This window comes from Streptococcus sp. KHUD_013, from assembly GCF_052588545.1.
In genome coordinates this window covers 1,897,672-1,954,121 of the sequence record NZ_CP186264.1, presented here as the reverse complement: position 1 = coordinate 1,954,121, position 56,450 = coordinate 1,897,672, and the positions used below count along the sequence as shown (strand labels likewise).

Sequence of the window (56,450 nt, the reverse complement as noted above, 5' to 3'; positions counted from 1 at the left end):
TGATTCGTCGGAGCCACAACCCTTCCTTTATGGGGAAAATCAAGGAAGCACTCAATACGGTCAAAGGTGGGTTTGCTTATCTGATGCTGTTTGAAGATAAGCTGATCGCGGCGTTGGACCCAAATGGCTTCCGTCCTCTTTCCATCGGGAAAATGGCCAATGGTGCCTTGGTTGTTTCTTCTGAAACCTGTGCCTTTGAGGTGATTGGGGCAGAATGGATCCGAGATGTGCATCCTGGTGAACTCGTGATCTTTGATGAAAATGGCATTACCTATGATCGCTATACGGATGATACTCAACTAGCAATTTGTTCTATGGAGTATATCTATTTTGCTCGTCCTGATTCCAATATCCAAGGGGTCAACGTCCATACAGCTCGCAAGCGGATGGGCGCTCAGTTAGCACGAGAATTTAAGAACCAAGCAGATATTGTGGTGGGGGTGCCCAACTCTTCTCTCAGTGCGGCCATGGGCTTTGCGGAAGAATCCGGTCTGCCAAATGAAATGGGCTTGATCAAGAATCAGTATGTTCAACGGACCTTTATCCAACCGACTCAGGAATTGCGGGAGCAAGGGGTTCGGATGAAGCTTTCTGCTGTATCCGGTGTCGTGAAAGGCAAACGGGTTGTCATGATTGATGATTCTATCGTACGTGGGACAACATCACGTCGGATTGTGAAGTTATTGAAAGAAGCAGGAGCTACCGAAGTCCATGTGGCAATTGCCAGTCCAGCTCTGGCTTATCCATGTTTCTATGGAATTGATATCCAGAGCCGCGAAGAGCTAATCGCAGCTAACCATACAGTAGAGGAAACTTGTGAGATTATCGGTGCGGACAGCCTGACCTACTTGTCCATTGATGGTTTGATTGATTCTATTGGCATTGATACCGATGCACCAAACGGTGGTCTTTGTGTAGCTTACTTCGATGGGAAATACCCAACGCCTTTGTATGACTACGAAGAACGCTATTTGGAAAGCTTGAATGAGCAGACATCCTTTTATTAGGATTGTTTACAAGTGAATCTAATCAATCATCAGTAGGATCTAGGAATAGAAAAAGGAAAAAACAAATGACAAATAAAAATGCTTACGCGCAGTCTGGCGTAGATGTTGAAGCGGGTTATGAAGTTGTTGAACGAATTAAAAAACACGTGGCGCGTACGGAACGTGCAGGTGTTATAGGAGCTCTTGGTGGTTTCGGTGGTATGTTTGACCTTTCAAAAGCAGGTGTCAAAGAGCCAGTTTTGATTTCAGGGACGGATGGTGTCGGAACTAAGCTCATGTTAGCTATCAAGTATGACAAACACGATACCATTGGTCAAGACTGTGTGGCCATGTGTGTCAACGATATCATCGCTGCAGGTGCAGAGCCCCTCTACTTCTTGGACTATGTCGCAACTGGTAAAAATGAACCAGCTAAACTAGAACAAGTCGTTGCTGGTGTGGCTGAAGGTTGTGTACAAGCAGGTGCAGCCCTCATCGGTGGGGAAACTGCTGAAATGCCTGGTATGTATGGCGAAGACGACTATGACTTGGCTGGGTTTGCTGTTGGTGTTGCTGAAAAATCTCAAATCATTGACGGTTCAAAGGTAGCTGAAGGCGATGTGATTCTTGGACTTGCTTCAAGCGGTATCCACTCAAATGGTTACTCACTTGTTCGTCGTGTTTTTGCAGATTACACAGGTGAAGAAGTTCTCCCAGAATTGGAAGGCAAGAAACTTAAAGACGTTCTTCTGGAACCAACTCGTATCTACGTCAAGGCTGTTTTGCCACTCATCAAAGAAGAATTGGTCAACGGGATTGCCCACATCACAGGTGGTGGTTTCATCGAAAATGTACCACGTATGTTCTCAGATGACTTGGCTGCTGAAATTGACGAAAGCAAAGTGCCAGTTCTTCCGATTTTCAAAGCCCTTGAAAAATATGGCCAAATCAAACACGAAGAAATGTTTGAAATCTTCAACATGGGAATTGGTCTCATGCTTGCGGTCAAACCAGAAAATGTGGAACGTGTCAAAGAACTTCTTGATGAACCTGTTTATGAAATCGGTCGAATTGTGAAGAAAGATGGCGCAAGTGTGGTGATTAAATAATGGCTAAAAGGATTGCTGTTTTTGCTTCCGGGAATGGTTCAAACTTTCAGGTGATTGCGGAACAATTTCCAGTAGAATTTGTCTTTTCAGATCACCGGGATGCCTATGTCATAGAACGTGCCGAAAAGCTAGGGGTATTATCCTACGCTTTTGAACTCAAAGAGTTTGAGAACAAGGCAGACTATGAAGGAGCCATTGTCGAACTTTTGGATGAACATCAGATTGACTTGGTTTGTCTGGCAGGCTATATGAAAATCGTCGGTCCAACCTTGCTAGCAGCTTATGAAGGCCGTATCATTAATATTCACCCGGCTTATCTTCCTGAATTTCCAGGTGCTCATGGTATTGAGGATGCTTGGAATGCAGGCGTTGCTGAGAGCGGCGTGACTATTCACTGGGTGGATTCTGGTGTGGACACTGGTAAGGTTATCAAACAAGTCCGTGTGCCACGCCTAGCAGGGGATACCCTTGATACTTTCGAAACTCGCATCCACGAAACAGAGTATAAGCTCTATCCAGAAGTGTTGGAACATTTGGGAGTTGCACGAAAATAAGGAAGCCCTAGAGCTGAAAAAACATTTTTGACTCTAGCAGATGAAGAACTTTTTTAAAAAAGGAAAAGAAAGAAAATGACTAAACGCGCACTAATTAGTGTTTCAGATAAAGCGGGTATCGTTGAATTTGCCCAAGAACTCAAAAAACTCGGTTGGGATATCATCTCAACAGGTGGTACTAAAGTTGCCCTTGACAATGCTGGGGTGGACACCATTGCAATCGATGATGTGACGGGTTTCCCAGAAATGATGGACGGTCGTGTGAAGACCCTCCACCCAAATATCCACGGTGGTCTCCTCGCTCGTCGTGACCTTGATAGTCACTTAGAGGCTGCTAAGGATAATCAGATTGAGCTCATCGACCTTGTTGTGGTCAACCTTTACCCATTTAAGGAAACCATCCTTAAACCAGATGTGACTTACGCTGACGCGGTGGAGAACATCGATATCGGTGGCCCATCTATGCTTCGTTCAGCAGCGAAAAACCACGCTAGCGTAACAGTTGTGGTAGATCCTGCTGACTATGCTGTGGTGCTTGACGAATTGGCAGCCAACGGCGAAACCACATACGAAACTCGCCAACGGTTGGCAGCGAAAGTATTCCGCCACACAGCAGCCTATGATGCCTTGATCGCACAATACTTCACAGCTCAAGTGGGTGAAAGTAAACCTGAAAAACTTACTTTGACTTATGATCTCAAGCAAGCCATGCGTTACGGGGAAAACCCTCAACAAGACGCAGACTTCTACCAAAAAGCTTTGCCAACGGATTACTCTATTGCATCCGCTAAACAATTGAACGGGAAAGAATTGTCCTTCAACAATATCCGTGACGCGGATGCTGCGATTCGGATCATCCGTGATTTCAAAGACCGTCCAACCGTTGTGGCTCTCAAACACATGAACCCATGTGGAATCGGTCAAGCTGACGATATCGAAACTGCTTGGGACTATGCTTATGAATCTGACCCAGTATCTATCTTCGGTGGTATCGTAGTCCTCAACCGTGAAGTAGATGCTGCGACGGCTCATAAAATGCACGGTGTCTTCCTTGAAATCATCATTGCACCAAGCTATACTGATGAAGCGCTTGAAATCTTGACAACTAAGAAGAAAAACTTGCGTATCCTTGAGTTGCCGTTTGATGCTCAAGATGCTAGCGAAGTGGAAGCAGAATACACTGGTGTTGTTGGTGGTCTCCTCGTTCAAAACCAAGACGTGGTGAAAGAAAGTCCAGCTGACTGGCAAGTGGTTACGAAACGTCAACCAACTGAGACAGAAGCTACAGCTCTTGAGTTTGCTTGGAAAGCTATCAAGTATGTCAAATCAAATGGGATCATCGTGACCAATGACCACATGACACTTGGCGTTGGCCCAGGTCAAACCAATCGTGTGGCATCTGTCCGCATCGCTATTGACCAAGCTAAAGACCGCCTTGACTGTGCTGTCCTTGCTTCAGATGCCTTCTTCCCATTTGCAGATAACGTGGAAGAAATCGCCAAAGCAGGTATCAAAGCGATCATCCAACCAGGTGGTTCCGTCCGTGACCAAGAGTCGATCGAGGCTGCTGACAAATATGGCTTAACCATGATCTTTACAGGTGTTCGTCACTTCAGACATTAACCTAAAAAGGCACTCATCGATGGATGAGCGCCTTTTTTGTTGGTTAGGAATTCCTTAATTTGGATAGATATAGCTGACCGTTCCCCAGACAATATTCGTGGGGTCAAACCAGCCACGGAAATTGTTGATGGTCCGATTTCCATTGTAATTAGCTTCCTTCACTTGGATCTTTTGATCATGCTCGACCTCCGTCACGACTGCAACGTGGCCATAGCCTCCATTATCCCAACAGGCGATAGCTCCGACCTCTGGGGTATTTCCTGTCCGGAAGCCCGCAGCGCGTGCACTAGTAGCCCACATGCCACCATTTCCCCACCAGTTTTGTGACCAAGGAGCCAGCTCTTTGGCTGCCCAGGTACATTCGCCGACGGGATAGTAATTATCCGATTGGGTGAGCATTGGAGCAGGTTTAGCCCGCTCGACCTGAAATTCAGTGGCAAGTAAACCTTTTAAGTGCCCCTTGTCTTTTTGGTAGACGTGGAGATGAAAGGTTCCTTTCCCTGTATGTTTCTCGGCATTGAAGGATAATTGGTAGCGACCAGGTGCCGTTCTTTTTGCGGGATACCAGATCAGGTCGTCTTGGCCATCTTGTTCAGACCAGATGGGAAAGAAGACCTTCTCCACATCCTCAAAAAGCTGGAGTTGGATCTCAAATAGCTGTGCAGTGCTAGGTCGGACTGTAATCTTGGGTTGGGAAGAAGCCAGATCTTTTTCTTCAATGATTGTCTGTAGAGGAAACAGTCCTTCAATATTTCCGTTAGAATGAATCCCGTAGACATGGATGTGATAAAGTCCTGCTTGATCCAAATGATTGGTCAGAGGCACTCGCAAATCAAATCCATTTTCACCTCGTTGAACAGGATACCAAATGAGGTCGTCCTGTCCATTTTGCTCGGACCAAATGGGGACGCTAACGCTTTGGAAGCGGTCTGGAACGGTCCCGAGGTGGACAACTAATTGTCCTTTTTCCTTGTAGATATAATTGACGTTTTGCTCTGCTCTTGCAACTTGTGAAGCTCCTGTCCAGAAAAGACAAGCTGCTAAGAGTAGTTTCTTCATTCTCTGCATAAAACTCCTTTTTTAAAAAATATTAGAGGTCTCAATTATAATATTCGTAAAAAGGAGCAGAAATTTAAAAAATAATGAAAAAAGTTTGTTTTCTAATGAAAATCATCGGATATTCCTTGAAATATTAGAATAAAACGAACGATTATGATATAATTTAATAAAATAATTCGCAAAAGAGGTTCGAGATGAAACTTTTGGTTGTTGGATCTGGTGGTCGTGAGCATGCGATTGCCAAGAAATTGTTGGAGTCTACAAACGTTGAGCAGGTTTTTGTGGCTCCTGGTAATGACGGGATGCGATTAGACGGTCTGGATTTGATCAATATCGGAATTTCCGAACATTCTAAGCTGATTGACTTCGCAAAAGTCAACGATATTGCTTGGACCTTTATTGGTCCAGATGATGCCCTTGCAGCTGGTATCGTGGATGATTTCAATGCGGCAGGACTCAAAGCCTTTGGTCCGACCAAGGCTGCGGCTGAGCTAGAGTGGTCTAAGGATTTTGCTAAGGAAATCATGGTCAAGTACGACGTTCCGACAGCAGCCTATGGGACCTTTTCAGATTTCGAGGAAGCCAAGGCTTACATCGAAGAAAAAGGCGCTCCAATCGTCGTCAAGGCAGATGGGCTTGCTCTTGGGAAAGGTGTTGTCGTTGCGGAGACAGTTGAGCAAGCAGTTGAAGCCGCTCACGAGATGCTGTTGGACAATAAATTCGGTGATTCAGGTGCGCGTGTGGTCATCGAGGAATTCCTTGACGGGGAAGAATTCTCTCTCTTTGCCTTTGTCAATGGGGACAAGTTCTACATCATGCCAACGGCTCAGGACCACAAACGTGCCTATGATGGCGACAAGGGCCCTAACACTGGTGGGATGGGTGCCTATGCGCCAGTTCCTCACTTGCCACAGAGCGTGGTTGACACAGCGGTTGACACCATTGTCAAGCCAGTTCTTGAAGGCATGATCAAAGAAGGTCGTCCTTACACTGGAGTCCTTTATGCGGGACTTATCTTGACAGCTGACGGACCTAAAGTCATCGAGTTTAACTCACGCTTCGGCGATCCTGAAACGCAAATCATCTTGCCTCGTTTGACATCTGACTTTGCACAAAATATCACTGACATTTTGGATGGCAAAGAGCCAACTATCACTTGGACGGACAAGGGTGTGACACTAGGCGTGGTTGTAGCCTCAAACGGATACCCACTCGCTTATGAGAAAGGTGTCAAGCTTCCAGCCAAGACAGAGGGTGACATCATCACTTACTATGCTGGTGCTAAATTCGCTGAAAATGGCCAAGATCTCCTCTCAAACGGAGGACGTGTTTACATGCTAGTCACAACAGCAGACACCGTCAAAGAAGGTCAAAATATCATCTACAACGAACTCGACAAACAAAACACAGAAGGCTTGTTCTACCGAAACGACATCGGTAGTAAGGCAAATAAATAATTAGCGACCGTAGGTCGTAAAAGGCGAGCGAAAGCGAGCTAAGGTGATTGTCAAAAAAGGAAGAAAAAGGATAAAAAATGAAACCAGTAATTTCCATCATCATGGGCTCAAAATCCGACTGGGCAACCATGCAAAAAGCTGCTGAAGTCCTTGACAACTTCGGCATCGCTTACGAAAAGAAAGTTGTTTCCGCACACCGTACACCGGACCTCATGTTCAAACATGCTGAAGAAGCACGTAGCCGTGGCATCAAGGTCATCATCGCGGGTGCTGGTGGCGCTGCTCACTTACCAGGGATGGTTGCTGCTAAAACAACCCTTCCAGTTATCGGGGTACCTGTCAAGTCTCGTGCCCTTAGCGGCGTGGATTCTCTTTATTCTATCGTTCAAATGCCAGGTGGAGTGCCAGTCGCAACCATGGCAATCGGTGAAGCCGGTGCGACTAACGCTGCCCTCTTTGCCCTTCGTCTCCTTTCAGTAGAGGATCAGGCTATTGCGACAGCTTTGGCGGATTTTGCTGAAGAACAAGGAAAAATTGCAGAGGAGTCTACAAATGAGCTCAACTAAAACCATTGGTATCATCGGTGGTGGTCAACTCGGTCAGATGATGGCGATCTCAGCTATCTACATGGGACACAAGGTTATCGCGTTGGACCCAGCAGCTGATTGCCCAGCCTCTCGCGTGGCAGAAATCATCGTAGCCCCATACGACGACGTGGATGCTCTTCGTCAGTTGGCAGAGCGTTGTGATATTCTCACTTATGAATTTGAAAATGTGGATGCTGACGGTTTGGACGCCGTTATCAAGGATGGTCAGCTTCCACAAGGGACAGACCTACTCCGCATCTCCCAAAACCGTATTTTTGAGAAGGACTTTCTTTCTAACAAGGCCCAAGTCACTGTAGCACCTTACAAGGTCGTGATCTCAAGCCAAGACTTGGCAGATATCGACCTGTCTAAAAACTATGTCCTCAAGACGGCGACCGGTGGCTACGATGGCCATGGTCAGAAGGTCATTCGTTCAGAAGCAGATTTGGAAGAGGCCTATGCTTTAGCTGATTCAGCAGATTGCGTTTTAGAAGAGTTCGTCAACTTTGACCTTGAAATTTCGGTCATCGTGTCAGGTAACGGCAAGGACGTGACAGTCTTTCCCGTTCAGGAAAATATCCACCGCAACAACATTCTTTCAAAAACCATTGTGCCCGCTCGCATTTCTGAAAGTCTAGCTGAAAAAGCCAAGGCCATGGCAGTGCGAATTGCAGAACAACTCAACCTTTCTGGAACTCTTTGCGTGGAAATGTTTGCGACAGCTGATGACATTATCGTCAACGAAATCGCGCCTCGCCCACATAATTCAGGTCACTACTCAATTGAAGCCTGTGACTTTTCACAGTTTGACACGCATATTTTGGGCGTTCTCGGAGCACCACTTCCTGCTATTCACCTCCATGCACCAGCTGTTATGCTCAATGTTCTCGGCCAACACGTCGAGGCTGCTGAAACATATGTGACAGAAAATCCAAGCGCTCACCTCCACTTATATGGTAAACTAGAAGCAAAGCACAACCGCAAAATGGGACATGTGACTTTGTTTAGTGATGAACCAGATAATGTGGTTGAGTTTGGGAGAGGGATTGATTTTTAAAATGACAGAAGAATTTGATGATGTATTCGAAGATGATATTACTACTCTAACATTTACTTATGCGGACGATGTAGAGATTCCAGAAATTCCTGATGCAGAAGGGATTCATGTTGTAGAGATAACAAATAATCAATTAGTTATAAAGCATATCCGCGATGATGATGAGGTCTATGATTATATAAAGAGTTTTGGATTAACAAGTCGCCCTATAAAACTTTCGATTGAATTTTGTGTTTACGAAGATTCTGAGGAAGAATAGTATTTAAATTGAATGGGGAGAATATAGGATTCAACTCATCGTCAACTCATTTGTTAAACAAGAGAAGCCAGATAACTACTGAAGGAAAGGAATTGATTTTTTAAGTGAAAATAGCGATTCTAGGACTTGGAGTCATCGGGACTACTTATGCCTACGCCTTTCAAAAAGCAGGCCATCAAGTGGAACACGTATTGAGAAATAGTAAGAAAAGCACAGCTCCGAAGGAGTTGTCGGTTGATCTACTAGATGGTCGCTATCAATCCAAGGGTGAAAACAAACACGACACCTATGAGGTTCATGTGGCGGAAGCTGATTCGGAATATGATTTTATTTTTCTGAGTGTGCGTCATGGGTTTGTCAAAGAAGCTGTGGAGACCTTGCGAAAAAATAATATCAAAGGTACCCTTGTTTTCTTCTGTAATTTCTGGGATACTCGAAAAGAGGTCCAAGAGTGGGCAGGGGATTACGACTATATTCTGGCCTTTCCGACAGCGGGCGGTCACATGCAGGAGGACCATTTGGATGGTGTCTTGTTCGACCATTTAATGCTAGAAGGTGAGCAAAAAGCACACATTTCTAACTATGGTGATCTGACGACTTTACTGACTTCTGCAGATTTGAAGTGGGAAGTGCCTCATGATATGGTCGAGTGGATTTGGATTCACATGGCAATTAATGCAGGTGTCACTTCGACAGCTGCGCGTTCGGGAAATCTGGAAAACCCAGAAGAACTGGCTTTGAACTTGATGAATAGTTCATCGGAATTGTCATTGGCCATCAAGGCCATTCGAGAAGCCTTGAAAGTTGTAGAAGCGCGTGGTGTGAATTTGAAGCTTTACAAAGCTGAACTCTTACCTTACAAAATTCCCGCTTGGATAGCCGGAAAAGCCATGAAAGTCATGTTTGCGAAAAATGAGCTAACCCGAAAAATCATGACCTTGCACAATGACAAACAGGATATCTTCTATTGTTGTCAAAGTGTTTATCAAACTGGTCAGGAATTAGGTGTCAAGATGCCTATTCTGGAAGCAAATATGAAGGGCATTTCGATTTAGGAGGTTTTATGATTCAACTCATTGTCAACGCCTTTGTTGAAAAAGAGAAGACAGGGGCAGTCGTCGAAGTCTTGTATGCTAGTAGCGATCACGAAAAAGTGAAAGCTAAGTATGAAGAGCTAATTGCACAATATCCTGAAAACTATTTAGCCATCTATGATGTCCCACTGGATACGGATTTGAATACACTAGATCACTATCCATCTGTGTGGATCGGGAAAGAAGAATTTGAATAAAACGACTGTTGGTTGCTAGCTGATGTGAAACATCAAAAGAAAGGAAAAATAAACATGATCGAACGTTACTCTCGCCCTGAAATGGCGAACATTTGGACTGAAGAAAATAAATACCGTGCTTGGCTTGAGGTGGAAATCTTGGCTGATGAGGCATGGGCTGAGTTGGGGGAAATCCCTAAGGAAGATGTGGCTTTGATTCGTGAAAAGGCAGACTTTGACATCGACCGTATTTTGGAAATCGAGCAGGAGACTCGTCACGATGTGGTTGCCTTCACACGTGCGGTTTCTGAGACTCTTGGTGAGGAGCGCAAGTGGGTCCACTATGGCTTGACTTCTACTGACGTGGTGGATACTGCCTACGGTTACCTTTACAAGCAGGCCAACGACATCATTCGTCGTGACCTTGAAAACTTCACCAACATCATCGCTGACAAGGCTAAGGAGCACAAGTTCACCATCATGATGGGTCGTACCCACGGTGTGCACGCTGAGCCGACAACTTTTGGTCTTAAATTGGCGACTTGGTACAGCGAAATGAAACGGAACATCGAACGTTTCGAGCATGCGGCTGCTGGTGTGGAAGCTGGTAAGATTTCTGGTGCGGTTGGTAACTTTGCCAACATCCCACCATTCGTTGAAAAATATGTCTGCGACAAATTGGGTATCCGTGCTCAAGAAATCTCTACACAGGTCCTTCCTCGTGACCTTCATGCTGAGTACTTTGCAGTTCTTGCCAGCATCGCGACATCTATTGAACGCATGGCAACGGAGATTCGTGGTCTTCAAAAATCAGAACAACGGGAAGTGGAAGAGTTCTTTGCTAAAGGTCAAAAAGGGTCTTCAGCAATGCCTCACAAACGCAACCCTATCGGTTCTGAAAATATGACTGGTCTTGCGCGTGTTATCCGTGGCCACATGGTAACAGCTTATGAGAATGTCGCTCTCTGGCACGAGCGTGATATCTCTCACTCGTCAGCTGAGCGTATCATTGCACCAGATACGACCATCTTGATTGACTACATGCTCAACCGTTTTGGTAATATCGTCAAGAACTTGACTGTCTTCCCAGAAAACATGATCCGTAACATGAATTCAACCTTTGGTCTTATCTTCAGTCAACGTGCCATGTTGACCTTGATTGAAAAAGGCATGACCCGTGAGCAAGCTTACGACCTCGTTCAACCGAAGACAGCTCAATCATGGGATAACCAAGTCGACTTCAAACCGCTTCTTGAAGCAGATCCAGAGGTAACTTCACGTCTCACTCAAGAAGAAATCGACGAAATCTTTAACCCAACTTACTACACCAAACGTGTGGATGAAATCTTCGAACGCATCGGTTTGGGTGACTAAGCCCCTCATAGACTTGATCAAAAAAGACAAATATCTGAAGATATTTGTCTTTTTCTTTACCAATATTAGGTGCTCTAGGCCCTGAATTTATCATAATAAATTTTGACTGATTAAACTATTTATAGGAAGTCTATCACTAATTATAGATTATTCGTTTTACATGTTTTAGGAACTATTATTTCATGCTATAATTTGTATCATAAAAGTCTGAGGCCAAACCCCAGACTTTGAATGATCAATGATCACGATCACAAGAGATAAATTTGATTTTATAGTAGTCGCCGCGTTTATAGGTTTCGCTATATTCGAGAATTTGACCGGTCGCTTCCAATTTTGTCGTCTTCACTTGACGGACCGTTGGGAAGTTTTCATCGATATTCAACACAGAAGCGATTTTGCTTGGTGTTGGAAATACAATATCATTGATTTCTTCAAAGTGTTCATCATTCATATGGATATGATAATCTTCTTTAAAGCGATCATAAATCGAACTATAGTAATCTAAGCTCGGATAATTTGGATTAATATATTGCTCTGGAACATAAGTCTGGTGGTAGATATAGGTATCTTCACCGATATGACGGGTCCGATCAATCTTATAATAGAATTGAGTTGGAGCAAGTCCTAGTTTATCCAAGATGTTCAGTGCGTTGCCACGCTTGATAGAGAGAACTTTTACGGTCGCTTTTTGGATAGGGAAGGTTTCGACGTCTGAAAACTCAACCAGTTTGTGTTTTCTAGCGCGCGAAACAAAGGTTCCTTTTCCTTGTTGGCGGACAATGTATCCATCGCTAGCCAAATCGTTCAAAGCACGAACAACAGTAATCGAGCTAACATTATAAATCTTAATCAACTCGGCTTCTGTGTAAAATTTATCTCCATTTTCGAATTTGCCTGAGATAATTTGTTGCTTCAAATCATCTTTGATGTGTTGGTATTTTGGGATTGCCATGTGCTTCACCTCTTCTTTCGATATCCCTTGTTAATATTATTTTAACATATTTTTTTAAAAGTTGTTGACATTTTTTTATTAATATATTATATTAATAAATGAAAAGGGTTTCTTAGAAGGAGGTTATCAGTATGGGGGCATTTGAAATCCGAGAAGATTTTTATTTAAATGATCAACCTTTTAAGATTTTATCTGGTGCAATTCATTATTTTCGGATCGATCGTGAGGATTGGTATCATTCCTTATATAACCTAAAAGCTCTAGGTTTTAATACTGTTGAAACCTATGTTCCATGGAATGCTCATGAGCCACAAAGAGGCCACTTTCACTTTGAAGGGAATTTGGACCTGGAGCACTTTATCCAAGTAGCTCAAGAGTTGGATCTGTATGTGATCCTCCGTCCATCACCGTTTATTTGTTCGGAGTGGGAATTTGGGGGCTTGCCAGCCTGGTTAATCGAAGAAGACCTTCGGATTCGTTCATCAGATCCGGCCTTTCTCGAGGAAGTGGCTCGCTATTACGACGAACTACTGCCACGTGTGGCCAAGTACCAATTGGATCGTGGGGGCAATATCCTCATGATGCAGGTGGAAAATGAATACGGCTCTTATGGCGAAGACAAAGCCTATCTTCGGGCGATCAGAGATCTAATGATCGAGCGGGATATTACTTGTCCACTCTTTACTTCTGATGGACCTTGGAGGGCGACTCTTCGAGCAGGGACTTTGATTGAGGATGGACTCTTTGTAACCGGTAATTTTGGTTCGCGAGCAAATTACAATTTCTCTCAGATGAAAGAGTTCTTTGCGGAGCATGACAAAAAGTGGCCACTCATGTGTATGGAATTTTGGGATGGCTGGTTCAATCGTTGGAAAGAACCCATCATCAAGCGAGATCCAGAAGAGTTGGCAGAAGCAGTCCATGAGGTCTTGCAAGAAGGCTCTATCAATCTCTACATGTTTCATGGTGGGACCAACTTCGGATTTATGAACGGCTGCTCAGCACGAGGGACCGTGGATCTACCGCAAGTAACATCATATGACTATGACGCTCTCTTAGATGAGCAGGGCAATCCGACGGAAAAGTATTATGCTATTCAAAAAATGATGGCGACCTACTATCCAGAGTATCCACAGATGGATCCGCTTGTGAAGTCGAGTTTATCTGAACGAACATTGGAGTTGACCAAAAAGACTAGTTTGTTCGGCAATTTAAACGAGATTGCTCAAGTCACAGAAAGTCTTTACCCACAGACCATGGAAGAAATCGACCACCCATTAGGCTATCTGCTCTATGAGACAGAAGTGGAAATGGATGCGGAAGAAGAGCGCTTGCGTATCATTGATGCGCGTGATCGGGTACAGGTGTATGCCAATGATCAGTTGATTGCCACTCAATACCAAGAAGAAATCGGTCAAGATCTTTTTTTAAACGGAAAAAAGAAAACGATTACAAACTTAAAACTCTTGATCGAAAACATGGGAAGAGTCAATTATGGGCACAAACTCTTAGCGGATACCCAACGAAAAGGAATCCGAACTGGGGTTTGTATCGATCTTCATTTCAAGCTTTATTGGAAACAATATGCGCTTGATTTTAGCCAACTGGACCGCTTGGATTTTTCGAAAGAATGGCAAGAAGGTCAACCAGCTTTTTATCAATTTGCTTTTCATCTAGATCAGGTTGAGGATACCTTCCTTGATATGACTGGATTTGGAAAAGGGATCGTTCTTGTAAATGGCCACCATATCGGTCGTTTCTGGGAAGTCGGACCGACCACTTCACTTTACGTGCCTCATGGTTTCCTCAAAGAAGGAGCTAATAGCCTGATCGTCTTTGAGACAGAAGGGCGTTACCAAGAGACACTTGAACTTGTTCAACAACCTACATTCAAAGAAGTAAAGGGGGAAAACTTATGACTATTGTAGGATGCCGTATTGATGGACGTTTGATCCACGGGCAGGTAGCCAATCTTTGGACTACCAAACTAAATGTTTCACGTATCATGGTGATCGATGATGAAGTCGCTCAAAATGATATCGAAAAAAGTGGCTTGAAACTAGCGACACCGCCGGGTGTTAAGCTCAGTATCTTGCCAGTCGCAAAGGCTGCGGAAAATATCTTGGCTGGAAAATATGATAGCCAACGACTCTTTATCGTAGCTCGCAAACCTGATCGTTTCCTTCGTTTGATCGAAGCAGGCGTTCAGCTTGAAACGCTGAATGTCGGCAATATGTCTCAATCCGATGAGACACGCGCGATTACCCGCTCGATCAATGTGGTGGATGCGGATGTGGAAGACTTCAACAAGATCCACGAAAAAGGTGTAAAGATTACGTCTCAAATGGTGCCAAACGACACTGCAGAAGACTTTATGAAGTTATTAAAGTAAAAGAAAATTTTTAGGAGGAAATTGTCATGATACAATGGTGGCAAATTTTACTACTTACTTTGTACTCAGCTTATCAAATCTGTGATGAGTTGACGATTGTTTCATCAGCAGGCTCACCAGTCTTTGCTGGTTTCATTACAGGACTTGTTATGGGGGATTTAGGAACAGGTCTCTTTATCGGAGCGTCTCTCCAATTGACAGTGCTCGGTGTAGGTACTTTCGGTGGAGCTTCTCGTATTGACGCCACTTCTGGTGCCGTTCTTGCAACTGCCTTTTCAGTAGCGCAAGGTATTAAACCAGAAATTGCGATTTCAACTATTGCCGTTCCCGTAGCTGCTCTCTTGACCTATGCAGATATCCTTGGCCGTATGAGTACTACTGCCTTTGCACACCGTATTGATGCGGCGATCGAACGCTTTGATTATAAAGGAATTGAACGCAACTACCTTCTTGGTGCTGTTCCTTGGGCTCTCTCTCGTGCCCTTCCAGTCTTCTTGGCTCTTGCCTTTGGTGGTGCTTTTGTCCAATCTGTTGTTGACTTTGTTGCAAAATATCAATGGTTCGCAAACGGCTTGACTCTTGCAGGACGTATGCTTCCTGGTCTTGGATTTGCGATCTTGCTTCACTACTTGCCTGTGAAACGTCACCTTCACTATCTTGCCCTTGGTTTTGGCTTGACAGCGATGTTGACAGTGCTTTACAGCAATGTTCAAAGTGTTGGTGCTGCAATTTCTGCTATGCTTGGAACAGATGCGTTTGCAAAACTTCCAAAAGAACAAATGGTTGCCTTCACAAACAACTTCAAATCTGTATCTATGATCGGGGTTGCCATCATCGGTATCTTCCTTGCAGTGCAACACTTTAAAAACAGCCAACGTACAGTTGTAGCTGCTCCAGCAAGCAATGTAGAAAGCGGGGAAATTGAAGATGACGAATTCTAATAACTACAAACTCACTAAAGAGGATTTTAAACAAATCAACAAACGTAGCCTCTTCACCTTCCAATTAGGTTGGAACTACGAACGGATGCAGGCTTCTGGTTACCTTTACATGCTTCTTCCACAATTGCGGAAAATGTATGGAGATGGCACACCTGAATTGAAAGAAATGATGAAATTGCATACGCAATTCTTCAATACTTCTCCATTCTTCCACACCATTATCACTGGTTTTGATTTGGCTTTGGAAGAAAAAGATGGTGTCAACTCTAAAGATGCGGTTAACGGGATCAAGACAGGTCTCATGGGACCATTTGCCCCTCTTGGAGACTCTATCTTTGGATCTTTGGTTCCAGCTATTATGGGATCTATTGCAGCAACCATCGCGTCACAAGGTCAACCATGGGGTATCTTCCTTTGGATTGCTGTGGCAGTTGCTTATGATATCTTCCGTTGGAAACAGTTGGAATTCGCTTATAAAGAAGGTACCAACTTAATCAACAACATGCAAAGTACCTTGACAGCTTTGATCGAAGCAGCTTCTGTACTTGGTATCTTCATGGTCGGTGCCTTGATTGCAACGATGATCAATGTGGATGTAACCTGGATGCCACACATCGGGGACAAAGCCATCGATATCCAAGACATGCTCAATTTGATCTTCCCACGCTTGGTTCCAGCTATTATCACAGGTGTGATTTACTGGTTGCTTGGACGTAAAGGAATGAACTCAACTAAAGCTATCTTGTTGATTATCGTCGCAGCTATTTCCTTCTCTGCCTTTGGACATTTCTTCTTTGGAATGGAATAATGGAGTAAGGTATGGCAAAACACCTAGTATTGGTCAGTCATGGTCGCTTCTGTGAAGAGCTCAAAGCCAGCACAGAAATGATTATGGGACCACAAGACAACATTCATGCCGTGGCCCTCTTGCCAGAGGAAGGTCCTGAGGAGTTTACAGCCAAGTTTGAAGCCTGTGTTGCAGACTTCGATGACTATATCGTCTTTGCGGATCTTTTGGGAGGCACTCCTTGTAATACGGTTAGCCGTCTGATTCTTGAAGGGCGCGCCATTGACCTCTATGCAGGGATGAACTTGCCAATGGTAATTGAATTTATTAATAACAGCCTGGTCGGAGGAGAAGAAGCTTATCCAGCGCGTGCACAAGAAAGCATCGTGAAGGTTAATGATCTCTTGTCTAGCTTTGATGACGACGAGGATGAGTAAAATACGATAGCGAAAACCGCTTGAACATTCGGAATGGGGCTGGGACAATTGTCTCGGCCTCTTACCGCTTATAAGGCGAGTAGAAAAGAGGAGAAGCATGCTAGATTATACAAAAGAAGAACTGCTGGAACTGGGGGCTGAGATTACGACACGCGAAATTTACCAGCAACCAGAAGTTTGGAAAGAAACCTATCGTCTCTATCAAGAGAAAGCAAAAGAAATCCAAGAGTTTTTGGAGGCTATTGGGAAGCGTCATGGCTACATCAAGGTCATCTTGACAGGGGCAGGGACCTCAGCCTATGTGGGAGATACCTTGGTTCCTTACTTGCAGGAAGTCCACGATGAACGCCATTGGAATTTCCAATCCATTGCGACGACCGATGTCGTGGCGCATCCACAAACCTATCTCAAAAAAGAAGTGCCGACTGTCTTGGTTTCCTTCGCAAGAAGTGGCAACTCCCCAGAGAGTGTCGCAACCGTGCAACTGGCCCAAGATTTAGTTAATGAACTTTATCAGATCACCATTACCTGTGCAGCAGAAGGAAAACTGGCCCAGCAGGCTCACGGAGATGAGCGCAATCTCTTGCTCTTACAGCCGAAAGAAACCAACGATGCCGGCTTTGCCATGACCTCCAGCTTTACCTCTATGCTCTTGACAGCCCTCTTGGTCTTTGATCCAAGTGAGGAAGAAATCAAGGCAAAACGAGTAGAAGAACTGATTCACCTGTCAGAGCAGGTCTTGGAAAGAGATCGCGAGGTCAAGGAAGTTGTAGACTTAGATTTCGAACGCGTGATCTATCTGGGAGCAGGACCTTTCTTTGGTCTAGCCCATGAAGCCCAGCTCAAGATTTTGGAATTAACAGCAGGCAAAATCGCAACCATGTATGAGAGTCCTGTCGGCTTCCGTCACGGACCGAAATCTCTCATCAATGACCAAACCCTCGTCTTGGTCTTTGGATCCATTGATCCTTATACCCGTCAGTATGATCTGGACTTGGTTGGAGAAGTAGCTGGAGATCAGATTGCCCGTCAGGTCGTCCTTTTGACGGATCATGCTGTAGGGATTGAGCATGTACGGGAAGTGTTAGTAGACGCTTCTGCAGACTCACTAGATATCTACCGTGCCTTCCCTTACATTATCTACGGTCAATTGATTTCTCTCTTGACTTCGCTCAAGGTTCAAAACCGCCCAGACACGCCATCACCAACTGGAACAGTCAACCGTGTTGTACAAGGAGTGGTGATTCACCCTTTTCACTAGAATGAATAATCTTGGAGGAGACAACTTGTGAAACACTATCAAAAATATCTATTTGGTCAACTGGACGGCCAAGACGTAGAAGCTTATCGCCTCGAAAATGACCTAGGTTATCAATTGTCTGTCATGACCTATGGGGCGACGATCTTAGAGTATGTGACGCCTGACAAGCAGGATCAATTCGCCAATATTGTGTTGGGCTTTGACAATTTTGATGCCTATGTCGGCAATAGCCCCAAGTATGGAGCCAGCATTGGTCCAGTTGCTGGTCGGATCGCAGGAGCCAACTTTGAGCTCAATGGTCAAACCTATCACTTAGAAGCCAATAATGGTGCCAACTGCAACCACAGTGGATCGACTGGCTGGGACAGCGCCTTGTTTAGCGTGGAATCCGTGACAGACCAAGAAATCACCCTGTACACAGAGCGTGCAGATGGTACCGGTGGTTTCCCTGGAAATCTCAAGATCTGGGTGACCTATGGCTTGACGGAAGCAGGGGAGTTGGAAATCAGCTATCGAGTAGAAACGGACCAAGATACGCTAGTTAATCCGACCAACCACAGCTATTTCAACCTATCAGGCAACTTCACTCAGCCGATTAATGACCATGTCTTTCAGATCAACCATCAGGGGCTTTACCCTATCCATCCCGACGGTGTCCCTCTTCATACCGTAGATACAGAAAGTCCGGTTGTTCAGCATCTCTACCAAGCTATGCTCTTAGAGGATCTCTTTAAGGATTCGGATCCGCAAATCCGCCTGGTAGAAGGATTAGACCATCCATTTGCTCTTCCAGAAGGGCATGAAAATGCAGGCTTCTTCTATCATCAGCCGTCTGGACGCTTTTTGACCTTCAAGTCAGAAGCCTCAGCCTTGGTAGTTTATTCAGCCAATTTCGTAGATGAAACCGTTCATCTGCAAGGCCAACCAATGGTTCAGCATAATGGCTTGGCCTTGGAATTCCAAACCGTACCAGATGCCATTCATAGCGACCAAGCTGAAAAGGTTATCTTGAGAGCGGGTCAAGTCTTCACCAGCAAGACCAGCTACCATGCCATTGCTAAGAAATAGATAAGAAAGAGAGGGTGACAAACAAGGATGTGAAAACCTTGCTTGAAACCTCCTCTTTTTTTGAAAAAAAATTTTAAAAATGACTATAAGGAAACTTTAAGCTTCCCGTCGTATACTAATACCATCATCAAAGACCTCCTAACTTTGAATGATAAAACTCCTAAAACTTTTTCATAATAATCTCCCTATAAGAGCCACCAAAACCGGTGGCTTTTTTTCTGGGAGTGAGACAGAACAATTTTTAAAAATTGCTTCGCTTCCTTATTTTTTGGCTCAGGTTGAAAAGGTTCCCCAAACCTTTTCAATTGTCTCACCCCCGCACAGTTGATTAGGTAATCTTTGGAGCTATAAGAGCGAACAAAGATACCAATCAACCACTGCGTTATGTAATTATTACTAAACCTATTTCATCTAACCAAGCCCGATAGGGACGTAGACGAGCTTAGGTACGTTGACGCAGTTCGAACGCTAGTGAGAACTACGATCTTTAGAAAATTGAATGAGGTGAACTCAGAGAGTTCAACCGAATTTAGAGATATTGATGCAGTTTGAGCGGAGCGAAAACTACGCTCCTTATTTTTTACGAGCATCAGCGAGTTTAGGTACGTTCCTTAAAAAGAACAAGCTATTCTAAGAGGGAAACCGATTCCCAACACCTAACAATCAATAATTAGTGATAGATTGAATGGAATATGATTTTAAATCATCTGGAGGCATCATTTTTTGCTATAATAGACTGTATGAGTAGAATTTTAGACAATGAAATCATGGGCGATGAAGAGGCCGTTGAACGGACGTTGCGCCCGCAATATTTACATGAATATATCGGTCAGGATAAGGTTAAAGACCAGCTAAAAATCTTTATCGAGGCAGCCAAGCTTCGGGATGAAGCGTTGGATCATGTCCTTCTTTTTGGCCCTCCGGGGCTTGGGAAAACCACCATGGCCTTTGTCATTGCCAATGAACTGGGTGTCAATCTCAAGCAGACTTCCGGTCCTGTCATTGAAAAGGCTGGTGACTTAGTAGCCATCCTTAATGACTTAGAGCCGGGCGATGTCCTCTTTATCGATGAGATCCACCGTCTGCCTATGTCAGTCGAAGAAGTGCTATACAGCGCCATGGAAGATTTTTACATCGACATTATGATTGGTGCTGGCGAGACTAGCCGGAGTGTCCACCTGGATCTTCCTCCTTTCACTCTGATTGGGGCGACGACTCGAGCTGGGATGCTGTCCAATCCCTTGCGCGCTCGCTTTGGGATTACGGGGCACATGGAATACTATGAGCAAGATGATCTGACAGAGATTGTCGAGCGGACCGCCGAGATCTTTGAGATGGAGATTACCCACGAGGCTGCCGAAGAGCTTTCTCTTCGTAGTCGTGGGACTCCCCGGATTGCCAACCGTTTGCTGAAGCGGGTGCGTGATTTTGCCCAGATTATGGGCGACGGCTTGATTGACGACACCATTACAGACAAGGCTCTCTCTATGCTGGATGTGGACCATGAAGGTCTGGACTATGTCGATCAAAAGATCCTGCGGACCATGATTGAGATGTACGGAGGAGGCCCAGTTGGCCTTGGGACTCTTTCGGTCAATATTGCTGAAGAGCGAGAGACTGTAGAAGATATGTATGAGCCTTACTTGATTCAAAAAGGCTTTATCATGCGGACCCGGACAGGGCGCGTGGCGACCCGCAAAGCTTATGAACACCTGGGTTATCCCTACAATGGAGACTAGAAGAAAATGCTGACGGAAGAAGCGATAGTAGAGCAAATCCAAGCGGATCAAGAGATGATGACAGTCTTGGCTATTATTCGAGATCTCAACCTGGCAGATGCCTGGTTAGCAGCGGGTGCTGTGCGCAATTTTATCTGGAACCAGCTTTCTGGCAGACCAGGGTTTGACGCGTCGACAGATCTGGATCTGGTCTTTTATGACCCTACGATTAGCTATGAGGAGACTCTCCAGATCGAGCAGGAATTAAAGAAGACCTATCCCCAGCACGCTTGGGAAGTCAAAAATCAAGTCTACATGCACCAACATAGCCCAGGGACGGCCCCTTATCATAGTGCCTGTGATGCGGTTTCTAAATACCCCGAGCAGTGTACAGCTCTTGCAGTTTGCTTAAGGAATGATGGTCAGCTAGAGCTCTTTCTCCCCTATGGGACAAGGGATATCGAAGACTTCATCGTTCAGCCAACTCCACATTTTTTAGCTAGTCCCGAGCGTTTGGCAGTTTATACAGAGCGTATGCGGAAGAAAGATTGGAAACGAAAATGGCCAGCCCTTCAGATCATCCTGCCTAAATAAAAAAAGAAAGTCAGCCCACCTCAATGGTGGACAGGCTTTTTTCATCTTGCCTCAAAATTATAATTTTAGCAGATTATATTTTTCTCACATTCTGTTATAATAGAAAGGAGGTGCTGTCATGGAGAAAATTGTATTTGTGTGTTTAGGAAATATTTGTCGGAGCCCCATGGCAGAGTTTGTCATGAAGGATTTGACCAACCAGTATGAGATTGAGAGCCGTGCCACTTCTAACTGGGAGCACGGGAACCCTATTCACCAAGGAACTCAAAAGATTTTTCGCAGTCATGGCGTGCCCTATGATGTGTCTAAAACATCCCTTCAAATCAGTGACCAAGATTTTCATACCTTTGACCTGATCTTAGGGATGGATGAAAACAATGTGGCTGACCTCAAACGAATGGCACCGCCTGGAACAGAGCATAAGATTCATCTCTTTGCAGGAGAAAGTGTTCCAGATCCATGGTACACAGGAGATTTCGAAGAGACCTATCGCCGTGTCCTAGCTGGTTGTCAAGAGTGGTTGGAACGATTAGAAGATTAGTTTCGGACTGGCTCCTTAAAGGACTAACCGGCTGAAGATAAAAAGAATGAACAGAGTATGGAAAAAATAAAAGAATTATATGAGACCTATAAGGTCTATGTTACGAGAGAGAATATTGAACGCTTGTCCTTGGGGATCATTGTTCTGTCTGCTTTGTGGGTATTTCTTTCCTCCATTCCTTTCGGAGGTGTGTTGACCCTCGATAAGGGAGCTATTCGCTACGACGGAAGTGTCGTCCGAGGCAAGATGAATGGCCAAGGGACGGTGACTTTTGAGAACGGGGACACCTACAAGGGCAATTTTGTCAATGGGACCTTTAGTGGTTATGGAACCTTTACAGCCAAGGCTGGCTGGAAATATGAAGGTGAATTTGTCAATGGCCAACCAGAAGGCCAGGGAACCTTGACGACAGAACAAAATGTCGTTTATAAGGGAACGTTTAAACAAGGAATTTATCAAAATGCGAATTAAATGGTTTTCATTGGTACGGATAACGGGACTTCTTCTCGTTCTTCTCTACCATTTCTTTCAAAAAGTTTTTCCTGGTGGATTTATTGGAGTCGACATCTTCTTTACTTTCTCAGGATTTTTGATTACGGCTCTTCTAATCGATGAGTTTGCCCGTCATCAAAAAATTGATCTCAAGGGCTTCCTCAGACGACGCTTCTACCGGATTGTACCTCCTTTAGTCTTTATGGTCTTGCTGGTCATGCCTTTTACCTTCTTGGTCAGACGAGACTTTATTGCTGGGATTGGGACGCAGATTGCAGCCGTTTTTGGCTTTGTGACTAACTTCTATGAGATGTTAAGTGGCGGAAGTTACGAAAGTCAGTTCATCCCCCATCTTTTCATTCATACTTGGAGTTTGGCTCTTGAAGTTCATTACTACGTCCTCTGGGCGCTCTTGGCTTGGTTTTTGGGTAAAAAAGCTAAATCAGTTGGCCAATATAGAGGCTATATCTTCCTATCTTCGACAGGTCTCTTTTTGGTGACTTTCCTGACCTTCTTTGTCGGAGCGCTGGTCACCAAGAATTTGTCCAATGTCTACTTTTCTAGTATCGCTCACGTCTTTCCTTTCTTTGTGGGGAGTGCTTTAGCGACAGTGACAGGGATTACAACGACCAGCCCAAATCTTACTCAATTAGTGAAGAAGCTATCTCTACAGAAGACGTTAGCGATTTTAGCGGGTGCTTTTCTAGTTTTGTTGGTCTTGACCTTTATCCTTCCCTTTGATAGTGTTTGGACCTATTTATTTGGCTTTTTAGTAGCAACTCTTGCTGCATCTGTGATGATTGTGATGACGCGTGTCCTTCATGAAAAGACACCAGATCAGAAAGAACCAGCAGTGATTACCTTTATTGCAGATACAAGTTATGGGGTTTATCTCTTCCACTGGCCATTTTACATCATCTTTTCTCAATTAATGACCAATGGCTGGGCTTCTCTATTAACAGCGCTTGTATCCTTTAGTCTTGCTGCCTTGAGTTTCTATATTATTGAACCAACCTTGGCTGGACGTGAACCGAAGATTTTTGGGATCTCGATGGATCTCAGAAGTTTCACGAAACCACTCTTTTACAGCGCGATTCCCTTGACCTTGCTCATGTTTGGGATTGCACTCTTTGCGCCACGCGTCGGAGCCTTTGATGAAAACCTGATTACCGAAGGGCTTCGTCAATCCGACAGCAAGATGCAGATCACGCGTGCCCAAGTTGACAATGCTTCAGCGACTTCCTACAATGTATCAGATGGCGTGACCATGATCGGGGATTCTGTAAACCTCCGGGCATCAGATTATCTGAAACAAGTACTGCCAGATATCCAATTAGATGCTTTGGTGAGCCGCAATCTGGACTCAGGCTTAAAAGTATATGAAACGGATATTGCCAATAGAGTCTTGCTCAAGAACGTGGTAATCGCACTTGGAACCAACTCTTCTAATAATTATCAAGAATTGTTGGATAAGTTTGTTCAAGAACTACCAAAAGGACATCGCTTAATCTTTGTGACCCCATATGATGGGCGTGAAGCTAATGATAGCAATAGCGTTACCGTTCAGACTCGACAGTATCAGCTGGAATTGGCTAAAAAATATGACTATGTCTATGTAGCAGACTGGTACCAAGTGGCTGTCGATAATCCAGAGATTTGGGCTGGAACAGATAATGTCCACTTTGGTTTAGAATCAGATGGTTCCATCGATGTTGGAGGAAACTTGTATGCCAACGTCGTGAAAGAAGCAGTTGATCAAGCCAATCAGGGGCCGGTTAAACCCTAAAATTTACTATATAATTTAAGCAATTTTCACTTGAAGAAAATTGCTTTTTTTAGTAAAATTAAGAAAACGCTTACAAAAATTGCGTGAAAATATTTGTTTGTGAAATTGAAGTGCGTTCTCAAAAAATTCCTTCAATTTTTTCTTGAAAATACTCCTGTATAGAAGGAGAAGGAGGGTTCATGGAAAAAAGTTAAAAAAATCTTTGTGAAACTATTTACAAATTTTCTAAAATAGAGTACAATAATATTGTGAAAAAATTAACAAATCGAAATTTCTTACACTATTCTTGAAAGTTTCTGAAAACAGGAAAAAGTTCCGGAAAAGGATAAGGGTTTCAAACATTGGAGGAAAGCATCAAATGGCTGATAAAAAAACTCTCTCACCTGAAGAAAAGAAACTCGCTGCTGAAAAACACGTAGACGAGTTGGTGCAAAAAGCACTTGTTGCGCTTGAAGAAATGCGCAAATTGGATCAGGAGCAAGTAGACTACATTGTGGCGAAAGCATCTGTAGCAGCTCTTGACGCACACGGTGAGCTCGCTCTTCATGCCTATGAAGAAACTGGTCGTGGAGTCTTTGAAGACAAGGCGACTAAGAACTTGTTCGCTTGTGAACACGTAGTAAATAACATGCGTCATACGAAAACAGTTGGTGTCATTTCAGAAGATGATGTCACTGGTTTGACCCTTATTGCTGAGCCTGTCGGAGTTGTCTGCGGGATCACTCCTACAACCAACCCAACTTCAACAGCAATCTTTAAAGCATTGATTTCCTTGAAGACACGGAACCCTATCGTCTTTGCCTTCCACCCATCCGCTCAAGAATCATCTGCTCATGCGGCACAAATCGTCCGCGATGCAGCGATTAAAGCAGGAGCTCCTGAAAACTGTGTGCAATGGATTACGCAACCATCTATGGAAGCAACCAGTGCCCTTATGAACCACGAAGGAGTTGCGACTATCCTTGCGACCGGTGGTAACGCCATGGTTAAAGCAGCATACTCATGTGGGAAGCCAGCTCTTGGGGTCGGTGCCGGGAACGTTCCTGCCTATGTTGAAAAATCAGCTAACATCCGCCAAGCAGCACACGATATCGTTATGTCTAAATCATTTGACAATGGTATGGTTTGTGCGTCTGAACAAGCGGTCATCATCGATAAAGAAATCTACGATGAGTTTGTTGAAGAATTCAAATCTTACCACACTTACTTCGTTAACAAAAAAGAAAAAGCCCTTCTTGAAGAGTTCTGCTTTGGTGTGAAAGCTAACAGCAAAAACTGTGCGGGTGCGAAATTGAATGCGGACATCGTTGGGAAACCAGCAGCATGGATCGCTGAACAAGCCGGCTTCTCTGTACCAGAAGGAACCAATATCCTTGCGGCAGAATGTAAAGAAGTTGGCGAAAAAGAGCCTTTGACTCGTGAAAAATTGTCACCAGTCATCGCTGTCTTGAAATCTGAAAGCCGTGAAGACGGAATTAACAAAGCTCGCCAAATGGTTGAATTCAACGGTCTTGGTCACTCAGCTGCCATCCATACAGCAGACGAAGAATTGACCAAAGAATTTGGTAAAGCAGTTAAAGCCATTCGTGTGATCTGCAACTCTCCTTCGACTTTCGGTGGTATCGGGGATGTTTACAATGCCTTCTTGCCATCATTGACACTTGGATGTGGTTCTTACGGACGCAACTCTGTTGGGGACAACGTTAGTGCCATCAACCTCTTGAATATCAAAAAAGTCGGACGCCGGAGAAATAACATGCAATGGATGAAACTTCCTTCAAAAACATACTTTGAACGTGATTCAATTGAATACCTACAAAAATGTCGTGACGTTGAACGTGTCATGATCGTTACAGACCACGCTATGGTAGAGCTTGGTTTCCTTGATCGTATCATCGAACAGCTTGACCTTCGTCGCAATAAGGTAGTTTACCAAATCTTTGCAGACGTAGAACCAGATCCAGATATCACAACTGTTGAACGTGGTACAGAGATTATGCGTGCCTTCAAACCAGATACTATCGTCGCTCTCGGTGGTGGATCTCCAATGGATGCGGCTAAAGTAATGTGGCTCTTCTACGAGCAACCAGAAGTGGACTTCCGTGACCTTGTACAAAAATTCATGGATATCCGTAAACGTGCCTTCAAATTCCCATTGCTTGGTAAGAAGACTAAATTTATTGCGATTCCAACAACATCTGGTACAGGATCTGAAGTAACGCCATTTGCCGTTATCTCTGATAAAGCAAACAACCGTAAATACCCAATCGCTGACTACTCATTGACACCAACCGTTGCTATCGTAGACCCTGCTTTGGTATTGACAGTTCCAGGATCTGTTGCGGCTGATACTGGTATGGACGTGTTGACTCACGCGACTGAAGCTTACGTATCACAAATGGCTAGCGACTACACTGATGGTCTTGCTCTTCAAGCCATCAAACTTGTCTTTGAAAACTTGGAAAGCTCAGTGAAGAATGCAGACTTCCACTCACGTGAGAAAATGCATAACGCTTCAACTATTGCTGGTATGGCCTTTGCGAATGCCTTCCTAGGTATTTCTCACTCAATGGCTCACAAGATTGGTGCGCAATTCCACACCATTCACGGACGGACCAATGCGATCTTGCTTCCATACGTTATCCGCTACAACGGTACACGCCCAGCTAAGACAGCAACATGGCCTAAGTACAACTACTACCGTGCAGATGAGAAGTATCAAGACATCGCTCGTATGCTAGGACTTCCATGCTCTACACCAGAAGAAGCAGTTGAAGCTTATGCAAAAGCTGTTTACGAACTCGGTGAGCGCGTAGGTATCGAAATGAACTTCAAAGCACAAGGAATCGATGAAAAAGAATGGAAGAAACATTCTCGTGAATTGGCCTTCCTTGCTTACGAAGATCAATGTTCACCAGCTAACCCACGTCTTCCAATGGTAGACCATATGCAAGAAATCATCGAAGATGCATACTATGGTTACAAAGAACGTCCAGGACGTCGTAAATAAGGCGCTACTGAACAAATGATGTTTATCAGCTATCCCTCGCTCAAAAGAGCGGGGGATTTTTCTTTATCTTAACGCTAGAAATTGATTTTTGAGACCTGAAAACTATCTTTTAAAGAAATCTAATAAATATGTTGCAAGCGCTTGCTTTGTATGTTATAATATTCACAAAGTAAAAACTGTAATAAAATGGTTTGATGAAACCAACAAAAAAGGAGTCGCTTATGAAAGCAGCAACATATGTATCCGCAGGAAATCTTCAGTTGATTGATCAACCAAAACCAGTGATCAAGAAACCAACTGATGCGATTGTTCGTTTAGTGAAAACGACCATTTGTGGAACAGACCTCCATATTTTGGGGGGTGATGTTCCAGCTTGTAAAGAAGGGACCATCCTGGGTCACGAAGGAATTGGGATTGTCGAAGAAGTCGGCGATGCGGTTACGAACTTTAAGGTAGGAGACAAGGTTATTATCTCTTGCGTAACAGCTTGTAACACTTGCTACTATTGTAAACGTGGCCTACCTTCCCACTGTGAAGATGGGGGCTGGATTCTTGGTCACTTGATCAACGGTACCCAAGCAGAGTATGTCCATATCCCTCACGCAGACGGCAGTCTCTATCATGCACCTGCTTCTGTAGATGACGAAGCCCTGGTTATGCTCTCTGATATTCTGCCTACTTCCTATGAAATTGGTGTTCTCCCTTCTCACGTGAAACCTGGAGACAATGTTTGTATCGTTGGTGCAGGGCCGATCGGTTTGGCAGCTCTCTTAACCGTACAATTCTTCTCACCAGCTACCATTATCATGGTAGACTTGTCAGAATCTCGTCTCGAAGCTTCTAAGAAGTTTGGAGCTACTCATACCATCTGTTCAAGTGATATTGATGAAATCAAGGCCTTTATCAATGAAGTGACCGATGGCCGTGGTGTCGATATCTCCATGGAATGTGTGGGCTATCCAGCAACCTTCGATGTCTGCCAAAATATTATCTCTGTCGGCGGTCATATTGCCAACGTCGGAGTGCATGGGAAACCAGTTAGCTTCAATCTTGATGACCTTTGGATAAAGAACATTACGCTCAACACTGGTTTGGTCAATGCCAATACAACTGAGATGCTTCTTAACGTATTGAAATCTGGTAAGATTGATGCGACGAAGTTGGTGACCCACCACTTCAAGCTTTCAGAGGCAGAGAAGGCATACGAAATCTTCAAACATGCTGGCGAAAACAATGCCTTGAAAGTCATTATTGATAATGACCTCAGCTAAGAAGGCTCAATCGTTTGATGCTGAAACAAAAAGGACAGGAACAGTTTCATGTTCCTGTCCTTTTTAACAGATATCATCGTGAGTTCTGGTTGGACTTCCATTTCTGGCTCTTGGTCTTACTTTTAGTGGCTGTAGCTATGACGACACAGGATCCGCTTTCGGTTGTTAGCCTTGCTTATCTTGCTTTTGTAGGGATTTTGATTCTTCTTCAGGTCTTTCAACCGCAGGTGTCCAATCGCCAGCATCCAGCATCCAGTAGGTAGCTACCATTTCAATTGGGACTTTTATCGTGACACAGACTGTATATTGATCTCTTTTTATTGGCTGGTCTCTTAGAAGGTCCGTTTACTTCAACGGATATAGTTTATTGGATTTTGCTCGGGGCATTCGTCGTCTCTATTGGCTTTGTGTTTGTCGTAAAGGAAAAACCGATTCAAAAAACGGCCTAGTGCATTGAAAGTTCTAGAAGACATTTATTTGGGATCTCTCTCCTCGATGATGAAGAGGGAGAATAGAAAAAGGTCTTGCTTCGTTCATACGAAAAAATCCTAGCTTTTTTAAAAGCTGGGATTTTTTGTACTGTTTAGTGAGATGATAAAGAAGTGTTACTATTTGCCTCGTTTGCGAGCGTATTCGTCAAAGGCGCCAGCGAAGGTTCCCATGAGTAGGGGAGTTGCGATTAGTCCAACAGTGATCCATACGGATCCACCATCTACATGGCTGAGTTCCTGCTCGGACAAGCTTCTAAAACGTGTTTCTTCGAGTTTCATGCTTGCTCCTTTCTAGTGCATGATGCCATTGATGATACTACGGCCAAAATCACGTCCGGAATTGTATAAAATATTCCATGTTTGAACGATGAATTTTGCCGAGTCAAAGACGGAGGCTCCTCCATCAATGGTCGCCAGTTCAGCTTCCGTTAGGCAAGTATAATGGATGCTTGTATCCATAAGTGTCCTCCTTAATGTAAGATCGTGTAGAGTAAATCAATTGCCTCGTTGAGAATGGTGAAAGTGACCATGAAGGCAATAGCAAATTTAGGAAAGTACCCTTCTACCTGTTTGGGTGCTTTTTTATCAAGAATGCAGTATCCTGTCAAAAGGATGAGGGTGATAAATACCAGACTCATAGGTCTCCTCCTTTACCATTTCCGTGTCATATTACTATGAAATGCATCGATCAGTTTTGTTGTCCCGATATAAGCAGAAGAAAAACCGTAAGCGAAAACTAACAGAAAAGGGAGTCCTCCACCATTAATATCACTTAATTCTTCATGCGTGAGATCTTTAAATTGTACTTGGTCTATCATTGCTTTTCTCCTTCAAATTAATTATTTAAATGCTCCCCAAATGGCAGTTCCGACAGCTGTTACACCACCAGCAATAGAGCCAGATAGATAGGGATGAGCAATGATCCAAGCGATCAATGGGATAGCTCCCCCATCGACTTGTGTCAATTCTTCTTCTGTTAAGGGTGTGAATTTTTGTGTGAATTCTGTTGTCATTTAATTTTCCTCTTTCTTTCTTGTTTGTCGCCATCTAGCATCAACTGCTAGATAGATTGTAGCCACAATGGCTAAATTAATCTGTGGTTGAAATGCAATCAGGTGTGCATCATGTAAAACAGTTAATGCGATGATGATTGCAAAGATTATAGTGTGGATAGGCCATCTCATATTTTAATAATCCTAATTCTTATTGAGAAGCAAAGCTAGGGTAATTTTCCAATAGAGCTAGCTTGTATGGGTAGCCTTTTATTCATCTTGTGTCAGCTAAGCTGATTAGATGAAGCAAGGATAAGGTCAATAGCCAATGCTGTGTTTTTCTTACGTTTCAAGGTTTTAGTTTAAAACAACATCAATGAAAGCAAGATTAATAGAACAAAAGCTTTGGTATTCTTTTTCATGTTTGGTATTCCCTTTCCTTATTTATTTACGGAAGAAGTAATACAAAAACCATGGGATGATAATGGGAGTATAGTACATCTGAGGTCCTCCTTTCTTTTTGTTTGGTCACTTATACTATTCGTATAAAAATCTGGAAATGGAAAAAATTTCTTAAAAAATTTTAGAATGTTTGCATCTCTGAAACTAGTTTCAGAGGAATGGAAGAATAGTTTAAAATATGAAACTATTATCAAAATGGCTCCAGAATATTGTAAGCGCTTTAAAAATACTATATAATAACCTTACAAGTACTCGAGTTGACGTAATAAACGAAGGAGATGGAATGTATGTCCAAGATCACAAAAGAAGAATTAATTCAACAGATCAAAGACGGCATTATCGTTTCTTGTCAGGCGCTTCCTCATGAACCTCTCTACACAGAGGCAGGAGGTGTGATTCCTCTCTTGGTCAAAGCAGCTGAGCAAGGAGGGGCGGTTGGAATCCGGGCGAATAGTGTCCGTGATATCAAAGAGATCAAGGAAGTGACAAAGCTTCCGATTATCGGGATCATCAAGAGAGATTATCCTCCTGAAGAACCATTCATTACTGCTACCATGAAAGAAGTAGATGAATTGGCCGAATTAGATATCGCAGTGATTGCCCTGGATTGTACCAAACGTCCGCGTCATGACGGTCTATCGATTGTCGACTTTATCCAGCAAGTGAAGGAGAAATATCCTGATCAACTCTTGATGGCAGATATCAGCACTTTTGAAGAAGGCTTAACAGCTGTCGAAGCAGGGGTTGACTTTGTCGGAACAACCTTATCGGGCTACACAGATTACAGCCCGAAAGTAGACGGACCGGACATTGACTTGATTCGCCAACTTTGCCAAGCGGGTGTCGATGTAATTGCGGAAGGTAAGATCCACTATCCTGCACAAGCCAAAGAAATTCATGACCTGGGTGTCAGAGGGCTTGTGGTAGGGGGAGCTATTACGCGACCTAAAGAAATTACAGAACGCTTCGTTGCGGCTTTAAAATAGAAAAAAGAACAGTAAAAAGAGACAAGGAGGAAGCTAGGAAGAGAGAAATCATCCAGTAGAAATGAGAATATTTAATAATCACCGTCCTCAGTGAGGATATACTAAGTAAGAGAAATCTTACCGCAAACGTGAGGAGAAATCACATGAAAATGAAAAAAGTACTGTGCTCGTTGGTAGCTGGTGCAGCGGTGCTAGCACTTGCAGCTTGTGGATCTGGAGGAGGATCTAAGTCTGAATCTTCAAGCGATAACTCTGGTAAAACAGAAATCACTTGGTGGGCCTTCCCAGTCTTTACTCAAGAGAAAGCTGATGATGGTGTAGGAACCTACGAAAAATCAATTATCGAAGCTTTCGAAAAAGCCAATCCAGATATCAAAGTCAAACTAGAAACCATCGACTTCAAATCTGGTCCTGAAAAAATCACGACAGCTATTGAAGCAGGAACTGCTCCAGACGTGCTCTTTGACGCACCAGGGCGGATTATCCAATACGGTAAAAATGGTAAATTGGCTGATTTGAACGATCTCTTTACAGAAGATTTTGTAAAAGATGTCAACAACGACAATATCATCCAAGCTAGCAAGGCTGGCGACACTGCCTACATGTATCCAATCAGTTCAGCACCATTCTACATGGCCATGAACAAGAAAATGTTGGAAGATGCAGGAGTTCTAGACCTTGTCAAAGAAGGCTGGACTACAGACGACTTCGAAAAAGTCTTGAAAGCCTTGAAAGACAAAGGCTACACACCAGGATCCCTCTTCAGTAATGGTCAAGGTGGAGACCAAGGTACTCGTGCCTTTATCGCCAACCTTTACGGTGGTTCTGTAACAGATGAAAAAGTAACCAAGTATACAACGGATGATCCAAAATTTGTCAAAGGTTTAGAAAAAGCATCTAAATGGATTGAAGACGGTTTGCTTATGAACGGTTCCCAATTTGATGGTGGAGCAGACATCCAAAACTTTGCCAACGGTCAAACTTCTTACACTATCTTGTGGGCACCTTCACAAAACGGTATCCAAGCTAAATTGTTGGAAGCAAGTAAAGTTGAAGTAGTCGAAGTACCATTCCCATCTGATTCAGGCAAACCAAAATTGGAATACCTTGTCAATGGTTTTGCAGTCTTCAACAACAAGGATGAAAAGAAAGTAGCAGCAGCTAAGAAATTTGTTCAATTCATCGCTGATGACAAAGAATGGGGTCCTAAGAACGTTGTTCGTACAGGTGCCTTCCCAGTTCGTAGTTCATTTGGTAAATTGTATGATGACAAACGGATGGAAACCATCAGCACTTGGACTAAATACTACTCACCATACTACAACACAATCGACGGCTTTGCAGAAATGCGTACACTTTGGTTCCCAATGTTGCAATCTGTTTCAAACGGGGATGAAAAAGCAGAACCAGCTTTGAAGACCTTTACTGAAAAAGCAAACGAAACGATCAAGAAAAAATAGATCATCTATGAAACTCAAATGATCCTTTCATAGAAATAAGAAAGCATAGGCCCCCTCGATTTCTTATCTCCATGTGTAGATTGAAAGAGGGGGCCTTCGTGTTTTCGCTCTCCTAATTATCATATGTAGGAAAGGGCAGTGCCATCCATTCCACATAGGAATCAAGGAAAAAATAGAAAAAGAACATCAGGAGGTGCCTTATTGTGAAGGTAAACAAAATCCGAATGAGGGAGACGCTGGTTTCCTACGCATTCTTAGCACCCATTTTAATCTTCTTTATTGTCTTTGTATTAGCACCAATGATTATGGGCTTTGTCACTAGTTTCTTCAATTACTCTATGACCTCCTTCAAATTTGTTGGTTTTGAAAATTATTCCCGCATGTTTGCGGATAAGGTCTTTATCAAGTCCTTGATCAATACCGTTATCATCGTTATTGGATCCGTTCCAATCGTAGTGTTGTTTTCCTTGTTTGTGGCTTCTCAGACCTATCATCAAAATGCCATTGCGCGTTCCTTCTACCGTTTCGTCTTCTTCCTTCCTGTTGTTACAGGGAGTGTAGCTGTTACAGTAGTATGGAAATGGATCTATGATCCACTATCAGGTATTTTGAACTTTGTATTGAAATCTGGACATGTCATCAACCAAAACATTTCTTGGTTGGGGGACAAACACTGGGCTTTGATGGCCATCATCATCATCTTGTTGACCACCTCTGTTGGTCAACCGATCATCCTCTACATCGCTGCTATGGGAAATATTGATAATTCTCTCGTCGAAGCAGCGCGTGTCGATGGTGCGACAGAACTGCAAGTTTTCTGGAAGATCAAATGGCCAAGCTTATTGCCAACAACCTTGTACATTGCGATCATTACGACCATTAACTCTTTCCAATGTTTCGCCTTGATCCAATTATTGACATCCGGTGGTCCAAACTACTCAACGAGTACCCTCATGTACTACTTATATGAAAAAGCCTTTAAGCTCTCTGAATACGGTTATGCCAACACCATGGGTGTCTTCCTTGCAGTGATGATTGCCATTATCAGTTTTGCGCAATTCAAGATCCTCGGAAACGATGTAGAATACTAAAGAAAGGAGCCTCAGATGAAACCAACACAAAAGAAACCCATCACTGCCTTTACAGTGATTTCAACGATCATTTTGCTCCTTTTGACAGTCTTGTTCATTTTCCCATTTTATTGGATTTTGACAGGGGCCTTTAAGTCTCAGCCAGATACCATTATGATCCCACCTCAATGGTGGCCAAAGACACCAACCATGGAAAATTTCCAACAGTTGATGGTACAAAACCCAGCCCTGCAATGGTTGTGGAATAGTGTCTTCATCTCCCTTGCTACCATGCTTTTGGTATGTATGACCTCTTCTTTGGCAGGCTATGTCTTGGCTAAGAAACGCTTCTATGGGCAACGAATTCTCTTTGCTACCTTTATCGCAGCCATGGCCCTTCCAAAACAAGTTGTCTTGGTTCCATTGGTACGCATTATCAACTTTATGGGAATCCACGATACTCTTGCAGCGGTAATCTTGCCACTGGTCGGATGGCCATTCGGGGTCTTCTTGATGAAACAATTTAGTGAAAACATCCCAACAGAACTCTTAGAATCTGCTAAGATCGATGGTTGTGGAGAGTTGCGGACTTTCTGGAGCGTTGCCTTCCCAATTGTCAAGCCGGGATTTGCAGCTCTTGCCATCTTTACCTTCATCAATACCTGGAACGACTACTTTATGCAATTGGTAATGCTGACCTCTCGGCAAAACCTGACCATTTCACTAGGGGTAGCAACCATGCAGGCTGAAATGGCCACCAACTATGGCTTGATCATGGCTGGAGCAGCTTTGGCTGCGGTGCCAATCGTTACGGTCTTCCTGGTCTTCCAAAAATCCTTCACTCAAGGGATTACCATGGGAGCGGTCAAGGGATAAGCCGTCTGTTTGGACAAACGATAGTAGTGTACAGATACTTTTTTCTAGGCTGAGAGGTGTAGGGCTCTTGCAGGCTCTACACCTCATCGGTGCCCTAAAAGGGGCTAGGGAAGAAATCACTTATTTTCTTTTCTCGTCTTAAGAAGTGTCGAAAGGAAAAGTGTATGATATTTGATGATTTAAAAAACATCACCTTTTACAAAGGGATCCATCCCAATCTAGATCAGGCCATTGATTTTCTCTATGAGCATCGGAAGGATTCTTTTGAATTAGGGAGATACGACATTGATGGAGATAAGGTCTTTCTCGTCGTTCAAGAAAACACCCTCAATAAAGAAGAAAGCACTCGCTTTGAGCACCACAAAAGATATGCCGATTTGCATCTTTTGGTAGAAGGACATGAGTTTTCGAGTTATGGATCTCGTGTGACAGGTGAGGCGCTCGCCTTTGATGAAGCATCGGACATCGGTTTTGTCCATTGCCAGGAGTCTTATCCGCTACATCTGGGTTATCATAATTTTGCGATTTTCTTCCCAGGGGAACCTCATCAGCCTAATGGTTATGCGGGTCAAGAAGAAGTCGTTCGAAAACAGTTAGTGAAAATTTTAATCGATTAAGAGAGTCGGAAAGGAGACGGTATGTCACAAAGAGAAACAGGATTGATCAAAACAGTTTTTAATACTGACAATCTGGTGATGCGAATCAGCGAGAAAATAGCGGACTTAGTCACAGTCAATCTTCTTTTTGTGCTGAGCTGTCTGCCGATTGTCACCATCGGGATCGCAAAGATTAGTTTGTATCAAACGGTTTTTGCCATCAAACACCAGCGTCGCTTACCAGTCATTCGGACTTATATCAACGCCTTTCGAGAAAATTGGAAGTTGGGCCTTCAGCTCGGAGGGATAGAGTTGCTCATTTCAGGGATCTGTCTCTTTGACTTGTTCCTCTTTTGGAGTCAGACAGCCTTGCCAATGCAGGTGTTAAAAGCTGTTTGTCTAGGGCTCTTTATCTTCCTCCTTCTGGTCATGCTAGCGGCCTATCCAATTGCGGCGCGTTATCGATTGACTTGGACAGAGTGTCTACAAAAAGCTCTGATTGTATCTGGTTTGTATTTCCCATGGTTCTTCGTTATGGGGGCTCTCTTGTTGCTAGTAGCTATGGTGTTTGTGACTTCTGTCTTAAGCTTTTTACTAGGACTCATGGTCTTCTTCTTGATTGGTTTTTCTAGCCTGACCTTCCTACAGGTTGGATTGATGGAAAAGATATTTGCTCGTTTTAAAGAATAAAAAAGAAAAATAGGATTTGGTAAACATTCGTGAAAGGAGAAAAGAATGTCAGATTTAAAAAAATATGAAGGAGTCATCCCGGCTTTTTATGCCTGCTATGATGACCAAGGAGAAATTAGCCCGGAGCGGGTACGTGCGCTGGTAGAATATTTTATCGCGAAAGGTGTGCAGGGCTTGTATGTCAACGGATCTTCCGGCGAATGTATCTACCAGAGCGTAGCCGATCGTATGCTTGTCTTAGAAGAAGTCATGGCAGTGGCTAAAGGAAAATTGACCATCATCGCTCACGTGGCCTGCAACAATACCAAGGACAGCGTGGAATTGGCACGACATGCAGAAGAGCTAGGAGTAGATGCCATTGCGGCCATTCCGCCAATTTATTTTCGCTTGCCAGAATACAGTGTTGCCCACTACTGGAATGAAATCAGCGCAGCAGCACCAAACACAGACTTTGTCATCTACAATATCCCGCAATTGGCAGGGGTAGCTTTGACACCGAGTCTGTATACAGAAATGTTGAAAAATCCACGGGTGATTGGGGTGAAGAATTCCTCTATGCCTGTTCAGGATATTCAGACCTTTGCTTCTTTGGGAGGCGATGACCATATCGTCTTTAATGGTCCAGATGAACAATTCTTAGGTGGCCGCCTTATGGGAGCAGGAGCTGGTATTGGGGGCACCTATGGTGCTATGCCGGAGCTCTTCTTGAAACTCAATCAGCTGATTGCTGAGAAAGACTTGGAAACTGCGCGTGACTTGCAATTTGCCATCAACGGTATTATCGGAGTCTTGACGTCTGCTCATGGAAACATGTATGGCGTCATTAAAGAAGTCTTGCGGATCAATGAAGGTCTAGAACTGGGATCTGTTCGGAGTCCATTAAGTCCAGTAACTGAAGGAGACCAGGAAGTGGTCCAAAAAGCAGCTAGCTTAATCCGTGAAGTCAAGGAACGTTTCCTTTAAAAAAGAGTGTAAATCGGAAAGGAGAGGTGTATGGCCTATTACCTAGCGATTGATATCGGTGGGACCAATATCAAATATGGTCTGATTGATGAAGCAGAGAATCTGATCGAGTCGCATGAAATGCCGACAGAAGCTGAAAAAGGGGGCCCTGGGATTCTAGGGAAAACCAAAGCTTTGGTAGAATCTTACCTCGAAGAAAATAACATCCTTGGAGTCTGTATTTCGTCAGCTGGGATGGTTGACCCCGATAAGGGGGAAATCTTTTATGCGGGCCCTCAGATTCCCAATTATGCAGGAACTCAGTTCAAAAAAGAAATTGAAGAGACCTATCAAATTCCCTGCGAAATTGAAAATGACGTCAACTGTGCTGGTTTAGCAGAAGTGATGTCAGGGAATGGCCAGGGGGCTCAAGTTGCCGTCTGTTTAACGGTCGGTACTGGCATTGGTGGCTGTCTCTTGATCAATGGGGAGATTTTCCATGGTTTTAGCAATTCTGCCTGCGAGGTAGGTTACCTTCATCTTCAAGATGGTGCCTTCCAAGATTTGGCTTCGACGACAGCTTTGGTTGAATATGTTGCCAAGCAACATGGAGATCCTGTCGAACAATGGAGTGGTCGTCGCATATTCAAGGAAGCGACCCAAGGAAATACCATCTGTATGGCAGGAATCGATCGCATGGTCGACTACCTAGGCAAGGGGCTTGCTAATATTTGTTATGTTGTCAATCCTCAAGTGGTTATTCTTGGTGGTGGAGTTATGGGACAGGAAGCTATTTTGAAACCCAAAATTTCAGCAGCTCTCAAGGCTTCTCTTGTTCCGAGCCTAGCAGACAAGACACAATTGGAGTTTGCGCATCATCAAAATACGGCAGGGATGATAGGAGCTTACTACCATTTCAAACAACAACAAGCTAGACGCAATTAAATCAAAAAAATGCTCACCACTTAGGTGAGCTTTTTTGAATGTAGACAAACTATTGTTTTACATAAAACAGCTAGATAATTTTCAAAAAATGACTTATATTTATAGTCATTTAAGAAGATTAAAAACCAGGAGACCAAGGAAAGGATCCTCAGCTCCTGGTGATAAATCAGAAGACTAGCGTCTACGTGAATCGTAGCCATTGAGTTTTTTGTTTTCCCAATAGCTATTGAAAATTCTTTCTTTACGTTCCCGATCCATTTCGAGGAAGTGAGCATAGATTAAATCAATCATGGTTAAGAAGGGAAGGGTTGCCGTAATACGGTCGATATAGGTGCTTCCAGGTAGAGGAGCAACTGGTAAAATTTCCGTAAAGTCATCTTTGATAGCGTCTGGTTGAGCAGTAAGAAGAACGGTTTTTGCTCCCATTTCTTTAGCATCCAGAAGGCTGTGGATAATCGAGCGGGTAGTTCCCGATAGAGAGAAGGCAATGACCAGGCAGGATTTATCCAAGATACTGGTCGTCCATGCAAAGCCGTCTTGATCGGTTAAGGCCTCGCAAACAACGCCCAATCGTAGGAAGCGAAGTTTCATCTCGGAGGCGACTAGACCCGAACTTCCTTTTCCGAAGAAGTAGACCCGATCTGCTTGAGTGATTAAGTTAGCGACTTCTTTGATTTGGTCATCTTTTGCTAGGGTTTCTGTAGCCTGAAGGACCTGCTGGTAGCGACGCAAGACATCCTGGGTTAATTCGTCGTGCGGGGATTGTTGCTTTTGAGATTTGGTTTCTTCGTTAAAGTGATAAATAAATTCACGGTAGCCTGAGAAGCCACACTTTTGGGAAAAACGGGTCAAAGCGGCTTTTGATACATGCAAAAGTTCCGTCACTCTAGACGAGGAAAGAGAGTGTTGCTGCGCTTCAGGAGATAAAAAATAGCGGGCAATGTCTAACTCTAGCTCCGTCATTTCCTCTTGGTGGCTCTTAATAATGCTTCGGAGATCACGATCTTGTTTCACAGCGGTCCTCCTTTCAACTGAGGTTACACATGGAGAAAATCCTATAATATATTTCACAGTATAACATAAAAAACTGGGATATACAAGGAATACGACCAGCGAACGACTGAAAGAAGGAACAGAATCCGCATTTTTCTTTGGAATCATTTTGGAAAAAAATAAGCTCTGGAAACAAAGGAAAGACGCTGAAAAAAGTTGATGAAATATGTTATAATTTACACAAGAATTTGTTCCTTCTCGTAAAGGAAGAGGTAAGGAGGTGGAGTGATGGCCAACGCAACTCTCGAAATGATGCAAGAGATTGAAATGGCGGCAGAAGCCGTTGTCGCAAGTTACGAGGATCAGGTCCAAAATTTGCGCCAACAGCTAGGTGATCACCTACAGGAGGTAGCAGCATCCTATGACAAAGAGACCGCCAAGCTAGTCGCAGAGCGGGAAGAGTCCTCGAAAGCGACGATTGCTAGCTTGGAAGCTGACCTGGCAGTGACCAGTCAACGCAATGACGAAAAGGTGCAGCAAGCTATGACAGATAAGCGCGCAGCTTTGGTAGACGAAATTGTAGAAAAGGTGGTAGCAACCTATGGCAATTAGTCCAATGCAACACCTTTCTCTGGTTTTGCCCACAAATCTAATGGACGAGCTTCTCTTGTCGCTCCAGTCAGAGGAGTCGGTCCAAATCTATGATTTGAGCGAGCAAGAGGATTGGCAGGTTGCCTTTCAGACGAGTGATGGGTCCAAAGGATCAGCTCTAAGAATGGATGAACTAAGCCGTCGGGAAGAGCAGTTAGAAAAGGCCATACAGGCCCTGGAGCCTTTTATTCCTCAGAAGAAGGGATTAGAAAAACTAAAAGAAGCTCCCTTGTCCTTGTCTTTTCACGATTTAGAGTCTCATGGGGTCATCCGTGATGAGCAACGTCTTTTACAGTCCGTACAAAAACAATTGGCTGTCTTAGCAAAGGCTCGGGATCGCATCCAGCAAGCCCAAGAGGAAATCACCTCTTTAGAAAAATGGGCTGCCTTGACGACAACACCTGACCAGCTCAAGCGTTTCCGTTATGTTCGTGGCTTAATCGGTACCATTCCGAATAGTGAACAGGATCAGGCGCGACAAGCCTTGCTGGCTCATCCAGATGTAGAAGTCGATGTGGTCTTTAGCTCGGAAACGGAGCATGGGGTGGTAGTCTTGTATAAGTCTGGGGATTTAACAGACCTTCAAGATACGCTGACCAGTTCGCATTTCAAAGAGTTTGATTACCAAGGAGAAACGCTACCAAAAGAACGTTTGGAGCAACTCAAGAGAGAAATCAAAGAACAAGGTGCTGTCGAAGCAGCTACGTTGGAAACGCTCAGTCAAGCCAAGGAAGACCTCAACCAGCTCAAGTATCAACTCGATTATGTCTTGAGTCTAGGAGCCCGGGAAGAGGCCAAAGGCTCTCTTGCCAGTACAGCTCATTTGGTTGCCCTAGAGGGATGGATTGAAACTACTCAACTAGAAGCTTTAAAAGCCAAACTTCAAAAGGAGTTTGGGAACCAAGTCGTCTTGCAGACACGTGAAGTCGCTCAAGAAGAATGGGACCAGGTGCCCATCAAGCTGAAAAACAATGCCTTGGTGGAGCCCTTCGAGTTAGTGACAGAGATGTATGCCTTGCCCAAGTATTACGAGAAAGATCCAACGCCAATCGTCTCTCTCTTCTACTTTGTTTTCTTTGGCATGATGGTAGCGGATATCGGCTATGGCCTCTTGTTAACGCTGGCAACTGGTTTTGCTTTAAAAGCTTTCCAGCTACGGCCGAGCGTAGCAAAAAACCTTCGCTTTTTCTGCCTCTTAGGAATCTCGGTAGCCCTTTGGGGAGTCGTATATGGTTCCTTCTTCGGCTTTGAGATGCCCTTTGCTTTGATCAGCACGACCACCAATGCTATGACCATCTTGATCCTATCGGTTGTCTTTGGTTTCATCACCGTTTTGGTTGGTCTCTTCCTAGGAGGGATGAAAAATGTCCGCCTGAAAGACTATACGGAAGCCTACAATGCAGGCTTTGCCTGGGTCTTGATCTTATTAGGTTTGATGCTCTTAGCAGTCGGGAATATCCTACCAGGCTTATCCTACCTAGTTCCCATTGGCCAGTGGCTAGCTATTCTCAATGCGATTGGGATTCTGGTGGTGTCCATTGTCAGTGCCAAGAAATTATCAGGATTAGCAGCAGGTTTGTTTAACCTCTACAATGTTAGTGGCTATGTCGGAGACTTGGTCAGCTTCACCCGTTTGATGGCGCTCGGTTTATCTGGGGCTAGCATCGGGTCAGCCTTTAACTTGATTGTCAATCTCTTCCCGACTCTGGGACGGTTCACAGTCGGCCTTATGCTCTTTGTCCTTCTCCATGCCATCAACATGTTCCTGTCCTTCTTATCAGGCTACGTGCACGGGGCTCGTTTGATCTTTGTCGAGTTCTTTGGCAAGTTCTACGAGGGTGGTGGCAAACCCTTCCGACCTCTAAAACCGTCGGAACGCTATGTCAAAACAAAAAAATAATTCAGTAAATCAATCATAAAAAATTTTATAGGAGTATATTCATGGAATCTTTAGCTTCATATTTCTCAACCCATGGGGGTGCCTTCTTTGCAGCACTTGGTGTAGCCATTGCAGTGGCTCTTAGCGGAATGGGTTCAGCCCTCGGTGTTGGTAAAACTGGTCAAGCTGCTGCCGCACTCTTGAAAGAACAACCAGAAAAATTTGCCCAAGCTTTGATCTTGCAATTGCTGCCAGGTACACAAGGTCTGTATGGTTTCGTTATCGGGATCTTGATCTGGTTGCAAATTAAGCCAGATATGGCTCTTGAAACAGGAGTTGCTTACTTCTTCACAGCTCTTCCAGTAGCGATTGTTGGCTATTTCTCAGCGAAACACCAAGGGAATGTCGCAACTGCTGGGATGCAAATCTTGGCAAAACGCCCAGAAGACATGATGAAAGGAGTTATCCTTGCGGCCATGGTTGAAACCTATGCCATCTTGGCCTTCGTTGTGTCCTTCCTTTTGACTCTTCGCGTCGGCTAATCTAGACACACCTTTTTTATCGGTAGTGAAGAACTCCAAAGGAGGAAATAGAAACAATGACGGATTATTCCCAATTAAAGGACTCCATCCTTGAACAGGCCCATGAAAAAGGCCGGAAATTAGTGGCGGAAGCGACGGCTAAGGTCCAAGCAGAAGCTCAGTTGCAGGAAACTCGTTTGGTAGAAGAAAAGTTACATCAACGGGCGGTTCAATTGCAGACGATTGAGCGCCGCTTGCAACGTGAAAGCCAACAAATCGAAAATCAAAAACGTCAATCAACATTGGTTACCAAGCAACGGGTTTTAAAAGAGTTGTTTGCGGACGCCTACCAGAAAATGGCGGCTTGGTCGCGTGAAGAAGAACTCGCATTTCTTCACCGCATTCTTCCTCGTTATGCAGACCAAGCAATGGTCTTAACCCTAGGTGCTGTGACGGCAGAAAAACTAACGGATCAAGATTGTCAGGATTTGATAGAGGCCTATCCACAGCTTCAGTTAGCAAAAGAAACTCTTGCCCAAGAAGCAGGTTTTATCCTTTCCTTTGGCAAAGTGGATGCCAGCTATCTCTACCGTGATCTCGTCGATGCTGTACGGGAGGAGCAGAGCTTCCATATGGCAGCTAGCATTTTTAAAGAAGAGAAGAACTAGGAGGGCCTATGAGTGAACGGACGTATTCTCAAGTAAATACCGGGATTAGTGTACGTGAAGCTAGTTTTTTGAGTCCAGCTCAGTTTGATGCCCTTCTGACCAGCCCAGATGCAGAAGCGCGTGCCAGTCTCTTGCAAGGGACGGCCTATGCCTTGGAGGCAGATCAACTGCGTCAAGTCCAAGTAGTCGAGCAAGCCTTGATGAAGCACCTTCTAGCAGAGTATGACTGGGCTTATCAAGTAGCTCCGAATCCAGCTGTGGTCGACCTCTTTGCCCTCAAGTACACCTATCACAATCTCAAGGTTTTCTTGAAAGAGCGAGCAACGGGGCGGGAGTTGAACTTCTTATTATTGGATACAGGCCCCTATTCGTTAGCAGTTCTTGAACAAGTAGCCAAGACCTTTTCTTCAGAGAACTGTCCAGAGTTTATGGCTCAGGAAGTAGCAGCGACCTGGCAGGAATATGTCGACTATCAGGATATTCGAGTTCTGGAAATCGGCATGGATCTGGCTTACTTTGATCATCTCAAACGCTTGGTGGAAAACCTCGAGCATCCACTTTTAGAATCGCTAGTTACCTTGACCATTGATTGTTACAATGTCATCACAGTTGAGCGGGCCCTCAGCCTGAAAAAGCCAGGAAGCTTTATGAAGCAACTCTTGTCCGATGCTGGAACTCTCTCAGCAAGAGAAGTCATCCAATGTGTGAAGCAGGGCAACCTCATCAGTTGGTTTCAACAAGTCAATCCCTTGCCTTATGATGTGGAACTGACTCGGTACGAAGAGCAGATGCGAGCAGGGAGAGTGAGCGCTGAGACAGTGGAATACCTGGAGCATGTGATTAAGTACCGAATTTTGGAACAAGCTTCCTTTGAGACAGACGGCCCCTTGCCTTTAGCTCGCTATCTTTTTGGAAAAGAGCTGGAGGTGAAGAATTTACGTTTGGTCTTGACGGGTCTGGATAATCAGCTCCCGATTGACAAAATAAAAGAAAGGATGAGACCGATCTATGGCCAGTAAAACGCAAAAAATTGCCGTTGTGGGAAACCGAGATGCTATCCTTCCTTTTCAGATGATTGGCTTTCAGACCTTTCCCGTAGCAGAGGCTCAGGAAACCATTAATACCTTACGTCACTTGAGCCAAGAAGATTTTGGCATCATCTATCTGACGGAAGATATGGCTCAGGAAATCCCAGATACCATTGCCCACTACGATCGCCAAGTAACTCCAGCAGTCATCTTGATTCCTACTCATAAGGGCTCGACTGGGCTAGGACGCCAACGCATTCGCGATAATGTCGAAAAAGCAGTGGGGCAGGATATTTTATGAGAACAAATGAATTTGGCCAAGCGATTGGAGATAAACTGCCAGATTTTACACCGGGGCGTCTACCAGCTATTGAGCGGATTGAGGGTCGCTATACCGTAATCGAGCGCCTGTCAAAGGAAAAACACGGAGCGGATCTTTATCAGGTCTACGGGCCAGCCTCCCCAGCAGATATGTGGACCTATCTATTCAATGGCCCTGCCCACAATGAAGCTGAGTGGGATCGCCTGTTGGATGATCTCATGACAGCCCAAGGTCGCTTTTACTATGCGATTGTAGACAAAGATTCCGGCAAGGCTTTAGGGACATTCTCTCTCATGCGGATGGATCAAGCCAACCGAGTGATTGAAGTTGGAGCGGTGACCTACTCACCAGCGCTCAAGAAGACACGCATGGCAACCGAAGCTCAGTATCTCTTGGCGCGCTATGTGTTTGAGGATTTGGGCTACAGACGCTATGAGTGGAAATGTGATGCCTTAAACCAAGCTTCTCGTAAAGCAGCTGAGCGCTTGGGATTCACCTATGAAGGCTGTTTCCGTCAGGCTGTTGTTTATAAAGGTCGGACTCGAGACACAGACTGGTTGTCCATCATTGATCAAGAATGGCCAGCTATCAAAGAGCGCTTCGAAGCTTGGCTGGATCCAACTAATTTCGATGAAAATGGTCAACAAAAGCAATCTCTAGCCGATATGGTGCAAAAGTAATACAAAGAAACAAAGGATTCCCAGGAGGAATACATGACTCAAGGAAAAATTATTAAAGTTTCCGGTCCCTTGGTGGTCGCATCAGGGATGCAGGAGGCCAATATCCAAGATATTTGCCGGGTCGGCGATCTTGGATTGATTGGCGAAATTATTGAGATGCGTCGGGATGAGGCATCTATCCAAGTATATGAAGAAACGTCTGGAGTCGGACCAGGTGAACCGGTGGTCACAACTGGGGCTCCCCTCTCTGTTGAGTTGGGACCAGGTTTGATCTCTCAGATGTTTGACGGGATCCAACGCCCCTTGGAACGATTCCAAGAAGTCACAGCCAGTGACTTCCTTATTCGTGGGGTTCAGGTTCCAAATCTAGACCGTAACACCAAATGGACCTTCGAACCGACTGTGGTAGAAGGGAGAGAGGTGGTCGCTGGAGACATCGTCGGTACCGTTCAAGAGACCAATATGGTGGAACACCGCATCATGGTGCCTTACGGAGTCAGTGGGCGTGTGACCAAGATTGCAGCAGGTTCTTACACAGTAGAAGAAGCAGTTTATGAGATTGAGCAAGCAGATGGCAGCCTCTTTACCGGAACCTTGATGCAAAAATGGCCGGTTCGTCGAGGCCGTCCCTTTGCACAAAAACTGATCCCAGTAGAGCCTTTGGTCACAGGTCAACGGGTTATCGATACCTTCTTCCCAGTGACAAAAGGTGGAGCTGCAGCTGTTCCTGGTCCTTTCGGAGCTGGAAAAACCGTCGTGCAACACCAGGTGGCTAAGTTTGCCAATGTGGACATCGTGATTTACGTTGGTTGTGGGGAACGTGGAAATGAAATGACAGACGTTCTGAATGAGTTTCCAGAATTGATCGATCCAACAACCGGCCAATCCATCATGCAACGGACGGTTCTGATTGCCAACACTTCGAACATGCCAGTGGCAGCGCGGGAAGCTTCCATCTACACAGGGATTACCATTGCCGAATACTTCCGTGATATGGGCTATTCCGTTGCCATCATGGCCGATTCGACGTCGCGCTGGGCAGAAGCTCTTCGTGAAATGTCTGGTCGTCTAGAAGAAATGCCCGGAGATGAAGGCTACCCGGCCTATCTTGGTAGCCGGATTGCCGAATACTACGAACGTGCCGGCCGGGTTAAGACACTCGGAACGACTGCGCGTGAAGGTTCTATTACCGCTATCGGTGCTGTTTCCCCTCCGGGTGGAGATATCTCAGAGCCCGTAACGCAAAACACCTTGCGGATTGTTAAGGTCTTCTGGGGACTGGATGCTCAGTTGGCGCAACGTCGCCACTTCCCAGCCATCAACTGGTTGAGCTCTTATTCCCTTTACCAAGATGAGGTAGGCCAATATATCGATCAGCATGAGCAGATTAGCTGGGCAGAAAAAGTCACCCGCGCCATGAATCTGTTGCAAAAAGAGAGTGAATTGCAAGAGATTGTGCGCTTGGTTGGTCTGGACTCCTTGTCTGAAAAAGACCGCTTGACTATGAATGCGGCCAAGATGATCCGTGAAGACTACCTGCAACAAAATGCCTTTGATGAGGTCGATACCTATACCTCCTTCAGTAAGCAGGTTGCCTTGTTGACCAACATTTTGACCTTTGATCAAGAAAGTCAAAAAGCGCTAGAATTAGGGGCCTACTTCACAGAAATCATGGAAGGAACGGTAGACCTTCGGGACCGCATTGCCCGTAGCAAGTTTATCCATGAGGATCAGTTGGCCACCATTCAAGCCCTGAAAGAAGAAATCGTAGAAACCCTACACCAAATCGTAGCCCAAGGAGGAGTAGACAATGAGCGTGATTAAAGAATACCGTACTGTCAGCGAAGTTGTTGGCCCCTTGATGATTGTCGATCAGGTCCAAGGGGTTCGCTACAATGAACTCGTAGAAATCAAGCTCCATGATGGAACAACCCGTCAGGGACAAGTCCTCGAAGTCCAAGAAGACAAGGCGATGGTCCAGCTCTTTGAAGGATCTAGCGGGATCAACTTGGAAAAAGCCAAAGTCCGCTTTACCGGACGTCCCTTAGAACTTCCAGTGTCCGAAGACATGGTGGGCCGCATCTTTAACGGGATGGGCAAACCCATCGATGGTGGTCCGGAGATTATCCCAGAGAAGTACTTGGACATTGATGGACAAGCCATCAACCCAGTATCTCGGGACTATCCAGATGAATTTATCCAGACAGGAATCTCGGCCATTGACCACTTGAATACCCTGGTTCGGGGCCAAAAACTCCCAGTCTTCTCCGGTTCTGGTCTTCCTCACAAGGAGTTGGCAGCTCAGATTGCCCGTCAAGCGACGGTACTGAATTCCGAAGAAAACTTTGCCGTGGTCTTTGCGGCCATGGGGATTACCTTTGAAGAAGCAGAGTTCTTTATGAATGACCTTCGGGAAACAGGAGCCATTGACCGCTCTGTCCTCTTTATCAACCTAGCCAATGACCCAGCTATCGAGCGGATAGCCACTCCTCGGATTGCCTTGACAGCGGCAGAATATTTGGCCTATGAAAAAGACATGCATGTCTTGGTCATCATGACCGACATGACCAACTACTGTGAAGCCCTTCGGGAAGTCTCCGCTGCTCGCCGGGAGGTTCCAGGACGTCGCGGTTATCCAGGTTATCTCTATACCAACCTATCCACCCTCTACGAACGTGCCGGACGCTTGGTTGGAAAGAAAGGATCTGTGACCCAGATTCCGATCCTCTCCATGCCGGAAGATGACATCACCCACCCTATTCCTGACTTGACAGGCTACATCACCGAAGGTCAGATTATTCTGTCCCGTGATCTCTACAATAGTGGCTACCGTCCACCGATCAATGTCCTTCCATCTCTTTCTCGTTTGAAAGACAAGGGATCTGGTGAAGGGAAGACTCGGAAAGACCATGCGGCGACCATGAACCAGCTCTTTGCGGCCTATGCCCAAGGGAAACAAGCAAAAGAGTTAGCCGTGGTGCTTGGGGAATCTGCCTTGTCAGATACAGACAAGCTCTATGTCAAATTTACTGATCGCTTTGAGAAGGAATACATCAATCAAGGCTTTACTACCAATCGGAGCATTCAAGAAAGTCTAGATCTGGGCTGGGAATTGCTGGCTATCTTGCCAAGGACAGAGCTCAAGCGGATCAAGGATGATATGATTGACGAATACCTCCCAAAAACTTCTAAGGAAGCACAAGCCTAGGAGTAGAAAGGAGGAAGTCAAATGGCACGATTAAATGTCAAACCCACCCGGATGGAGTTAAACACCCTCAAAGAGCGTCTGAAGACAGCAACTAGAGGGCATAAACTTCTCAAGGACAAACGAGATGAGCTCATGCGACGCTTCATCGAATCGGTCCGTGAAAATGACCGCCTCCGCCAGAAGGTTGAGGCAGCTCTCGTCGGAAATATGCAAGAATTTGTCCTCGCCAAATGTCTGGAAAATGACCTCATGGTCCAGGAAATCTTTGCGGTGCCGACGCGTGAGGTCAGCCTGCATATCGAGACGGAGAATATCATGAGTGTGCGCGTGCCCAAGATGCATGCCCATATCGATAATCCGTATGGAGACGATGAGGGAGACGTGGTCTACAGCTACGTGGCTTCCAATAGTCAGATGGATAGTACCATTCAAGAAATGGAAGAACTCCTCCCAGACCTGCTGCGTCTAGCTGAGATTGAAAAAACTTGCCAGCTCATGGCCGATGAGATCGAAAAAACGCGCCGTCGGGTAAATGGACTGGAGTATGCGACCATTCCAGACCTCAAGGAGACCATCTATTATATCGAAATGAAACTCGAAGAAGCCGAACGCGCCAACCTGGTCAGAATGATGAAGGTCAAATAAGATACAAAGCCCGCAAAATGCAAAGTGAAAATAGGGAGCAGGACAGAAGCACTGTTGTATAGAATGCTTCGTTGTCCTGCCCCCACAAGGCTGATTAGGATTTTTCCGAGCTCTTAAAGCGAGAGAAAAATCCAATCAGCTACTGTGCCTTTGAAGTTAGTACTATTACAGTTTGCGTTTTACACACAGCATTTAGGGCGTGTTCAATTAATAAGATACAAGCCGTTAAAAACAGCACCCCAAGTGATGTCTACAGGACACGAACTTAGGGTGCTTTTTTAGCTTTTATTCGACTGAAAAATCTTCTAAAATCCCTTGGTTCAGAGCTCTCAAAAGCTTCTGACACAATGAATTTGTTTGATTATCCAAATAGTACTAACTGTCGTTAATTGTTAAGAGAATGTAACAAGAAAGGGTTAATGTTACAAATTAGGGTCAGTTAGATTAAAAGAAAAGAAGAGTCATTCTAAAGACAAAAAATGTGGTAGAATATTAAATGTATCTGTCTGGAGATAAATCTCCGATAATAAGAAAACGAGGAAAGAACGTATGAAGAAAGTAAATAAAAAGGCTCTAATTGCTTCGACTGTTGCTATGGCGGTATTGCCATTTACAACTGGTAAAGCAGAATCAAATGGAGATTGGGTTGCCCGTTCTGTAGATGAAATTCGTGCAGATATTTCAACTTCAGAAAACAAACAAACCTACACCATCAAATATGGGGATACCCTAAGCACGATTGCGGAAGCTTTGAATGTTGACGTAACTGTTTTGGCAAACTTGAACCAAATCAGCAACATTGATTTGATTTTCCCAGGAACTGTCTTGACAACAACTGTCAATGACCAAAACCAAGTGACAGGTGTAGAAATCCAAACTCCTACAGCAGGTAATGCTGATGCAACTGTGACAACTTCTGCTGATTTGACAAACAACCAAATCAAAGTAGACAATCAAACTGTTGCAGTGGGTGATTTGACAAAACCAGTAGCAGATGAAAGCAACCAAGCTGTAGAACTCCCTCAGGCACCTGCAGTTGTAGCAGCAGTGGCAGAGCAAGTATCAGAAAGCTTGTCAACTCCAGAAGCACCAGCTGAAACACCTGCACCAGCAGCTCCAGTAGCAGAGGAGGCACCAGCACCAGTTGTTGAAGAAGCACCTGCGCAACCTGCTGCAGCGCCAGCTGAAGTAGCGGCTCCTGTAGAAGCACCAGTTGTTGAGGAAGCCCCAGCGACTCCAGTAGCTGAACCAGCTCCAGTCGTAGAAGTTCCAGCAGAACCAGAAGTTACTGCGGTTGCTTCAACACCACAATATGGTGCACCAGCACCAGTTGTTGATACGACAGCTTCAACTCCTTCAACAGCAACTCCAACTTCAAATGAAGGTCTTCGACCTCAAACAATTAAATTCAAAGAACAAGTGATTAATGAACTTGGCTTGACTGATATCGGTGGTTACCGTCCTGGTGACCCAGAAGATCACGGTAAAGGTCTTGCGATTGACGTTATGGTTCCAGAAAGTTCAGCGATTGGTGACCAAGTAGCTCAATATGCAATCGATCACATGCAAGAAAATGGAATTTCTTACATCATCTGGAAACAACGTTTCTATGCTCCAGTAAATAACATTTATGGACCAGCAAACACTTGGAATGAAATGCCAGACCGTGGTAGCGTAACAGAAAATCACTACGACCACGTACACGTGTCATTCAACCCATAATCAAGTCATAGCAAAGAGGTTGGGACAAAAGTCCCAGCCTCTTAATTGTCTTTGGATTGTCGAGCAAGACGCAGTGGTTGAGTGGGCTCTACTACGCTGATTTCATCAGCTTTTATAGCCCTACTCAACTGTGCGGAGGTGGGACGACGAAATCGAATTCTAACGAATGACCGATTTCTGTCCCACTCTCTTTTTTTGTATAAAAAATAAACCCCATTTGATCAATGGGGTTTATTGGATTAAAGGATAACATCAGATTTCTCTACTTGATAGAGAGCAATACTCATGAATAAAACAACAACCAGAAGAAGTAAAACTCCGGGTGTCCAAGAATGGAAGATTTGTTGGCTTGACCCAAATAAGATAGGTCCAAGTGCAGCAAAGATATATCCTCCTGTTTGAGCTAGCCCAGAGAGTTGAGCCGTTTTCTCAGGAGAGCTAGACTTCATGGAGAAGGTGACCATGAGGTAAGGGAATAAGATACTCGTAAAACTTCCGATCAAGATATTCAGGATCAACCAGTAAATGAAGTTGTTTGTCTTTATTAACAGCATGGCAATTCCAGTAAAACCAGCTAAAACAGTCGTTATCAGCATGATGCGACGGTTTCGTTCAGAAAGGCTGGTGGTGAGACTTGGAATAGTCATAGAGAAAGGAAGACTCATCAGGGTGAATACAGATGCTAAAATTCCTGCATTGGCTTGATCGATACCAGCTTGGGTTGCCATGGTAGGAAGCCAGGTCATCGTCGTATAGTACAAGAGAGACTGTAGACCACAGAAGAGCATAATAGCCCAGACCTTACCATTCTTATACCAGCTAGTCTTATTTTCATTAGAAGAGGAGCTTTTTTTCAAATAATGATTGTGACGAGCATTGGGGAGCCAGATCACAAGTGCAAGCGCACAGACAACGGTCAGCACCCAGACTAGGCCTTGCCAAGAGGTGGCTTGAGTGATAGGAACAGCAACAGAAGAAGCTACCGCAGTAGACAAGCCCATTGCTGTGATATAAAGGGTTGTTAAGAAGCCAAGACGTTTTGGTTCATTAGCTTGGATCAAGCTTGGTAGAAGGACATTGATAAAGGCAATCGCAGCACCAATCAAAAGAGTTCCCACATAGAGGAGAGGCAGATTGATGGTGCGTAGAGCAGATCCAATCGTCATCAGGATCAAAACTCCGAGAAAGAGTCGCTCAATCCCAAAGCGTCTCGCCCAGCTAGTAGCAAAAGGAGAGAAAATAGCAAAGGTCAGGAGGGGGAGACTCGTCAAAAGGCCGAGAGAACTCACCTCGACACCAAAGCTAGCAGCAATATCTGATAAGACAGTGGAGAGGGTCGTAAATGGGGCCCGCAAGACCACTCCTAGTAAAAGGATCCCTGGAATGAGAAAACGTGAATGGCTTTGTTTCATAATGTACCTCCTTGTTCGAAAATGAACAGCATCCGTATCATTATAGCACAAGAACTTGGAGGAGGCAAAAGGAATTATCGGGAGACAAAGCCCGTAAAATAGCTATTTCGCCTACAAATATAGGAAATAATAGAAAGATAGAGCTGAAAAAAATTTTTGAAGGTTTTAAAACTTTCTTCACACATACTTTTTATAGGAGTCTAGTTATCTCCGCTCAAACTGCGTCAACGTACCTAAACTCGCTGATGCTCGTAAAAAAATAAGGAACGTAGTTCTCACTAGCGTTCGAACTGCATCAATGTACCTAAACACGTCTACGTCCCTATTGGACTTGACTTACTAAGGTACTAAGGAACGTAGTTTTCGCTCCGCTCAAACTGCGTCAACGTACCTAAACTCGCTGATGCTCGTAAAGGTACGTAGAAAAAAAGCCACCTGATTTGGTGGCCTTTATGGGAGATTATTATGAAAAAGTTTAGGATTTTCTATCAAACAAAGTTAGGAGGTCTTCATTTGATGGTATTAGTATAAATCGGAAAACTTAAAGAAAGCTTAAGAAAAGTTCCTGTAATTTTAAATCAGTCTTAAGGCGGATGGTTTGATTTGTAGCTATCATTCGATCTCATTCTAGGTGAACTTGCATTATTGTCAGAATTGTGAGAAAATAGTCTTCATCAAAGGAGGGAAAGGATAGTGAGATGAGAGAGGATATCAAGATTAACGACCGTGCCCTGGCACTGGAGAAACAATTGATTGAGAAGTTAGAGCTTGTGTTTGATACCGATGTTGAATTGGATGTCTACAACCTCGGTTTGATTTATGAGTTGGATCTGGATGAGGAAGGGACTTGCAAGGTAGTCATGACCTTTACCGATACCGCTTGTGACTGTGCGGAAAGTTTGCCTATCGAAATCGTCGCCCGCCTAAAAGAAATTGACGGTATCGAAGACGTCAAAGTAGAAGTAACCTGGTCGCCAGCTTGGAAAATTACACGAATCAGCCGATACGGGCGCATCGCCCTTGGTCTTCCTCCGAGATAAATCAATAAAACTCACTTTACAAATTCGTAAAGTGAGTTTTTTCATATCTTATTGTTTACCAGACTGTTCCATATTCCAGAAGTCGGTCACGGCACCGCGTGAAGCAGAGGATACCGTGTGGGCATACTTACCGAGAACACCACGGCTATACAGTGGTGGCAAGGTTGTTTCAGCCTTCCGTTTGGCCAACTCTTCGTCTGAGACGTGCATGGTGATTTCTTTGGTATCTTGGTCAACTGTTACCAGATCCCCTGTATGGAGATAGGCGATTGGGCCACCAACCTGAGCTTCAGGCGCAATGTGACCAACAACGAGACCATAAGTCCCACCTGAGAAGCGACCGTCTGTCAAGAGGGCCACCTTATCTCCTTGGCCTTTCCCGACGATCATAGATGACAAGGACAGCATTTCCGGCATACCAGGACCACCCTTAGGTCCTACGAAACGAACAACAACAACGTCGCCATCTACGATTTCATCCGAAAGAACCGCTTCAATGGCAGCTTCTTCAGAGTCAAAGACCTTAGCAGGACCAGTGATGTTACGAACTTTCACACCTGATACCTTGGCAACCGCCCCTTCTGGAGCCAAGTTCCCTTTCAAGATGATCAATGGACCATCTGCACGTTTTGGATTTTCAAGTGGCATGATAACTTTTTGACCTGGTGTCAAATCAGCAAAGGCTTCTAAGTTTTCAGCCACCGTTTTACCAGTACATGTGATACGATCCCCATGAAGAAAACCATTCTTAAGAAGGTATTTCATGACGGCTGGCACACCACCGACATTGTAAAGGTCTTGGAAGACGTATTGACCAGAAGGTTTCAAGTCTGCCAAGTGAGGCACACGCTCTTGGAAATCATTGAAATCTTCAAGTGTCAAATCAACGTTAGCTGCGTGAGCGATCGCAAGCAAGTGAAGGGTCGCATTTGTTGAACCACCAAGTGCCATGGTCACTGTAATCGCATCTTCAAAGGCTTCACGAGTCAAGATATCAGATGGCTTTAGTCCCATTTCAAGCATTTTGACAACTGCACGACCTGCTTCTTCGATATCGGCTTTTTTATCAGCTGATTCAGCAGGGTGAGAAGAGGAACCTGGCAAGCTCATACCAAGGACTTCGATCGCTGTCGCCATGGTGTTAGCCGTATACATACCACCACAGCCACCAGGGCCAGGGCAGGCATTACATTCCAGTTGCTTCACTTCTTCAGCAGTCATGTCACCATGGTTCCATTTCCCGATCCCTTCGAAAACAGAAACCAAGTCGATATCCTTGCCGTTCAGATTACCAGGGGCAATGGTCCCACCATAAGCAAAGATTGCAGGGATATCCATATTAGCAATGGCAATCATCGAACCAGGCATGTTCTTATCACAACCCCCGATGGCTACAAAGGCATCCACGTTGTGACCGCCCATAGCAGCTTCGATAGAGTCTGCTATGATATCACGAGACGTCAAGGAGAAGCGCATCCCAGGCGTTCCCATAGCAATCCCATCCGCAACCGTAATGGTTCCGAATTGGACTGGCCAAGCTCCTGCATCTTTTACACCTTCTTTGGCCAATTTTCCAAAATCATGGAGGTGCATGTTACAAGGTGTGTTTTCAGCCCAAGTAGAGATTACCCCTACGATTGGTTTTTCAAAGTTTTCATCTGTCATCCCAGTTGCCCGAAGCATCGCCCGGTTAGGGGATTTGACCATGCTGTCGTAAACACTACTGCGATGGCGTGTATCTAATTCTGTCATCTGATTCCCTCTCATCGTATTTTTTATTATTATAGCACAATTTACGGCCCAACGACAGAAGAAAATTCTTGAATTTTCAGACAATTTAACAGAGCGAGGATAGAGGACAACAGAATGAAAGAAATTATTTGAAAAAAGTTGTCAAGTAACTTTACTTTACAAAAAAGTTTTGTTATACTGTTAAAGTTGATGAAAATCAAACCTAATTGAATTTATATCTTAAAAGGAGAAAAACGAAATGGCAGTACCTGCACGTCGCACATCAAAAGCGAAGAAAAACAAACGTCGTACGCACTACAAAGTAACAGCTCCATCTGTAAACTTTGACGAAGCAACTGGAGATTACTCACGTTCACACCGTGTATCACTTAAAGGATACTACAAAGGACGTAAGATCGCTAAAGCTGCATCAGCTGAATAATAGAAGGGAGATACCATGCGCGTAAATATTACACTTGAACACAAAGAATCTGGTGAACGCTTGTACCTTACTTCTAAAAACAAACGTAACACTCCAGACCGTCTTCAATTGAAGAAATACTCACCAAAACTTCGCAAACACGTTGTGTTTACAGAAGTTAAGTAGGGGTTCAATACGAATCAATACATAAGAAAAACGCTGATTTAAAGCGTTTTTTCTTTTTGCCAAATGCGATATATTGCACTGTATTTCAATCCAAACTCTACCTTTTTCTCTACCTTTTTTCTTAAGACCTGGTTTGGAAAGTTTGGGTTTCAGTTGGATTAAAAATAGCGTCATATCAAGGCTTTTCAGAACGGAATCTACTGATTAATTTCATAAAATTTGAATCAGTATTTTTTAAACAGGGGAATAGTTTAGGTCTGTAAGAATTAACTTATACATTTACAAGGTTCATTCTGATCGACTTTATAACTGTCTAAGAAAAAAGTAAAGATTCATACAGTATCTAGATTTTCCAAAAATTCTTTATCATCAAATATTATTAACAAAACTATCCAAACCAAATCCGATACATTGCTTCAAAGAATTCTTTAGTTGTTTGACTAGCGAGGTCTTTAATTAAAAAAATTTTTAAAATAATTGCCACCTTGACACATAAATTCTTGCTTTCCAATTTTGAATGTGATATATTTATAACATAAATTTTAAGTGTTATATATTTATAACATAAAAAAGGAGTCTATCATGAAAAAAAGTCAAAAAATGCGTGGCCTCATTGCAATGATTGCCGTAGCTCTCTTTATTGATTTTATTGTTTTATTAGGTTCTAATCTTAGTTGGGGATCCAAGTTAGTTATTACTGGTATTTCAGTGTCAGGTCAAATTATAGCTATATGGAGCTGGCTACATATGAAACCACGGCCTCATAAGATTCAGAAAGGTAAGGGGAAGACTATTTTTGACTTGTCTGCTAAGCTTTACACGATACTTCTTTTTGCAGCAAGCATTTTTTATACAGTAGGGATTTGGGTTGCGACCCCAAGCGAAAGTTCTGGTATTAAAGAATGGATTTTGGGGATTGGTCTCGTTATTGAAGTGATTGTATTTGGTTTTTTCTGTTTGAAAAATGTCAAGGAAACTCCGGACGAACGCTTTTATGCTAATTTAGCCAAGGCAGCTAGCTTGATGTTTGTTTTTATACTAGGCGCACTGATGATTCTAGCAGTTATCATTGGGTATATAGGGTCTCTCACTCTTCACATGGGCCAGATCTTTATTAGCATATCTGCCTTGATTTTCATCTTTGCGATTGTCTATCTTATCTTGGAACGGAGAGGATAAGCATGGCCAAAGAAAGCAAGATTATTACTAATCTCAAATCTGTTCGTGAGTCCACAGGCATGACCCAGC

60 protein-coding genes (2 of these 60 only partly in view) are annotated in these 56,450 nt (G+C 44.2%); 50 read left to right on the top strand and 10 right to left on the bottom strand.

Annotated elements, in window-relative coordinates; genetic code table 11:
• The 4 genes from purF to purH all read left to right on the top strand — a co-directional run.
• Positions 1 to 1,007: the 3' portion of an amidophosphoribosyltransferase gene (purF, locus tag ACOXXR_RS09440; protein WP_048687883.1), read on the top strand. 433 nt of this gene lie to the left of the window's left edge; the window shows 1,007 of its 1,440 coding nt (coding positions 434-1,440); the start codon falls outside the window, past its left edge; the stop codon is at positions 1,005 to 1,007.
• Between the two features lie 65 nt (positions 1,008 to 1,072).
• Positions 1,073 to 2,095 carry a phosphoribosylformylglycinamidine cyclo-ligase gene (purM, locus tag ACOXXR_RS09435; RefSeq protein WP_445278481.1) on the top strand — a complete coding sequence of 341 codons (1,023 nt, stop codon included), beginning with the start codon at positions 1,073 to 1,075 and terminating at the stop codon, positions 2,093 to 2,095.
• Positions 2,095 to 2,649 carry a phosphoribosylglycinamide formyltransferase gene (gene purN / locus ACOXXR_RS09430; RefSeq protein WP_445278480.1) on the top strand — a complete coding sequence of 185 codons (555 nt, stop codon included), beginning with the start codon at positions 2,095 to 2,097 and terminating at the stop codon, positions 2,647 to 2,649. Before purM ends, purN begins: the two co-directional genes overlap by 1 nt.
• Positions 2,650 to 2,724: 75 nt before the next feature.
• Complete coding sequence (purH, locus tag ACOXXR_RS09425) at positions 2,725 to 4,272, top strand: bifunctional phosphoribosylaminoimidazolecarboxamide formyltransferase/IMP cyclohydrolase (protein ID WP_445278479.1); 1,548 nt, start codon at positions 2,725 to 2,727, stop codon at positions 4,270 to 4,272.
• A 54-nt stretch (positions 4,273 to 4,326) separates the two neighbouring features.
• On the opposite strand, the gene ACOXXR_RS09420 is transcribed toward purH, so the two are convergent.
• Positions 4,327 to 5,331 carry a GBS Bsp-like repeat-containing protein gene (locus ACOXXR_RS09420; RefSeq protein ID WP_223355663.1) on the bottom strand — a complete coding sequence of 335 codons (1,005 nt, stop codon included), beginning with the start codon at positions 5,329 to 5,331 and terminating at the stop codon, positions 4,327 to 4,329.
• Positions 5,332 to 5,525: 194 nt separating this feature from the next.
• On the opposite strand from ACOXXR_RS09420, the gene purD reads away from it, so the two are divergent.
• From purD to purB, 7 genes are all read left to right on the top strand, one after another.
• Positions 5,526 to 6,788, top strand: a complete 1,263-nt coding sequence (gene purD / locus ACOXXR_RS09415) for a phosphoribosylamine--glycine ligase (RefSeq protein ID WP_445278478.1) — start codon at positions 5,526 to 5,528, stop codon at positions 6,786 to 6,788.
• A gap of 77 nt (positions 6,789 to 6,865) precedes the next feature.
• Entirely contained in the window at positions 6,866 to 7,354 is a 489-nt protein-coding gene (purE, locus tag ACOXXR_RS09410) for a 5-(carboxyamino)imidazole ribonucleotide mutase (protein ID WP_048717071.1), read from the top strand.
• Positions 7,341 to 8,432, top strand: coding sequence for a 5-(carboxyamino)imidazole ribonucleotide synthase (gene purK, locus ACOXXR_RS09405; RefSeq protein WP_445278477.1), 1,092 nt, complete (start codon positions 7,341 to 7,343; stop codon positions 8,430 to 8,432). Before purE ends, purK begins: the two co-directional genes overlap by 14 nt.
• Before the next feature lies 1 nt (position 8,433).
• Positions 8,434 to 8,691 carry a hypothetical protein gene (locus tag ACOXXR_RS09400; RefSeq protein ID WP_152904106.1) on the top strand — a complete coding sequence of 86 codons (258 nt, stop codon included), beginning with the start codon at positions 8,434 to 8,436 and terminating at the stop codon, positions 8,689 to 8,691.
• A 104-nt stretch (positions 8,692 to 8,795) separates the two neighbouring features.
• Positions 8,796 to 9,746, top strand: coding sequence for a ketopantoate reductase family protein (locus ACOXXR_RS09395; RefSeq protein WP_287517134.1), 951 nt, complete (start codon positions 8,796 to 8,798; stop codon positions 9,744 to 9,746).
• 8 nt (positions 9,747 to 9,754) lie between these two features.
• Positions 9,755 to 9,982, top strand: coding sequence for a phosphoribosylaminoimidazole carboxylase (locus tag ACOXXR_RS09390; RefSeq protein ID WP_315376160.1), 228 nt, complete (start codon positions 9,755 to 9,757; stop codon positions 9,980 to 9,982).
• Positions 9,983 to 10,036: 54 nt separating this feature from the next.
• The gene (purB, locus tag ACOXXR_RS09385; RefSeq protein WP_445278476.1) at positions 10,037 to 11,335 is read left to right on the top strand and encodes an adenylosuccinate lyase; all 1,299 of its coding nucleotides are present in this window, start codon (positions 10,037 to 10,039) and stop codon (positions 11,333 to 11,335) included.
• A 235-nt stretch (positions 11,336 to 11,570) separates the two neighbouring features.
• Here the strand turns inward: purB and ACOXXR_RS09380 are convergent, their stop codons facing one another.
• Positions 11,571 to 12,287: a GntR family transcriptional regulator gene (locus tag ACOXXR_RS09380; RefSeq protein WP_006595289.1), complete on the bottom strand. Its 717-nt coding sequence runs from the start codon at positions 12,285 to 12,287 to the stop codon at positions 11,571 to 11,573.
• A gap of 131 nt (positions 12,288 to 12,418) precedes the next feature.
• Between ACOXXR_RS09380 and ACOXXR_RS09375 the strand changes: the two genes are divergently transcribed.
• The 15 genes from ACOXXR_RS09375 to ACOXXR_RS09305 all read left to right on the top strand — a co-directional run bounded on the left by ACOXXR_RS09375 (position 12,419) and on the right by ACOXXR_RS09305 (position 28,848).
• Positions 12,419 to 14,206, top strand: coding sequence for a glycoside hydrolase family 35 protein (locus ACOXXR_RS09375; RefSeq protein ID WP_445278475.1), 1,788 nt, complete (start codon positions 12,419 to 12,421; stop codon positions 14,204 to 14,206).
• Positions 14,203 to 14,679, top strand: a complete 477-nt coding sequence (locus ACOXXR_RS09370) for a PTS system mannose/fructose/N-acetylgalactosamine-transporter subunit IIB (RefSeq protein WP_003009322.1) — start codon at positions 14,203 to 14,205, stop codon at positions 14,677 to 14,679. The genes ACOXXR_RS09375 and ACOXXR_RS09370 overlap by 4 nt, the downstream gene beginning before the upstream one ends.
• Positions 14,680 to 14,705: 26 nt before the next feature.
• Positions 14,706 to 15,620 (top strand): PTS mannose/fructose/sorbose/N-acetylgalactosamine transporter subunit IIC, encoded by a 915-nt coding sequence (locus ACOXXR_RS09365; RefSeq protein WP_003013827.1) that lies wholly within the window; start codon positions 14,706 to 14,708, stop codon positions 15,618 to 15,620.
• Entirely contained in the window at positions 15,607 to 16,428 is an 822-nt protein-coding gene (locus ACOXXR_RS09360) for a PTS system mannose/fructose/sorbose family transporter subunit IID (protein ID WP_445278474.1), read from the top strand. The genes ACOXXR_RS09365 and ACOXXR_RS09360 overlap by 14 nt, the downstream gene beginning before the upstream one ends.
• Positions 16,429 to 16,439: 11 nt before the next feature.
• A complete protein-coding gene (locus tag ACOXXR_RS09355) occupies positions 16,440 to 16,844 on the top strand; it encodes a PTS sugar transporter subunit IIA (RefSeq protein ID WP_048717085.1) in 405 nt (134 codons plus the stop codon).
• Positions 16,845 to 16,941: 97 nt separating this feature from the next.
• Positions 16,942 to 18,105, top strand: coding sequence for an SIS domain-containing protein (locus tag ACOXXR_RS09350; RefSeq protein WP_445278473.1), 1,164 nt, complete (start codon positions 16,942 to 16,944; stop codon positions 18,103 to 18,105).
• A gap of 27 nt (positions 18,106 to 18,132) precedes the next feature.
• Entirely contained in the window at positions 18,133 to 19,173 is a 1,041-nt protein-coding gene (locus ACOXXR_RS09345) for an aldose epimerase family protein (protein WP_445278472.1), read from the top strand.
• 740 nt (positions 19,174 to 19,913) lie between these two features.
• Positions 19,914 to 20,912 carry a Holliday junction branch migration DNA helicase RuvB gene (gene ruvB / locus ACOXXR_RS09340; protein ID WP_045760104.1) on the top strand — a complete coding sequence of 333 codons (999 nt, stop codon included), beginning with the start codon at positions 19,914 to 19,916 and terminating at the stop codon, positions 20,910 to 20,912.
• A gap of 6 nt (positions 20,913 to 20,918) precedes the next feature.
• A complete protein-coding gene (locus tag ACOXXR_RS09335; RefSeq protein ID WP_445278471.1) occupies positions 20,919 to 21,485 on the top strand; it encodes a nucleotidyltransferase family protein in 567 nt (188 codons plus the stop codon).
• 118 nt (positions 21,486 to 21,603) lie between these two features.
• Entirely contained in the window at positions 21,604 to 22,026 is a 423-nt protein-coding gene (locus tag ACOXXR_RS09330) for a low molecular weight protein-tyrosine-phosphatase (protein ID WP_313964852.1), read from the top strand.
• A gap of 57 nt (positions 22,027 to 22,083) precedes the next feature.
• Positions 22,084 to 22,497, top strand: a complete 414-nt coding sequence (locus tag ACOXXR_RS09325; protein WP_129270555.1) for a hypothetical protein — start codon at positions 22,084 to 22,086, stop codon at positions 22,495 to 22,497.
• Positions 22,487 to 24,304, top strand: coding sequence for an acyltransferase family protein (locus ACOXXR_RS09320; RefSeq protein WP_414279891.1), 1,818 nt, complete (start codon positions 22,487 to 22,489; stop codon positions 24,302 to 24,304). The genes ACOXXR_RS09325 and ACOXXR_RS09320 overlap by 11 nt, the downstream gene beginning before the upstream one ends.
• A 358-nt stretch (positions 24,305 to 24,662) precedes the next feature.
• Positions 24,663 to 27,314 (top strand): bifunctional acetaldehyde-CoA/alcohol dehydrogenase, encoded by a 2,652-nt coding sequence (gene adhE, locus ACOXXR_RS09315; RefSeq protein ID WP_118096325.1) that lies wholly within the window; start codon positions 24,663 to 24,665, stop codon positions 27,312 to 27,314.
• Between the two features lie 221 nt (positions 27,315 to 27,535).
• On the top strand, positions 27,536 to 28,585 hold the full coding sequence (locus tag ACOXXR_RS09310; RefSeq protein ID WP_023027479.1) for a zinc-dependent alcohol dehydrogenase family protein: 1,050 nt from the start codon (positions 27,536 to 27,538) through the stop codon (positions 28,583 to 28,585).
• Positions 28,586 to 28,602: 17 nt separating this feature from the next.
• Positions 28,603 to 28,848: a hypothetical protein gene (locus tag ACOXXR_RS09305; RefSeq protein ID WP_306474560.1), complete on the top strand. Its 246-nt coding sequence runs from the start codon at positions 28,603 to 28,605 to the stop codon at positions 28,846 to 28,848.
• 345 nt (positions 28,849 to 29,193) lie between these two features.
• Here the strand turns inward: ACOXXR_RS09305 and ACOXXR_RS09300 are convergent, their stop codons facing one another.
• From ACOXXR_RS09300 to ACOXXR_RS09280, 5 genes are read right to left on the bottom strand one after another with little or no spacing between them, the layout of a single operon-like run.
• Entirely contained in the window at positions 29,194 to 29,355 is a 162-nt protein-coding gene (locus ACOXXR_RS09300) for a hypothetical protein (protein ID WP_006595272.1), read from the bottom strand.
• Between the two features lie 12 nt (positions 29,356 to 29,367).
• Positions 29,368 to 29,535, bottom strand: coding sequence for a hypothetical protein (locus ACOXXR_RS09295; RefSeq protein ID WP_023024913.1), 168 nt, complete (start codon positions 29,533 to 29,535; stop codon positions 29,368 to 29,370).
• A gap of 11 nt (positions 29,536 to 29,546) precedes the next feature.
• Entirely contained in the window at positions 29,547 to 29,714 is a 168-nt protein-coding gene (locus ACOXXR_RS09290) for a hypothetical protein (protein WP_006595270.1), read from the bottom strand.
• A 12-nt stretch (positions 29,715 to 29,726) separates the two neighbouring features.
• Positions 29,727 to 29,894, bottom strand: a complete 168-nt coding sequence (locus tag ACOXXR_RS09285; RefSeq protein WP_006595269.1) for a class IIb bacteriocin, lactobin A/cerein 7B family — start codon at positions 29,892 to 29,894, stop codon at positions 29,727 to 29,729.
• Positions 29,895 to 29,915: 21 nt separating this feature from the next.
• Entirely contained in the window at positions 29,916 to 30,089 is a 174-nt protein-coding gene (locus ACOXXR_RS09280; RefSeq protein WP_117745137.1) for a Blp family class II bacteriocin, read from the bottom strand.
• A 728-nt stretch (positions 30,090 to 30,817) separates the two neighbouring features.
• Between ACOXXR_RS09280 and ACOXXR_RS09275 the strand changes: the two genes are divergently transcribed.
• The 8 genes from ACOXXR_RS09275 to ACOXXR_RS09240 all read left to right on the top strand — a co-directional run bounded on the left by ACOXXR_RS09275 (position 30,818) and on the right by ACOXXR_RS09240 (position 38,095).
• On the top strand, positions 30,818 to 31,516 hold the full coding sequence (locus ACOXXR_RS09275; RefSeq protein WP_048717101.1) for an N-acetylmannosamine-6-phosphate 2-epimerase: 699 nt from the start codon (positions 30,818 to 30,820) through the stop codon (positions 31,514 to 31,516).
• 143 nt (positions 31,517 to 31,659) lie between these two features.
• Positions 31,660 to 32,976: an extracellular solute-binding protein gene (locus ACOXXR_RS09270; RefSeq protein WP_445278470.1), complete on the top strand. Its 1,317-nt coding sequence runs from the start codon at positions 31,660 to 31,662 to the stop codon at positions 32,974 to 32,976.
• A gap of 203 nt (positions 32,977 to 33,179) precedes the next feature.
• Entirely contained in the window at positions 33,180 to 34,067 is an 888-nt protein-coding gene (locus ACOXXR_RS09265; RefSeq protein ID WP_023027490.1) for a carbohydrate ABC transporter permease, read from the top strand.
• A 15-nt stretch (positions 34,068 to 34,082) separates the two neighbouring features.
• A complete protein-coding gene (locus tag ACOXXR_RS09260; protein WP_048717106.1) occupies positions 34,083 to 34,922 on the top strand; it encodes a carbohydrate ABC transporter permease in 840 nt (279 codons plus the stop codon).
• 164 nt (positions 34,923 to 35,086) lie between these two features.
• Complete coding sequence (locus tag ACOXXR_RS09255; RefSeq protein ID WP_445278469.1) at positions 35,087 to 35,539, top strand: YhcH/YjgK/YiaL family protein; 453 nt, start codon at positions 35,087 to 35,089, stop codon at positions 35,537 to 35,539.
• A 21-nt stretch (positions 35,540 to 35,560) separates the two neighbouring features.
• A complete protein-coding gene (locus tag ACOXXR_RS09250) occupies positions 35,561 to 36,208 on the top strand; it encodes a YesL family protein (protein WP_445278468.1) in 648 nt (215 codons plus the stop codon).
• 45 nt (positions 36,209 to 36,253) lie between these two features.
• Positions 36,254 to 37,171, top strand: coding sequence for a dihydrodipicolinate synthase family protein (locus ACOXXR_RS09245; RefSeq protein ID WP_342992200.1), 918 nt, complete (start codon positions 36,254 to 36,256; stop codon positions 37,169 to 37,171).
• Between the two features lie 30 nt (positions 37,172 to 37,201).
• Positions 37,202 to 38,095: an ROK family protein gene (locus ACOXXR_RS09240; RefSeq protein ID WP_342992201.1), complete on the top strand. Its 894-nt coding sequence runs from the start codon at positions 37,202 to 37,204 to the stop codon at positions 38,093 to 38,095.
• A gap of 174 nt (positions 38,096 to 38,269) precedes the next feature.
• Here the strand turns inward: ACOXXR_RS09240 and ACOXXR_RS09235 are convergent, their stop codons facing one another.
• Positions 38,270 to 39,058, bottom strand: coding sequence for a MurR/RpiR family transcriptional regulator (locus ACOXXR_RS09235; RefSeq protein ID WP_445278876.1), 789 nt, complete (start codon positions 39,056 to 39,058; stop codon positions 38,270 to 38,272).
• A gap of 318 nt (positions 39,059 to 39,376) precedes the next feature.
• On the opposite strand from ACOXXR_RS09235, the gene ACOXXR_RS09230 reads away from it, so the two are divergent.
• The 11 genes from ACOXXR_RS09230 (at position 39,377) to ACOXXR_RS09180 (ending at position 50,412) form a co-directional block, all read left to right on the top strand.
• Complete coding sequence (locus ACOXXR_RS09230; RefSeq protein WP_129270542.1) at positions 39,377 to 39,700, top strand: hypothetical protein; 324 nt, start codon at positions 39,377 to 39,379, stop codon at positions 39,698 to 39,700.
• Positions 39,690 to 41,639: a V-type ATP synthase subunit I gene (locus ACOXXR_RS09225; RefSeq protein ID WP_445278467.1), complete on the top strand. Its 1,950-nt coding sequence runs from the start codon at positions 39,690 to 39,692 to the stop codon at positions 41,637 to 41,639. Before ACOXXR_RS09230 ends, ACOXXR_RS09225 begins: the two co-directional genes overlap by 11 nt.
• 41 nt (positions 41,640 to 41,680) lie before the next feature.
• Positions 41,681 to 42,160 (top strand): V-type ATP synthase subunit K, encoded by a 480-nt coding sequence (locus ACOXXR_RS09220; RefSeq protein ID WP_023024938.1) that lies wholly within the window; start codon positions 41,681 to 41,683, stop codon positions 42,158 to 42,160.
• Positions 42,161 to 42,216: 56 nt separating this feature from the next.
• Positions 42,217 to 42,807, top strand: a complete 591-nt coding sequence (locus tag ACOXXR_RS09215) for a hypothetical protein (RefSeq protein WP_195612138.1) — start codon at positions 42,217 to 42,219, stop codon at positions 42,805 to 42,807.
• A gap of 8 nt (positions 42,808 to 42,815) precedes the next feature.
• Positions 42,816 to 43,826: a V-type ATPase subunit gene (locus ACOXXR_RS09210; RefSeq protein ID WP_270309054.1), complete on the top strand. Its 1,011-nt coding sequence runs from the start codon at positions 42,816 to 42,818 to the stop codon at positions 43,824 to 43,826.
• On the top strand, positions 43,816 to 44,136 hold the full coding sequence (locus ACOXXR_RS09205; RefSeq protein WP_023027501.1) for a V-type ATP synthase subunit F: 321 nt from the start codon (positions 43,816 to 43,818) through the stop codon (positions 44,134 to 44,136). The genes ACOXXR_RS09210 and ACOXXR_RS09205 overlap by 11 nt, the downstream gene beginning before the upstream one ends.
• Positions 44,133 to 44,837, top strand: a complete 705-nt coding sequence (locus ACOXXR_RS09200) for a GNAT family N-acetyltransferase (protein ID WP_445278466.1) — start codon at positions 44,133 to 44,135, stop codon at positions 44,835 to 44,837. Before ACOXXR_RS09205 ends, ACOXXR_RS09200 begins: the two co-directional genes overlap by 4 nt.
• A 33-nt stretch (positions 44,838 to 44,870) precedes the next feature.
• Positions 44,871 to 46,661 (top strand): V-type ATP synthase subunit A, encoded by a 1,791-nt coding sequence (locus tag ACOXXR_RS09195; RefSeq protein WP_445278465.1) that lies wholly within the window; start codon positions 44,871 to 44,873, stop codon positions 46,659 to 46,661.
• On the top strand, positions 46,648 to 48,045 hold the full coding sequence (locus tag ACOXXR_RS09190) for a V-type ATP synthase subunit B (RefSeq protein ID WP_023024949.1): 1,398 nt from the start codon (positions 46,648 to 46,650) through the stop codon (positions 48,043 to 48,045). The genes ACOXXR_RS09195 and ACOXXR_RS09190 overlap by 14 nt, the downstream gene beginning before the upstream one ends.
• A gap of 21 nt (positions 48,046 to 48,066) precedes the next feature.
• Entirely contained in the window at positions 48,067 to 48,690 is a 624-nt protein-coding gene (locus ACOXXR_RS09185) for a V-type ATP synthase subunit D (RefSeq protein WP_023027505.1), read from the top strand.
• Between the two features lie 549 nt (positions 48,691 to 49,239).
• Positions 49,240 to 50,412: a LysM peptidoglycan-binding domain-containing protein gene (locus ACOXXR_RS09180; protein WP_445278464.1), complete on the top strand. Its 1,173-nt coding sequence runs from the start codon at positions 49,240 to 49,242 to the stop codon at positions 50,410 to 50,412.
• 239 nt (positions 50,413 to 50,651) lie between these two features.
• On the opposite strand, the gene ACOXXR_RS09175 is transcribed toward ACOXXR_RS09180, so the two are convergent.
• Positions 50,652 to 51,824: a CynX/NimT family MFS transporter gene (locus tag ACOXXR_RS09175; protein WP_445278463.1), complete on the bottom strand. Its 1,173-nt coding sequence runs from the start codon at positions 51,822 to 51,824 to the stop codon at positions 50,652 to 50,654.
• Between the two features lie 698 nt (positions 51,825 to 52,522).
• On the opposite strand from ACOXXR_RS09175, the gene ACOXXR_RS09170 reads away from it, so the two are divergent.
• Positions 52,523 to 52,864, top strand: a complete 342-nt coding sequence (locus ACOXXR_RS09170; RefSeq protein ID WP_006595245.1) for a metal-sulfur cluster assembly factor — start codon at positions 52,523 to 52,525, stop codon at positions 52,862 to 52,864.
• Positions 52,865 to 52,912: 48 nt separating this feature from the next.
• Here ACOXXR_RS09170 and ilvD read toward each other — a convergent pair whose 3' ends face one another.
• Positions 52,913 to 54,616, bottom strand: a complete 1,704-nt coding sequence (gene ilvD, locus ACOXXR_RS09165) for a dihydroxy-acid dehydratase (protein ID WP_006597056.1) — start codon at positions 54,614 to 54,616, stop codon at positions 52,913 to 52,915.
• 238 nt (positions 54,617 to 54,854) lie between these two features.
• Between ilvD and rpmF the strand changes: the two genes are divergently transcribed.
• From rpmF to ACOXXR_RS09145, 4 genes are all read left to right on the top strand, one after another.
• Positions 54,855 to 55,037, top strand: a complete 183-nt coding sequence (gene rpmF, locus ACOXXR_RS09160; RefSeq protein ID WP_003009516.1) for a 50S ribosomal protein L32 — start codon at positions 54,855 to 54,857, stop codon at positions 55,035 to 55,037.
• 15 nt (positions 55,038 to 55,052) lie between these two features.
• Positions 55,053 to 55,202 carry a 50S ribosomal protein L33 gene (gene rpmG, locus ACOXXR_RS09155; RefSeq protein ID WP_001265622.1) on the top strand — a complete coding sequence of 50 codons (150 nt, stop codon included), beginning with the start codon at positions 55,053 to 55,055 and terminating at the stop codon, positions 55,200 to 55,202.
• A gap of 582 nt (positions 55,203 to 55,784) precedes the next feature.
• Positions 55,785 to 56,381, top strand: a complete 597-nt coding sequence (locus ACOXXR_RS09150) for a DUF3796 domain-containing protein (RefSeq protein WP_154854744.1) — start codon at positions 55,785 to 55,787, stop codon at positions 56,379 to 56,381.
• A gap of 2 nt (positions 56,382 to 56,383) precedes the next feature.
• Positions 56,384 to 56,450: the start of a helix-turn-helix transcriptional regulator gene (locus ACOXXR_RS09145; RefSeq protein WP_009732004.1), read on the top strand. The gene runs 158 nt beyond the window's last position; 67 of the gene's 225 nt are visible here — the first part of the coding sequence; the start codon lies at positions 56,384 to 56,386; its stop codon lies off the right edge, out of view.

Excerpts from the sequence above, each read along its gene's own strand:
- purM (WP_445278481.1), top strand. The coding sequence starts at position 1,073 with ATGACAAATAAAAATGCTTACGCGCAGTCTGGCGTAGATGTTGAAGCG.
- purN (WP_445278480.1), top strand. The coding sequence starts at position 2,095 with ATGGCTAAAAGGATTGCTGTTTTTGCTTCCGGGAATGGTTCAAACTTT.
- purH (WP_445278479.1), top strand. The coding sequence starts at position 2,725 with ATGACTAAACGCGCACTAATTAGTGTTTCAGATAAAGCGGGTATCGTT.
- ACOXXR_RS09420 (WP_223355663.1), bottom strand. The coding sequence starts at position 5,331 with ATGAAGAAACTACTCTTAGCAGCTTGTCTTTTCTGGACAGGAGCTTCA.
- purD (WP_445278478.1), top strand. The coding sequence starts at position 5,526 with ATGAAACTTTTGGTTGTTGGATCTGGTGGTCGTGAGCATGCGATTGCC.
- purE (WP_048717071.1), top strand. The coding sequence starts at position 6,866 with ATGAAACCAGTAATTTCCATCATCATGGGCTCAAAATCCGACTGGGCA.
- purK (WP_445278477.1), top strand. The coding sequence starts at position 7,341 with ATGAGCTCAACTAAAACCATTGGTATCATCGGTGGTGGTCAACTCGGT.
- ACOXXR_RS09400 (WP_152904106.1), top strand. The coding sequence starts at position 8,434 with ATGACAGAAGAATTTGATGATGTATTCGAAGATGATATTACTACTCTA.
- ACOXXR_RS09390 (WP_315376160.1), top strand. The coding sequence starts at position 9,755 with ATGATTCAACTCATTGTCAACGCCTTTGTTGAAAAAGAGAAGACAGGG.
- purB (WP_445278476.1), top strand. The coding sequence starts at position 10,037 with ATGATCGAACGTTACTCTCGCCCTGAAATGGCGAACATTTGGACTGAA.
- ACOXXR_RS09380 (WP_006595289.1), bottom strand. The coding sequence starts at position 12,287 with ATGGCAATCCCAAAATACCAACACATCAAAGATGATTTGAAGCAACAA.
- ACOXXR_RS09375 (WP_445278475.1), top strand. The coding sequence starts at position 12,419 with ATGGGGGCATTTGAAATCCGAGAAGATTTTTATTTAAATGATCAACCT.
- ACOXXR_RS09370 (WP_003009322.1), top strand. The coding sequence starts at position 14,203 with ATGACTATTGTAGGATGCCGTATTGATGGACGTTTGATCCACGGGCAG.
- ACOXXR_RS09365 (WP_003013827.1), top strand. The coding sequence starts at position 14,706 with ATGATACAATGGTGGCAAATTTTACTACTTACTTTGTACTCAGCTTAT.
- ACOXXR_RS09360 (WP_445278474.1), top strand. The coding sequence starts at position 15,607 with ATGACGAATTCTAATAACTACAAACTCACTAAAGAGGATTTTAAACAA.
- ACOXXR_RS09355 (WP_048717085.1), top strand. The coding sequence starts at position 16,440 with ATGGCAAAACACCTAGTATTGGTCAGTCATGGTCGCTTCTGTGAAGAG.
- ACOXXR_RS09350 (WP_445278473.1), top strand. The coding sequence starts at position 16,942 with ATGCTAGATTATACAAAAGAAGAACTGCTGGAACTGGGGGCTGAGATT.
- ruvB (WP_045760104.1), top strand. The coding sequence starts at position 19,914 with ATGAGTAGAATTTTAGACAATGAAATCATGGGCGATGAAGAGGCCGTT.
- ACOXXR_RS09335 (WP_445278471.1), top strand. The coding sequence starts at position 20,919 with ATGCTGACGGAAGAAGCGATAGTAGAGCAAATCCAAGCGGATCAAGAG.
- ACOXXR_RS09330 (WP_313964852.1), top strand. The coding sequence starts at position 21,604 with ATGGAGAAAATTGTATTTGTGTGTTTAGGAAATATTTGTCGGAGCCCC.
- ACOXXR_RS09325 (WP_129270555.1), top strand. The coding sequence starts at position 22,084 with ATGGAAAAAATAAAAGAATTATATGAGACCTATAAGGTCTATGTTACG.
- ACOXXR_RS09320 (WP_414279891.1), top strand. The coding sequence starts at position 22,487 with ATGCGAATTAAATGGTTTTCATTGGTACGGATAACGGGACTTCTTCTC.
- adhE (WP_118096325.1), top strand. The coding sequence starts at position 24,663 with ATGGCTGATAAAAAAACTCTCTCACCTGAAGAAAAGAAACTCGCTGCT.
- ACOXXR_RS09310 (WP_023027479.1), top strand. The coding sequence starts at position 27,536 with ATGAAAGCAGCAACATATGTATCCGCAGGAAATCTTCAGTTGATTGAT.
- ACOXXR_RS09305 (WP_306474560.1), top strand. The coding sequence starts at position 28,603 with ATGCTGAAACAAAAAGGACAGGAACAGTTTCATGTTCCTGTCCTTTTT.
- ACOXXR_RS09300 (WP_006595272.1), bottom strand. The coding sequence starts at position 29,355 with ATGAAACTCGAAGAAACACGTTTTAGAAGCTTGTCCGAGCAGGAACTC.
- ACOXXR_RS09295 (WP_023024913.1), bottom strand. The coding sequence starts at position 29,535 with ATGGATACAAGCATCCATTATACTTGCCTAACGGAAGCTGAACTGGCG.
- ACOXXR_RS09290 (WP_006595270.1), bottom strand. The coding sequence starts at position 29,714 with ATGAGTCTGGTATTTATCACCCTCATCCTTTTGACAGGATACTGCATT.
- ACOXXR_RS09285 (WP_006595269.1), bottom strand. The coding sequence starts at position 29,894 with ATGATAGACCAAGTACAATTTAAAGATCTCACGCATGAAGAATTAAGT.
- ACOXXR_RS09280 (WP_117745137.1), bottom strand. The coding sequence starts at position 30,089 with ATGACAACAGAATTCACACAAAAATTCACACCCTTAACAGAAGAAGAA.
- ACOXXR_RS09275 (WP_048717101.1), top strand. The coding sequence starts at position 30,818 with ATGTCCAAGATCACAAAAGAAGAATTAATTCAACAGATCAAAGACGGC.
- ACOXXR_RS09270 (WP_445278470.1), top strand. The coding sequence starts at position 31,660 with ATGAAAATGAAAAAAGTACTGTGCTCGTTGGTAGCTGGTGCAGCGGTG.
- ACOXXR_RS09260 (WP_048717106.1), top strand. The coding sequence starts at position 34,083 with ATGAAACCAACACAAAAGAAACCCATCACTGCCTTTACAGTGATTTCA.
- ACOXXR_RS09255 (WP_445278469.1), top strand. The coding sequence starts at position 35,087 with ATGATATTTGATGATTTAAAAAACATCACCTTTTACAAAGGGATCCAT.
- ACOXXR_RS09250 (WP_445278468.1), top strand. The coding sequence starts at position 35,561 with ATGTCACAAAGAGAAACAGGATTGATCAAAACAGTTTTTAATACTGAC.
- ACOXXR_RS09245 (WP_342992200.1), top strand. The coding sequence starts at position 36,254 with ATGTCAGATTTAAAAAAATATGAAGGAGTCATCCCGGCTTTTTATGCC.
- ACOXXR_RS09240 (WP_342992201.1), top strand. The coding sequence starts at position 37,202 with ATGGCCTATTACCTAGCGATTGATATCGGTGGGACCAATATCAAATAT.
- ACOXXR_RS09235 (WP_445278876.1), bottom strand. The coding sequence starts at position 39,058 with ATGACGGAGCTAGAGTTAGACATTGCCCGCTATTTTTTATCTCCTGAA.
- ACOXXR_RS09230 (WP_129270542.1), top strand. The coding sequence starts at position 39,377 with ATGGCCAACGCAACTCTCGAAATGATGCAAGAGATTGAAATGGCGGCA.
- ACOXXR_RS09225 (WP_445278467.1), top strand. The coding sequence starts at position 39,690 with ATGGCAATTAGTCCAATGCAACACCTTTCTCTGGTTTTGCCCACAAAT.
- ACOXXR_RS09220 (WP_023024938.1), top strand. The coding sequence starts at position 41,681 with ATGGAATCTTTAGCTTCATATTTCTCAACCCATGGGGGTGCCTTCTTT.
- ACOXXR_RS09215 (WP_195612138.1), top strand. The coding sequence starts at position 42,217 with ATGACGGATTATTCCCAATTAAAGGACTCCATCCTTGAACAGGCCCAT.
- ACOXXR_RS09210 (WP_270309054.1), top strand. The coding sequence starts at position 42,816 with ATGAGTGAACGGACGTATTCTCAAGTAAATACCGGGATTAGTGTACGT.
- ACOXXR_RS09205 (WP_023027501.1), top strand. The coding sequence starts at position 43,816 with ATGGCCAGTAAAACGCAAAAAATTGCCGTTGTGGGAAACCGAGATGCT.
- ACOXXR_RS09200 (WP_445278466.1), top strand. The coding sequence starts at position 44,133 with ATGAGAACAAATGAATTTGGCCAAGCGATTGGAGATAAACTGCCAGAT.
- ACOXXR_RS09195 (WP_445278465.1), top strand. The coding sequence starts at position 44,871 with ATGACTCAAGGAAAAATTATTAAAGTTTCCGGTCCCTTGGTGGTCGCA.
- ACOXXR_RS09190 (WP_023024949.1), top strand. The coding sequence starts at position 46,648 with ATGAGCGTGATTAAAGAATACCGTACTGTCAGCGAAGTTGTTGGCCCC.
- ACOXXR_RS09185 (WP_023027505.1), top strand. The coding sequence starts at position 48,067 with ATGGCACGATTAAATGTCAAACCCACCCGGATGGAGTTAAACACCCTC.
- ACOXXR_RS09180 (WP_445278464.1), top strand. The coding sequence starts at position 49,240 with ATGAAGAAAGTAAATAAAAAGGCTCTAATTGCTTCGACTGTTGCTATG.
- ACOXXR_RS09175 (WP_445278463.1), bottom strand. The coding sequence starts at position 51,824 with ATGAAACAAAGCCATTCACGTTTTCTCATTCCAGGGATCCTTTTACTA.
- ACOXXR_RS09170 (WP_006595245.1), top strand. The coding sequence starts at position 52,523 with ATGAGAGAGGATATCAAGATTAACGACCGTGCCCTGGCACTGGAGAAA.
- ilvD (WP_006597056.1), bottom strand. The coding sequence starts at position 54,616 with ATGACAGAATTAGATACACGCCATCGCAGTAGTGTTTACGACAGCATG.
- rpmF (WP_003009516.1), top strand. The coding sequence starts at position 54,855 with ATGGCAGTACCTGCACGTCGCACATCAAAAGCGAAGAAAAACAAACGT.
- rpmG (WP_001265622.1), top strand. The coding sequence starts at position 55,053 with ATGCGCGTAAATATTACACTTGAACACAAAGAATCTGGTGAACGCTTG.
- ACOXXR_RS09150 (WP_154854744.1), top strand. The coding sequence starts at position 55,785 with ATGAAAAAAAGTCAAAAAATGCGTGGCCTCATTGCAATGATTGCCGTA.